General features: G+C 72.8%; 54 protein-coding genes (2 of these 54 running past the window's edge). 31 read left to right on the top strand and 23 right to left on the bottom strand.

Annotated elements, in window-relative coordinates:
* Together ACH4EB_RS25845 and ACH4EB_RS25840 are read right to left on the bottom strand one after the other, a co-directional pair.
* On the bottom strand, positions 1-634 hold the 5' portion of the coding sequence (locus ACH4EB_RS25845; RefSeq protein WP_398350068.1) for a zinc-binding dehydrogenase. Its footprint begins 329 nt before the window's first position; 634 of the gene's 963 nt are visible here — the first part of the coding sequence; its start codon is at positions 632-634; its stop codon lies off the left edge, out of view.
* A gap of 147 nt (positions 635-781) precedes the next feature.
* Positions 782-2,074: an NADP-dependent malic enzyme gene (locus ACH4EB_RS25840; RefSeq protein WP_398350067.1), complete on the bottom strand. Its 1,293-nt coding sequence runs from the start codon at positions 2,072-2,074 to the stop codon at positions 782-784.
* Positions 2,075-2,576: 502 nt separating this feature from the next.
* Between ACH4EB_RS25840 and ACH4EB_RS25835 the strand changes: the two genes are divergently transcribed.
* The 3 genes from ACH4EB_RS25835 to ACH4EB_RS25825 all read left to right on the top strand — a co-directional run bounded on the left by ACH4EB_RS25835 (position 2,577) and on the right by ACH4EB_RS25825 (position 5,355).
* Positions 2,577-3,551, top strand: coding sequence for an ABC transporter substrate-binding protein (locus tag ACH4EB_RS25835; RefSeq protein ID WP_398350065.1), 975 nt, complete (start codon positions 2,577-2,579; stop codon positions 3,549-3,551).
* 86 nt (positions 3,552-3,637) lie between these two features.
* Complete coding sequence (locus ACH4EB_RS25830) at positions 3,638-4,585, top strand: amino acid ABC transporter permease (protein ID WP_398350064.1); 948 nt, start codon at positions 3,638-3,640, stop codon at positions 4,583-4,585.
* A gap of 17 nt (positions 4,586-4,602) precedes the next feature.
* Positions 4,603-5,355, top strand: a complete 753-nt coding sequence (locus ACH4EB_RS25825) for an amino acid ABC transporter ATP-binding protein (RefSeq protein WP_398350141.1) — start codon at positions 4,603-4,605, stop codon at positions 5,353-5,355.
* Between the two features lie 113 nt (positions 5,356-5,468).
* Here the strand turns inward: ACH4EB_RS25825 and ACH4EB_RS25820 are convergent, their stop codons facing one another.
* Positions 5,469-6,230, bottom strand: coding sequence for a class I SAM-dependent methyltransferase (locus ACH4EB_RS25820; protein ID WP_398350063.1), 762 nt, complete (start codon positions 6,228-6,230; stop codon positions 5,469-5,471).
* Positions 6,231-6,309: 79 nt separating this feature from the next.
* On the opposite strand from ACH4EB_RS25820, the gene ACH4EB_RS25815 reads away from it, so the two are divergent.
* On the top strand, positions 6,310-6,939 hold the full coding sequence (locus ACH4EB_RS25815) for a CGNR zinc finger domain-containing protein (RefSeq protein WP_398350062.1): 630 nt from the start codon (positions 6,310-6,312) through the stop codon (positions 6,937-6,939).
* Here the strand turns inward: ACH4EB_RS25815 and sodX are convergent.
* The gene (gene sodX, locus ACH4EB_RS25810) at positions 6,843-7,307 is read right to left on the bottom strand and encodes a nickel-type superoxide dismutase maturation protease (RefSeq protein ID WP_398350140.1); all 465 of its coding nucleotides are present in this window, start codon (positions 7,305-7,307) and stop codon (positions 6,843-6,845) included. The genes ACH4EB_RS25815 and sodX overlap by 97 nt on opposite strands.
* 186 nt (positions 7,308-7,493) lie before the next feature.
* On the opposite strand from sodX, the gene sodN reads away from it, so the two are divergent.
* The 6 genes from sodN to ACH4EB_RS25780 all read left to right on the top strand — a co-directional run bounded on the left by sodN (position 7,494) and on the right by ACH4EB_RS25780 (position 12,370).
* Positions 7,494-7,889, top strand: a complete 396-nt coding sequence (gene sodN / locus ACH4EB_RS25805; RefSeq protein WP_398350061.1) for a superoxide dismutase, Ni — start codon at positions 7,494-7,496, stop codon at positions 7,887-7,889.
* Between the two features lie 185 nt (positions 7,890-8,074).
* Positions 8,075-8,368 (top strand): chemotaxis protein CheB, encoded by a 294-nt coding sequence (locus ACH4EB_RS25800; RefSeq protein WP_398350060.1) that lies wholly within the window; start codon positions 8,075-8,077, stop codon positions 8,366-8,368.
* A gap of 311 nt (positions 8,369-8,679) precedes the next feature.
* The gene (locus tag ACH4EB_RS25795; RefSeq protein WP_398350059.1) at positions 8,680-9,543 is read left to right on the top strand and encodes a GAF domain-containing protein; all 864 of its coding nucleotides are present in this window, start codon (positions 8,680-8,682) and stop codon (positions 9,541-9,543) included.
* A 22-nt stretch (positions 9,544-9,565) separates the two neighbouring features.
* A complete protein-coding gene (locus tag ACH4EB_RS25790) occupies positions 9,566-10,297 on the top strand; it encodes an ANTAR domain-containing protein (protein WP_398350058.1) in 732 nt (243 codons plus the stop codon).
* 139 nt (positions 10,298-10,436) lie between these two features.
* Positions 10,437-11,786: a hypothetical protein gene (locus ACH4EB_RS25785; protein WP_398350057.1), complete on the top strand. Its 1,350-nt coding sequence runs from the start codon at positions 10,437-10,439 to the stop codon at positions 11,784-11,786.
* Positions 11,783-12,370, top strand: a complete 588-nt coding sequence (locus ACH4EB_RS25780; protein ID WP_398350055.1) for a hypothetical protein — start codon at positions 11,783-11,785, stop codon at positions 12,368-12,370. The genes ACH4EB_RS25785 and ACH4EB_RS25780 overlap by 4 nt, the downstream gene beginning before the upstream one ends.
* On the opposite strand, the gene ACH4EB_RS25775 is transcribed toward ACH4EB_RS25780, so the two are convergent.
* Complete coding sequence (locus ACH4EB_RS25775) at positions 12,289-14,712, bottom strand: ATP-binding protein (RefSeq protein ID WP_398350054.1); 2,424 nt, start codon at positions 14,710-14,712, stop codon at positions 12,289-12,291. The genes ACH4EB_RS25780 and ACH4EB_RS25775 overlap by 82 nt on opposite strands.
* A gap of 225 nt (positions 14,713-14,937) precedes the next feature.
* Here ACH4EB_RS25775 and ACH4EB_RS25770 point away from each other — a divergent pair, with 225 nt between their 5' ends.
* On the top strand, positions 14,938-18,102 hold the full coding sequence (locus tag ACH4EB_RS25770) for an AfsR/SARP family transcriptional regulator (RefSeq protein ID WP_398350053.1): 3,165 nt from the start codon (positions 14,938-14,940) through the stop codon (positions 18,100-18,102).
* Positions 18,103-18,457: 355 nt separating this feature from the next.
* On the opposite strand, the gene ACH4EB_RS25765 is transcribed toward ACH4EB_RS25770, so the two are convergent.
* Positions 18,458-19,417, bottom strand: coding sequence for a LysR family transcriptional regulator (locus ACH4EB_RS25765; RefSeq protein ID WP_398350052.1), 960 nt, complete (start codon positions 19,415-19,417; stop codon positions 18,458-18,460).
* Between the two features lie 221 nt (positions 19,418-19,638).
* On the opposite strand from ACH4EB_RS25765, the gene snpA reads away from it, so the two are divergent.
* Positions 19,639-20,286: a snapalysin gene (gene snpA / locus ACH4EB_RS25760; protein ID WP_398350050.1), complete on the top strand. Its 648-nt coding sequence runs from the start codon at positions 19,639-19,641 to the stop codon at positions 20,284-20,286.
* A gap of 178 nt (positions 20,287-20,464) precedes the next feature.
* Here snpA and ACH4EB_RS25755 read toward each other — a convergent pair whose 3' ends face one another.
* From ACH4EB_RS25755 to crcB (ACH4EB_RS25735), 5 genes are all read right to left on the bottom strand, one after another.
* Positions 20,465-21,010, bottom strand: coding sequence for a GNAT family N-acetyltransferase (locus ACH4EB_RS25755; protein WP_398350048.1), 546 nt, complete (start codon positions 21,008-21,010; stop codon positions 20,465-20,467).
* A gap of 25 nt (positions 21,011-21,035) precedes the next feature.
* Complete coding sequence (locus tag ACH4EB_RS25750) at positions 21,036-21,779, bottom strand: ANTAR domain-containing protein (RefSeq protein WP_398350046.1); 744 nt, start codon at positions 21,777-21,779, stop codon at positions 21,036-21,038.
* Positions 21,780-21,982: 203 nt separating this feature from the next.
* On the bottom strand, positions 21,983-22,369 hold the full coding sequence (locus ACH4EB_RS25745) for an STAS domain-containing protein (protein WP_398350045.1): 387 nt from the start codon (positions 22,367-22,369) through the stop codon (positions 21,983-21,985).
* A 184-nt stretch (positions 22,370-22,553) separates the two neighbouring features.
* Entirely contained in the window at positions 22,554-22,928 is a 375-nt protein-coding gene (gene crcB, locus ACH4EB_RS25740; protein ID WP_398350044.1) for a fluoride efflux transporter CrcB, read from the bottom strand.
* The gene (crcB, locus tag ACH4EB_RS25735; protein WP_398350043.1) at positions 22,925-23,428 is read right to left on the bottom strand and encodes a fluoride efflux transporter CrcB; all 504 of its coding nucleotides are present in this window, start codon (positions 23,426-23,428) and stop codon (positions 22,925-22,927) included. Before crcB (ACH4EB_RS25735) ends, crcB (ACH4EB_RS25740) begins: the two co-directional genes overlap by 4 nt.
* A 215-nt stretch (positions 23,429-23,643) precedes the next feature.
* Between crcB (ACH4EB_RS25735) and ACH4EB_RS25730 the strand changes: the two genes are divergently transcribed.
* From ACH4EB_RS25730 to ACH4EB_RS25720, 3 genes are all read left to right on the top strand, one after another.
* Positions 23,644-24,405: a FadR/GntR family transcriptional regulator gene (locus ACH4EB_RS25730; protein ID WP_398350042.1), complete on the top strand. Its 762-nt coding sequence runs from the start codon at positions 23,644-23,646 to the stop codon at positions 24,403-24,405.
* The gene (locus ACH4EB_RS25725) at positions 24,398-25,687 is read left to right on the top strand and encodes a CynX/NimT family MFS transporter (protein WP_398350041.1); all 1,290 of its coding nucleotides are present in this window, start codon (positions 24,398-24,400) and stop codon (positions 25,685-25,687) included. The genes ACH4EB_RS25730 and ACH4EB_RS25725 overlap by 8 nt, the downstream gene beginning before the upstream one ends.
* A gap of 148 nt (positions 25,688-25,835) precedes the next feature.
* Positions 25,836-26,957 (top strand): magnesium and cobalt transport protein CorA, encoded by a 1,122-nt coding sequence (locus tag ACH4EB_RS25720; protein WP_398350139.1) that lies wholly within the window; start codon positions 25,836-25,838, stop codon positions 26,955-26,957.
* Positions 26,958-27,081: 124 nt separating this feature from the next.
* On the opposite strand, the gene ACH4EB_RS25715 is transcribed toward ACH4EB_RS25720, so the two are convergent.
* From ACH4EB_RS25715 to ACH4EB_RS25705, 3 genes are all read right to left on the bottom strand, one after another.
* The gene (locus tag ACH4EB_RS25715) at positions 27,082-28,545 is read right to left on the bottom strand and encodes a CoA transferase (RefSeq protein WP_398350040.1); all 1,464 of its coding nucleotides are present in this window, start codon (positions 28,543-28,545) and stop codon (positions 27,082-27,084) included.
* 197 nt (positions 28,546-28,742) lie between these two features.
* The gene (locus ACH4EB_RS25710; RefSeq protein ID WP_398350039.1) at positions 28,743-29,738 is read right to left on the bottom strand and encodes an acryloyl-CoA reductase; all 996 of its coding nucleotides are present in this window, start codon (positions 29,736-29,738) and stop codon (positions 28,743-28,745) included.
* A gap of 327 nt (positions 29,739-30,065) precedes the next feature.
* Positions 30,066-30,926 (bottom strand): LysR family transcriptional regulator, encoded by an 861-nt coding sequence (locus tag ACH4EB_RS25705; protein WP_398350038.1) that lies wholly within the window; start codon positions 30,924-30,926, stop codon positions 30,066-30,068.
* A 170-nt stretch (positions 30,927-31,096) separates the two neighbouring features.
* Here ACH4EB_RS25705 and ACH4EB_RS25700 point away from each other — a divergent pair, with 170 nt between their 5' ends.
* The gene (locus ACH4EB_RS25700) at positions 31,097-31,471 is read left to right on the top strand and encodes an acylphosphatase (protein ID WP_398350037.1); all 375 of its coding nucleotides are present in this window, start codon (positions 31,097-31,099) and stop codon (positions 31,469-31,471) included.
* Here the strand turns inward: ACH4EB_RS25700 and ACH4EB_RS25695 are convergent.
* Positions 31,459-32,901 (bottom strand): FAD-dependent monooxygenase, encoded by a 1,443-nt coding sequence (locus ACH4EB_RS25695; protein WP_398350036.1) that lies wholly within the window; start codon positions 32,899-32,901, stop codon positions 31,459-31,461. The two genes, ACH4EB_RS25700 and ACH4EB_RS25695, sit on opposite strands and share 13 nt — an antisense overlap.
* A gap of 76 nt (positions 32,902-32,977) precedes the next feature.
* Between ACH4EB_RS25695 and ACH4EB_RS25690 the strand changes: the two genes are divergently transcribed.
* The 5 genes from ACH4EB_RS25690 (at position 32,978) to ACH4EB_RS25670 (ending at position 39,052) form a co-directional block, all read left to right on the top strand.
* Positions 32,978-33,643: a TetR/AcrR family transcriptional regulator gene (locus ACH4EB_RS25690; protein WP_398350035.1), complete on the top strand. Its 666-nt coding sequence runs from the start codon at positions 32,978-32,980 to the stop codon at positions 33,641-33,643.
* A gap of 75 nt (positions 33,644-33,718) precedes the next feature.
* On the top strand, positions 33,719-34,807 hold the full coding sequence (locus ACH4EB_RS25685) for a helix-turn-helix transcriptional regulator (RefSeq protein WP_398350034.1): 1,089 nt from the start codon (positions 33,719-33,721) through the stop codon (positions 34,805-34,807).
* 151 nt (positions 34,808-34,958) lie between these two features.
* Positions 34,959-37,235, top strand: a complete 2,277-nt coding sequence (locus tag ACH4EB_RS25680; RefSeq protein ID WP_398350033.1) for a heavy metal translocating P-type ATPase — start codon at positions 34,959-34,961, stop codon at positions 37,233-37,235.
* 370 nt (positions 37,236-37,605) lie between these two features.
* On the top strand, positions 37,606-38,544 hold the full coding sequence (locus ACH4EB_RS25675) for a beta-ketoacyl-ACP synthase III (RefSeq protein WP_398350031.1): 939 nt from the start codon (positions 37,606-37,608) through the stop codon (positions 38,542-38,544).
* Positions 38,545-38,626: 82 nt separating this feature from the next.
* The gene (locus ACH4EB_RS25670; protein ID WP_398350029.1) at positions 38,627-39,052 is read left to right on the top strand and encodes a VOC family protein; all 426 of its coding nucleotides are present in this window, start codon (positions 38,627-38,629) and stop codon (positions 39,050-39,052) included.
* A 43-nt stretch (positions 39,053-39,095) separates the two neighbouring features.
* Here ACH4EB_RS25670 and ACH4EB_RS25665 read toward each other — a convergent pair whose 3' ends face one another.
* From ACH4EB_RS25665 to ACH4EB_RS25655, 3 genes are all read right to left on the bottom strand, one after another.
* On the bottom strand, positions 39,096-39,320 hold the full coding sequence (locus tag ACH4EB_RS25665) for a hypothetical protein (protein WP_398350028.1): 225 nt from the start codon (positions 39,318-39,320) through the stop codon (positions 39,096-39,098).
* A gap of 68 nt (positions 39,321-39,388) precedes the next feature.
* Positions 39,389-40,300, bottom strand: a complete 912-nt coding sequence (locus ACH4EB_RS25660) for a glutaminase (protein ID WP_398350027.1) — start codon at positions 40,298-40,300, stop codon at positions 39,389-39,391.
* A 10-nt stretch (positions 40,301-40,310) separates the two neighbouring features.
* Positions 40,311-41,036, bottom strand: coding sequence for a helix-turn-helix domain-containing protein (locus ACH4EB_RS25655; protein ID WP_398350138.1), 726 nt, complete (start codon positions 41,034-41,036; stop codon positions 40,311-40,313).
* A 172-nt stretch (positions 41,037-41,208) separates the two neighbouring features.
* Between ACH4EB_RS25655 and ACH4EB_RS25650 the strand changes: the two genes are divergently transcribed.
* The 3 genes from ACH4EB_RS25650 to ACH4EB_RS25640 all read left to right on the top strand — a co-directional run bounded on the left by ACH4EB_RS25650 (position 41,209) and on the right by ACH4EB_RS25640 (position 43,149).
* Complete coding sequence (locus tag ACH4EB_RS25650; RefSeq protein WP_398350026.1) at positions 41,209-41,442, top strand: hypothetical protein; 234 nt, start codon at positions 41,209-41,211, stop codon at positions 41,440-41,442.
* 174 nt (positions 41,443-41,616) lie between these two features.
* A complete protein-coding gene (locus ACH4EB_RS25645) occupies positions 41,617-42,210 on the top strand; it encodes an N-acetylmuramoyl-L-alanine amidase (protein ID WP_398350025.1) in 594 nt (197 codons plus the stop codon).
* A 27-nt stretch (positions 42,211-42,237) separates the two neighbouring features.
* Entirely contained in the window at positions 42,238-43,149 is a 912-nt protein-coding gene (locus ACH4EB_RS25640) for a 1-aminocyclopropane-1-carboxylate deaminase/D-cysteine desulfhydrase (protein WP_398350024.1), read from the top strand.
* Positions 43,150-43,207: 58 nt separating this feature from the next.
* Here ACH4EB_RS25640 and ACH4EB_RS25635 read toward each other — a convergent pair whose 3' ends face one another.
* Positions 43,208-44,812, bottom strand: a complete 1,605-nt coding sequence (locus ACH4EB_RS25635; RefSeq protein WP_398350023.1) for a Na+/H+ antiporter — start codon at positions 44,810-44,812, stop codon at positions 43,208-43,210.
* 106 nt (positions 44,813-44,918) lie between these two features.
* Between ACH4EB_RS25635 and ACH4EB_RS25630 the strand changes: the two genes are divergently transcribed.
* From ACH4EB_RS25630 to ACH4EB_RS25615, 4 genes are all read left to right on the top strand, one after another.
* Positions 44,919-45,179 carry a UBP-type zinc finger domain-containing protein gene (locus tag ACH4EB_RS25630; protein WP_398350021.1) on the top strand — a complete coding sequence of 87 codons (261 nt, stop codon included), beginning with the start codon at positions 44,919-44,921 and terminating at the stop codon, positions 45,177-45,179.
* A 164-nt stretch (positions 45,180-45,343) separates the two neighbouring features.
* Positions 45,344-45,832, top strand: coding sequence for a GNAT family N-acetyltransferase (locus tag ACH4EB_RS25625; protein WP_398350020.1), 489 nt, complete (start codon positions 45,344-45,346; stop codon positions 45,830-45,832).
* Positions 45,833-46,102: 270 nt separating this feature from the next.
* Positions 46,103-46,516: an anti-sigma regulatory factor gene (locus tag ACH4EB_RS25620; protein WP_398350018.1), complete on the top strand. Its 414-nt coding sequence runs from the start codon at positions 46,103-46,105 to the stop codon at positions 46,514-46,516.
* Between the two features lie 43 nt (positions 46,517-46,559).
* Positions 46,560-47,501, top strand: coding sequence for an RNA polymerase sigma factor SigF (locus tag ACH4EB_RS25615; protein WP_398350136.1), 942 nt, complete (start codon positions 46,560-46,562; stop codon positions 47,499-47,501).
* Positions 47,502-47,819: 318 nt separating this feature from the next.
* Here the strand turns inward: ACH4EB_RS25615 and ACH4EB_RS25610 are convergent, their stop codons facing one another.
* A complete protein-coding gene (locus tag ACH4EB_RS25610; RefSeq protein ID WP_398350135.1) occupies positions 47,820-48,404 on the bottom strand; it encodes a hypothetical protein in 585 nt (194 codons plus the stop codon).
* 175 nt (positions 48,405-48,579) lie between these two features.
* Here ACH4EB_RS25610 and ACH4EB_RS25605 point away from each other — a divergent pair, with 175 nt between their 5' ends.
* Together ACH4EB_RS25605 and ACH4EB_RS25600 are read left to right on the top strand one after the other, a co-directional pair.
* Positions 48,580-49,548, top strand: coding sequence for a diacylglycerol/lipid kinase family protein (locus ACH4EB_RS25605; protein ID WP_398350017.1), 969 nt, complete (start codon positions 48,580-48,582; stop codon positions 49,546-49,548).
* A gap of 321 nt (positions 49,549-49,869) precedes the next feature.
* Positions 49,870-50,127 (top strand): WhiB family transcriptional regulator, encoded by a 258-nt coding sequence (locus tag ACH4EB_RS25600; protein WP_003983230.1) that lies wholly within the window; start codon positions 49,870-49,872, stop codon positions 50,125-50,127.
* Positions 50,128-50,557: 430 nt separating this feature from the next.
* Here ACH4EB_RS25600 and ACH4EB_RS25595 read toward each other — a convergent pair whose 3' ends face one another.
* Both ACH4EB_RS25595 and ACH4EB_RS25590 read right to left on the bottom strand, forming a co-directional pair.
* Complete coding sequence (locus ACH4EB_RS25595) at positions 50,558-52,027, bottom strand: sensor histidine kinase (protein WP_030017264.1); 1,470 nt, start codon at positions 52,025-52,027, stop codon at positions 50,558-50,560.
* A 392-nt stretch (positions 52,028-52,419) separates the two neighbouring features.
* Entirely contained in the window at positions 52,420-53,058 is a 639-nt protein-coding gene (locus ACH4EB_RS25590) for a TetR/AcrR family transcriptional regulator (RefSeq protein WP_398350015.1), read from the bottom strand.
* An 80-nt stretch (positions 53,059-53,138) separates the two neighbouring features.
* Here ACH4EB_RS25590 and ACH4EB_RS25585 point away from each other — a divergent pair, with 80 nt between their 5' ends.
* On the top strand, positions 53,139-53,894 hold the full coding sequence (locus ACH4EB_RS25585; RefSeq protein WP_398350014.1) for an SDR family oxidoreductase: 756 nt from the start codon (positions 53,139-53,141) through the stop codon (positions 53,892-53,894).
* A 227-nt stretch (positions 53,895-54,121) separates the two neighbouring features.
* On the opposite strand, the gene ACH4EB_RS25580 is transcribed toward ACH4EB_RS25585, so the two are convergent.
* Positions 54,122-55,228 carry the 3' portion of an SIS domain-containing protein gene (locus tag ACH4EB_RS25580; RefSeq protein ID WP_398350013.1) on the bottom strand. 3 nt of this gene lie beyond the right edge of the window, so only the last 1,107 of its 1,110 coding nucleotides appear in the window; the start codon falls outside the window, past its right edge; the stop codon is at positions 54,122-54,124.

Below are 55,228 nucleotides of genomic sequence, written 5' to 3'. Positions count from 1 at the left end.
GCTGCGGCAGCCGCTCGCCGGTGGGCAGGGCGGCCTCGGCGCCGAGTTCGACGGCGCGCTTGCGCTTGTCCGCGCTGCGGCTGGTGGCGAACACCCGCAGACCGGCCGCCGCGCCCAGCACGATCGCCGCGGTGGCCACGCCGCCGCCCGCGCCCTGGACGAGCACGCCGTCCCCCGGCCGTACCCCGGCGTTGGTGAACAGCATCCGGTACGCGGTCAGCCAGGCCGTCGGCAGGCACGCGGCCTCGGCGAAGGACAGCTCCTTCGGCTTGGGCAGCACGTTCCAGGCGGGGACGGTGACCTGTTCGGCGAAGGTGCCCTGGTAGCGCTCGGTGAGGATGGAGCGCGGCTCGTCCGGGCCGACGCCGTGGCCGCTCTGGCCGATCACCGAGTGCAGGACGACCTCGTTGCCGTCCGCGTCGGTGCCGGCCGCGTCACAGCCGAGGATCATGGGCAGCGCCTCCTCGCCCAGGCCCACGCCGCGCAGCGACCACAGGTCGTGGTGGTTGAGGGAGGCGGCCTTGACGTTGACGGTCGTCCAGCCCGGGCGCGCCTCGGGGGCCGGGCGCTCGCCCAGTTCGAGGCCGTTCAGCGGCTGGTCGCGGTCGATGCGGGCGGCGTAGGCAGCAAACATGATCCCAACGTAGGGCGCCCGGGGGCCGGGCGGTACCGCGCCGCGGTGTGAAACGCGCCGCGCCGGACGGGGGGCGGGGGGCGCGAAGCCGGTGTCCGGCAGCGCGAGGGCCCCGCACGGCGGCGGGGCCCTCGCGGTGGTGCGGGGTCAGCGGCGCGCGACGCCCTCCGCACGGGCGGCGGCCGCGACCGCCGAGGTCACCGCCGGGGCGACCCGCTCGTCGAACGGCGACGGGATGACGCACTCGGCGCTCAGGTCGTCGGCGACCACCGAGGCCAGCGCCTCGGCCGCGGCCAGCTTCATGCCCTCGGTGATACGGGTGGCGCGCACCTGGAGCGCGCCGGCGAAGATGCCGGGGAACGCCAGGACGTTGTTGATCTGGTTCGGGTAGTCGCTGCGGCCGGTGGCGACGACCGCCGCGTACTTGTGCGCGACGTCCGGGTGGATCTCCGGGTTCGGGTTGGCCATCGCGAAGATCAACGCGTCCTTGGCCATCTTGGCGACGGCTTCCTCCGGGACCGTGCCGCCGGAGACGCCGATGAAGACGTCCGCGCCGTCCAGCGCCGCCTCCAGCGGGCCGGTCAGCCCGGCCTTGTTGGTGAAGGAGGCCAGCTCGCGCTTGACGTCGGTCATGTGCTCGTCGCGGCCGGCGGTGACGATGCCCTTGCGGTCGCAGACCGCGACGTCACCGATGCCCGCCTCGACGAGGATCTTGGCGATGGCGAACCCGGCCGCGCCGGCGCCGGAGATCACGGCGCGCAACTGGCCGAGCGAACGGTTCGTCAACTGGGCGGCGTTGCGCAGCGCGGCCAGCGTGACCACGGCGGTGCCGTGCTGGTCGTCGTGGAAGACCGGGATGTCCAGCCGCTCCTGGAGCTTGCGCTCGATCTCGAAGCAGCGGGGCGCGGAGATGTCCTCCAGGTTGACGCCGCCGAAGGACGGCGCCATCCGCACGACGGTGTCGACGATCTCGTCGGCGTCGGTCGTCGCGAGCGCGATCGGCACCGCGTCCACGCCGCCGAACTGCTTGAAGAGGATGGCCTTGCCCTCCATCACGGGCAGGGACGCCTCGGCGCCGATGTCGCCGAGGCCGAGCACCGCGGTGCCGTCCGTGACGACGGCCACGACCTGGGACTTCCAGGTGTAGTCGTGCACCAGCTCGGGTTCTTCGGCGATGGCGCTGCACACCTTGGCGACGCCGGGCGTGTAGGCGAGGGAGAGGTCCTCGCGGTTTCGCACCGGAACGGTCGCCTGGATCGCCATCTTGCCGCCGCGGTGCAGGAGGAAGGCGGGGTCCTGGCACTGCTGGTCCCCGCCCCGCGGTCCGGAGCCGGGCGCGCCCTTGGTCTCCGCGTCCGGCCCCGTGGGCGTCTGTGTGGTGCCGCCGTCGTGGGTCTGGGCGGTCTTGGCTGTCACTGGTTCAACCCCTTTGTTCGTCAATCAGTTGAGGGTGTCCACTCCCTGGTCAAGGGGTGGGCGGGCACCGCGTCCGTGCCCTGCGCGACGGATGGCCGCCCCGCGGGGGGAGGTACGGACGCCGGGCGCGCCGCACGCGCGCCCTGAGCCCCGGATGAGGGGTGTAACGAACCTTTCTACCGGACGGGCGTGCGCCCCGACGAGTCGTATTGGTTACCCTCCGGTCCATAACTCCGACAATAGGCGCGAACAGCGCGAACCATCGGAAGTGCCTTGCTACTTGTCCGTACTGCGAGACGCGGGCGCACGCCACCGGCCGCCCCGTCCGCCGTCGGGCGCGCACGCCCCTTGGGGCATCTGGCCTGCGCGGCCCCGCCCTCGTCCGTTATCCGATTTTGACCTGTACGACAGTCCGGATAGCGGTGTCCGGATGGCAAGATTCCGTCACCGAACCAGGTCGCGACACCCGAAGGTGCGTGCCCGGCCCCTGCACGTCGGCTTCTCCCTCACCCGCAGGAGGATCAGCATGACCGCACGCCCCACCCGTCGCCCGGCCCCCGGCAGGTCTCGTTCAGCCGTGGCCGCCGCGACCGCGGTCGCGGCCTCGCTGCTGCTGCTCACCGCCTGCGGCGACCAGACCGACGCGGCCGTCGCCAAGCGCGAGGCGGCCGAGAACCGCAACCCGAACGCCCCGCTGTTCAAGCTGCTGCCCCAGGCGATCCAGGACAAGGCGATGATCCAGGTCGGCTCGGACATCACCTACAAGCCGGTGGAGTTCCGGACCGACGGCAAGGTCACCGGGATCGACCCGGACCTCGCGGCCGCCCTGGGCGAGGAGCTGGGCGTCAAGCTCAACTTCAACAACGCCACCTTCGACACCCTCATGGGCGGCATGAAGTCCAAGCGCTACGACATCGCCATGTCGGCGATGACCGACACCAAGGACCGCCAGCAGGGCGTGGACAGCGCCACCGGCAAGAAGGTCAGCGAAGGCGTCGACTTCATCGACTACCTCGACGTCGGCGTCTCGATCTACACGCAGAAGGGCAAGACCCAGGGCATCGACGGCTGGGAAGCGCTGTGCGGCAAGAAGATCGCGGTGCAGCGCGGCACCGTCTCGCACGACCTGGCCAAGGACCAGTCGAAGAAGTGCGGGGAGTCCGGTACGGACGCGATCTCCATCGAGGCGTTCGACAACGACACCGAGGCGCAGACGCGGCTGCGCACCGGCGGCGTGGACGCGGTCTCCAGCGATTACCCGGTCGCGGCGTACGCGGTCAAGACCTCCGGCGGCGGCAACGACTTCCAGCTCGTCGGCGGCGCGCCCGTCAAGGCCGCTCCGTACGGCATCGCGGTGCCCAAGGACAGCCCGAAGCTGCGCGACGCCCTCAAGGCGGCCATGGAGGCCATCGTCAAGAAGGGCAGCTACGCCCAGGTGCTCAAGAAGTGGAACGTCACGGACGCCGCGGTCGAGGAAGTCAAGCTCAACGGCGGTGGCTGAGCGCCTGCCCGCGCTCAGCCCGCCCGCGGCCCCGCCCGGCCCGCGCACGGCCCGTCCCTCCCGCCGAACGCTGAAAGGCAACACCCGTGTCAGTTGACGTCGACAAGCCGGCCCAGCCGCCGGCGGACGCCCCGCCGCCCGCTCCCGAGCCGATCAAGGCCATCCCCGTCCGTCATTACGGGCGCTGGGTCGCGGCGCTGGTCGTCCTCGCGCTGCTCGTCCTGCTCGTGCGGGCCTTCGCCTCCGGCAAGGTCAACTGGGGCGCGATACCCGACTACATGTTCAACGCGGACATCCTGCGGGGGCTGCGCAACACCCTGCTGATCACGGTGCTGTCGATGGTGATCGGCATCGTGCTGGGCGTGATCCTGGCCGTGATGCGGCAGTCGAAGAACCCGGTGACCTCGACGGTCGCGTGGTTCTACGTCTGGTTCTTCCGCGGCACGCCGGTCTATGTGCAGTTGTTCCTCTGGTTCAACCTGGGCCTGGTCTTTCAGTACATCGACATCATGCCGGTCTACAAGGACGAGTGGTCGGACTTCATGACCCCGTTCCTGTGCGCGCTGCTGGGCCTCGGCCTCAACGAGGCCGCGTACATGGCGGAGATCTGCCGCGGCGGCCTGCTCGCCGTCGACGAGGGCCAGACCGAGGCGGCACACGCGCTGGGCATGAGCCACGGCAGGACGCTGCGCCGGATCGTCGTGCCGCAGGCGATGCGGGTGATCGTGCCGCCGACCGGCAACGAGGTCATCAACATGCTCAAGACCTCCTCGCTGGTCATCGCCGTGCAGTACTACGACCTGCTGCAATCGGCGCAGAACGTGGGCCGCGACGCCGGCCCCGTGGTGGAGATGCTCATCCTCGCCGCGGTCTGGTACCTGATCGCCACCTCGGTGCTCAGCGTCGGCCAGTACTACCTGGAGCGCTACTACGCCCGCGGCGCCAGCCGCCAGCTCCCGCCCACGCCGGTCCAGCGGCTGCGGGCCCGGCTGTCCGGCGGCGCCAACCGTTCGTCGGCCGGAGGTGCCGCATGACCAGCAAGTCCACCCCGATGGTCCGGGCCGAGGGCGTCCACAAGTCCTTCGGCGCGGCGCACATCCTCAAGGGCATCGACCTGGAGGTCGCGCCCCGTGAGGTGTTCTGCCTGATCGGCCCGTCCGGCTCCGGCAAGTCGACGTTCCTGCGCTGCATCAACCACCTGGAGAAGATCAACGCCGGGCGGCTGTCGGTCGACGGCGAGCTGGTCGGCTACCGGGAGGCCAACGGCAAGCTGTACGAGCTGCGCGACCGCGAGGTGGCCGCGCGCCGCCGCGACATCGGCATGGTCTTCCAGCGCTTCAACCTCTTCCCGCACATGACGGCGCTGGAGAACATCATGGAGGCGCCGGTCCAGGTCAAGGGCGAGTCCAAGGCGACCGCCCGGGAGCGCGCGGGCAAGCTGCTGGACCGGGTCGGCCTGGCCGACAAGGCCGGCAACTACCCCTCGCAGCTCTCCGGCGGCCAGCAGCAGCGCGTGGCGATCGCCCGCGCGCTCGCCATGGAGCCGAAGCTGATGCTTTTCGACGAGCCGACGTCAGCACTCGACCCCGAGCTGGTCGGTGACGTGCTGGACGTGATGAAGGACCTGGCGGCGGACGGCATGACGATGATCGTCGTCACGCACGAGATGGGCTTCGCCCGCGAGGTCGGCGACTCGCTGGTCTTCATGGACGACGGGGTGGTGGTCGAGTCCGGGCACCCGCGCGACGTGCTGGGCTCACCGCGGCACGAGCGCACCAAGTCGTTCCTGTCCAAGGTGCTCTGACAGCGCGGGGCAGCCGCCGGGACGCGTGACGGGCGGTACGTACGGGCGGGCAGCCGCCGTCGTCGTACGTACCGCCCGTCACGGGCGCGGCCCGCCGGACGGGCCGCGGGGGATCACTTCAGCCCGAGGACCAGCGCGTCCGTGGGCGAGCGCCACACCGCGCGGGCCTCGCCGAACCCGGACTCGCGCAGCACCTCGCAGTGCCAGGTCACCGAAGGAGTGTCCCCCTCGGCGTGCTCACCGTAGATCGCGAAGCGCTCGGCGGTCGGGCCGGCCAGCACCGGGTCGGCGGCGGCGCGGTCCCACCAGGCGCGCCAGTCCAGCGCGCCCGCCTCCTTGGCCTCGTCCTGCCGCGCGTGCCGGAAGGCGCGCTCAGCCGCGTCGATGCGCGGGGTGTCCCCGTCGGGCATGTGGTCGGCGTTCATGAAGACGCCGCCGTCCCGCACCAGCCCGCCGAGCTGCCCGTACAGTCCGCGCAGCGGTCCGCTGTGCATCCAGTGCAGGGCGGTGGCGGTGAGCACCGCGTCGTACGCGTCGTGGGGCAGGGCGTCGGTCCAGCGGGGGTCCTTGAGGTCCGCGCGGACGAACGTGATCCGCTCGTCACCGTCGAAGTAGCCCTCGGCGATGGCCAGCAGGGCCGGGTCGAGGTCGACGCCCACGCTGACGGCCTTCGGGAAGCGCTTGAGCAGCCGGTCGGAGATACTGCCCGTGCCACAGGCCAGGTCCAGGACCCGGGGCTCGGTGCCCACGAACGCCTCGACCATGTCGAGCATCACGCGGAACCGCTCCTCGCGGTCCGGCATGTACCACTCCTGCTGGCGGTCCCAACTGTTCTGCCAGCCCTGCCAGTCAGTACCGACGACGGTCTCGGTCATACCGTTACCTCCAGGCCGTAATACCCTCGTAGCAACAACACCTATTACGAACACTAGACCGCGCCCGTAAGGACTACAAGTGGAACTGGCCTATTACTCGGACTATGCCGTTCGCCTGGTCAACACCGAGCAGCCCGAGCGCGGCAGCGACACCCTGACCTCGATCGAGGCCGTGCGCGAGCTGTTCGGACCCGCCCAGCAGATGGCCCGCAGGGCGAACGAGAGCGACGTGACGCGGCTGCGCGCGGTCCGCGCCCGGCTGCGCGCCGTCTTCGAGGCGGCGGACGAGGGCGACGAGGTGCGGGCCGTGGACCTGCTCAACGCGCTGATGATGGAGTTCCCGGTCAGCCCGCAGATCTCCGGACACGAGTTCCGCGACGAGGACGGCCGCCCCAAGTGGCACCTGCACATCGCCGACCACGCGGCCAACGCCACCGCCGGCTACACCGCCACCGCCTCCATGGGACTGGCCTTCCAGCTCACCGAGCTGGGCGTGGACCGGCTCGGCATCTGCCAGGCACACCCGTGCCGCAACGCCTACCTCGACACCTCGACCAACCGCTCCCGGCGCTACTGCTCGGACCGCTGCGCGACCCGCGCCAACGTCGCCGCCTACCGGGCCCGCAAGCGCCTGGACAGCGAGCGGTCGGCCCGTACCGGACGGACCGCCGAGACCACCCAGGACAGCGCGCCCGACAGCGAGCGCTGAACACCGCGCGGCGGGCGCACCCGCACCCGGGCGCGCGCCACCACCAGCTCGTCGGGCACCACCCCGAACTCGCGGCTGTCGTTCTCGACGAACGGGTTGTCCCCCTGGACCCACCAGCCGCCGTCGCGCCGCTCGACGGCCCGCTTGACGATCAGCAGGTCCTGCCGGAACGGATGCCGCAGGACGACGACGTCACCCGGCCGCACCACCGCTCCGTACTGCACCACGAGCTGGTCGCCGGGCCGCAGCGTCGGCACCATCGAGGGGTTGTACACCTCGGCCAGGCCGAAGGCCCGCAGCAGCCCCTTGCGCTCCCGCCCGTGCTCCACGTCCTGCTCCGGCCCGCGTTCTTCCACCCGCTCCGGCATCCCCGCCACACCTCCCGGTCCCGGCCCGGTGACCGCCACGCCCCGGTCGCCCGTCACCGGTCCCATCCTCCATCAGTCCCGGCCCGGAACCGGCCTTTTGCCCTAAGACCCCGAGCCACCCGAGAAAAGCCTTCCCGCGGCGAGTAATCTCGCACCTGAGAAGACGATCACGAGGAAGGACAGAACATGCTTTCCCGCCTGTTCGCCCCCAAGGTGAAGGTCAGCGCCCACTGCGACCTGCCGTGCGGCGTGTACGACCCGGCCCAGGCCCGTATCGAGGCCGAGTCGGTCAAGGCCGTCCAGGAGAAGTACCAGGCCAACGAGGACGCGGACTACCGCACCCGCGCCATCCTCATCAAGGAGCAGCGCGCGGAGCTGGCCAAGCACCACGTCTCGGTGCTGTGGAGCGACTACTTCAAGCCGCCGCACTTCGAGAAGTACCCGGAGCTGCACCAGCTCGTCAACGACACCCTCAAGGCACTGAGCGCCGCCAAGGGTTCCAACGACCCGGCGACCGGCCAGAAGGCCCTCGACTACATCGCCCAGATCGACAAGATCTTCTGGGAGACCAAGCAGGGCTGATCCGGTGTCCGGGGCGGCCCGGTGTCCCGACCCGGACACCGGGCCGTCCCGGCCCTCGCTCCACCACCGCACCCGGTCCCCGGTGCGCCGTACCCCGGCGCACCGGGGGCCGGGTGCGGCCGCGTCGCCACGGTGGCACGTTCCGCGCGACCGCCGCCGAACCCCGCTTTCGACAGGCTCGGACGGTGACGACGGACCGCAGCGCGGCGGACCACTACGAGGCCCTGGCCCTCGCGTCGTCCGCGGGCGGCATCCACGCCCGCACCGTGGCCCTCGGCGCCCTCGGGCCGGACCTCCCGGTGCCGGCCCTGGTGGTCCGGCATCTCGACCCGCGACACCGCACCGTCATCGCCGAGGTGCTCGGCCGGCGTACCGCGTTGCGGGTCAAGCTGGCCGAGAACGGCGAGCGGGCCCGGCCCGGCACGGTCCACATCGCACCCCCGACCGGCATCTCCTGGTGGAGCCCGGAGGCACCCTGACGCTCTCCGGGAGCCGCGGCGCGGTGGACATGTGGGGTCTGCGCCCGAACGAGGTGACCGTACGAGCCGTTCTTCTCGCTGGACTTCGGACTGCCGACCGAGACGCTGCGCCCGGCCGTGGCGAAGTGCCTGGAGTCGGGCAAGCGCACCGCCCTACCCGGGTCTCGGCCGCCAACCGGATCGGCCGGAGCATCCCCTGCAACGTGCTCTGTTCCCCCTTCGACCGGCACAACGGCGGTGTGGTCCTGCCGCTGGAGGCCGACCGGGGCGATACCGGCGACTGAGCGCCACCACCGGCGTACGCTGAGAACATGGTCTGGGGCTCGCGCAGAGACGTCCATGCGGGGCTGGCGCACCGCCGTGCGGCCAGGGCACGGCAGCACGCCGAGCACGCCGACGCGTGCGCCGACAAGCAGGAGATCCTGGCGGCCATGGCGGGCACGGACGCGCAGCTTCATCTGCGTCTGGCCGACTCCTACCGCCGGTCGGCGCGTTACCACCTGTCCTCCGCCCGCCTCCAACAGGCGTACGCCGACCGGATGTCCGCATGGGGCGGGGACGAGACCAGCCGGCCGCGCTTCATGACCGGCGTCGCGGAGGCGTGCGGCACCTCCAGCGCGGCGCTCACCCTGATGGGAGCCGACCACGGCCAGCTCTCCGTCGCCTCGTCGGACGAGCCCTCCCGGTCCGCGCAGGACCTGGAGTTCGTGCTGGGCGAGGGGCCCGCGCACGACGCGGCGGCGAGCGGCTGCCTGATCTCGGCGGCCGGCCGGGTCATCGCGAGCCGCTGGCCCGCCTACGGACCCGCACTGATCTCCCTGGGCGTCCACGAGGTGCTCACCGCGCCGTTGCGGACCGAGGGCACGTGCATCGGCGCGCTCGCGGTCTTCGACCCCGGCGACGGTCCCGCCGCCACCGGTGCGCTCAAGGTGATCGCCGACGCCCTGACCCGTACGGTGCTCCTCGGCCCCGACGCCGACCCCGAGCTGTACGACGACGCCGATCACCGGGACTGTGTCCAGCAGGCCGCCGGAATCCTGTCCGTCCAGGCGGGCTGCCGGGTGCAGGACGCGCTCGCCATGATCAAAGCACGCGCTTTCGCCGACGGGCAGCCACCGGACGCCATCGCCGAGCGGATCGTACGCGGCACGCTGAAACTCGCCCAGGGGCGCTGAACCCACCGAGGGGACCTCACCCATGACCACCGCTCCGCATCATCTCGCGTCCGTCTTCGTGGAACTGGCGGGTGGCGGCGCGCCAGGACCGCCCGGCGTCCCCACCCTGCTCGCCCGGCTCACCGAACGCAGCAGGGAGCTGCTCGCACTCCGGGCGACCGCGGTCACCTTCTCCCCAGGGGCCCGCGACGCGCCTCACGTGGCCGCTTCCGACGCCGATGTGTGCCGCCTCGAACAGGACGCGGTCGCCTGGCGCGAGGGCCCCGGCCCCGCCTGCCGCCGTACCGGCACGGCGCTCGGCGGTACGGCCCTGACCGGAGCGGTGGCCCGGCAGCGCTGGCCGCGCTACGCGCCCCGCGCCCTCGCCCTGGGCTGCACCCACACCGCCGCACTGCCGATACGGGGTCACTCCCGGCCGGTCGGCGCCCTGGTCCTGCTCGCCACCCGCCGCACCACACTGACCGGTGATCTGATGGCACTGGGCCAGTCGCTGGCGGACTTCGCCGCCGTGACCCTGCTGCGCGAGCACGAGGTCGCAGCGGGCCGCGCCCTGGCCGCCCAGCTCGAACACGCCTTGGAGACACGGGTCGTCATCGAGCAGGCCAAGGGGGCGCTCACCGCGCGGCACGCCCTCTCCCCCGACGCCGCCTTCGCCGTGCTGCGCGGCTACGCCCGCTCCCACCGGCGGCTGCTGACCGACGTGGCCCGCGAGGTGGTCGAGGGCCGGCTCGACGTGCCGCGCCCGCGCACGTGAGGACAGCCGGCGGCCGGGCCTGACCTGGGCTGCAAGGGTTCGTCAAGGCCGGCGCAAGGAGTCCGTCGCGGCGGCCGGGCAGCTCTCCCGCGTACGGGACCCGACCGAGGGGACCGACGCGACCATGGGGGAGTTCGATATGTCCGTTGCGGACCTCACGGCCACGGCCGGCCGGACACCACACACCGCGGACCGCGGCAGCGCGCACCGGCACGGCCCGGCGCGCACCGGCCCGGCGCGGCAGCACACCGTACGGCGCGACCCGGGACAGTGGCTGACGGTCACCGACGCCAAGCGGGTACTGGTGATCGTGCACACCGAGGTGTACGGCAGGCGGCTGCTGGACCTGCTGCCGCTGCTGGAGTCCGAACTGCGGGTCGAGGTGGTCTTCACCGTCCCGCCGCACGCCTTCAACGCGGGCGCGGAACGCCTGCTGCGCGTCCTGGGCGCCACCGTCGTCCCCTGGGAGACGGCCGTCCGGACCGGCTTCGACCTGGCGCTGGCCGCCGGGTCGCAGGGCATGGAGCAGGTACGGGCGCCGCTGATCCGGATCTCGCACGGTGCCGGGCACCTGTCCCTGGCCCGGGTGGCCGACGGGGTGCGGCCCGGTGAAGAGCGCGGGCCCGGCGGCATCACGGGGCGGCGGTACCTGATGTGGGACGGCCGGGTGGTGCCCAGGGCGGTGGCGCTGGCCCACCGCGACGACCTGGCGGAGCTGGCGCGCTGGTGCCCGGAGGCGCTGCCGGCCGCCGAGGTGGTGGGCGACCCCTGCCACGACCGGATCCGCGCGAGCCTGCCGCTGCGCCGCCGTTACCGTACGGCGCTGGGTCTGCGGCGCGGCCGGAAGCTGGTGCTGGTGACCTCCACCTGGGGGCGGCGCTCGGCCTTCAACCGGCTGGACGCCCTGCTGCCCCGGCTGCTGTCCGAACTGCCCCGCGACACCTACCGTACGGCGCTGCTGGTGCACCCCAACGTCTGGTCGCGGTACGGGCACTGGCAGCTCCGCGCCTGGCTGGCCGGGTGCCGGCGGGCGGGCCTGCACGTCCTGCCGCCGGACGCGGACTGGCGGCCGCCGCTGATCGCCGCCGACTGGATCATCGGGGACTACGGGTCGGTGACGCTGTACGGGGCGATGACCGGCGCGCCCATCCTGCTCAACCGCTTCCCGCACCGGGACGCCAACCCGGCCTCGCCCGGCGTCGAGCTGGCGCTGACCGCCCCGGCGCTGTCCCCGGCCCACCCGCTGGAAGCCCAACTCCGGTACGCGGCCGAGGAGTACCGGCCCGAGGACTACGCGCGGATCGCCGCGCGCATCACCTCCGAGCCCGGCCGCTGCCACCGCAACTTCCGCCGTCTGATGTACCGGATGCTCGGCCTCGGCCAGCCCGCCTGCCCGCCGGAGACACCGCCGCTGCCGCTGCCCGCCCCGCTCGGCCCGGCGGCCGCGGGCGGGCGCTTCGGGAGCGGGGAAACGGAGGTGTCCGCATGACGGCGGAACACCGGCCGGGGGTCGCGCCGACCGCCGTTGCGGTGCTTCCGACCTCGGTGGCGCGCCCGGTGGCGGTGGCGCTGGTGGAGACGCCGGGGCGGACCTACGTGGTGGTGATCGCGGACACCGACGGGACCGGTGCGCGGTCCGGCTGCCCGGACGACGGGTCCGGGGAGTTGCTGGCCGTGGACCTGGACCGCTGCCCGGACACACGGCGGATCGCCTGCGCGGACGCGCTGCACGGCAGCGGCGGCGAACCGGCGGTGCTGACGCTGCGGCGCCACCCCGGCGCTCTCGTCGTCGTCCGGCGGCGTACCGCCCGTACGGCGGAGGCGGTGGTCCGCGACGGCACCAGGCTGGCGGTGACCGCGGCCGGTCCCGCTCCGCCCGGCCGACGGGACCTGCGGCTGCTCACCTCGCTGCTGCACGGCTGGCTGGTGGAGGGGCTGCCCGTGGAGGCGCTGCGGTCGGTGCGGTTCCTCGGCGCGGAGCACGGGCCCGGTCAGGCCTCGCCGGCCGGTGCCGCCAGGTTCCGGATACGTTCCGCCAGGCGCCGCGCGTCGCTCGGGCTGAGCGACGCGTAGCGGGCCAGGGCGGCGTCGTAGCGGCCGCGGGCCGTCGCGGCGTCGCCCCGGTCCTGGGCGGTCTGGCCCAGCATCTCCAGCACCCGGGCCTGCCAGTGCGGCGACCCGGTGGCGCGGAACTCCGCCAGTGCCTGCCCCAGCAGGCGTTCGGCGGTGGGGTGGTCCCCTATCGCCTCGTGCGCGTGGGCCCGGCCGAGGTGGGCCAGGGCGCGCGCCGCGTCGTACGGGTCGGGGACCGCCAGCAGGTCGGCGCGAGCCCTGGCGAGCAGGCTGCGGGCCTGCTGGGGGCGGCCGGTGGCCAGGGCGACGTCGCCCAGGCACAGCCGGGAGAGCGCCGCGCCACGGGCGTGGCCGATGGCCTCCCGTAACCGCAGGGCGTCGGCGAACAGCGACTCCGCCAACGGCAGGCGGCCGGCCAGCCGGTGGGTCTGGCCCAGTCCGTGCAGCGCCTGCGCCTCGGCCCGCCGGTCCCCCGCGCGGCGCGCGTCCTGAAGGGCCTCGGTGAACCAGTCGGCCGCCTCGTCCAACTGCCCGGCGTTGTACAGGCCGCTGCCGCCGGTGGTGAGCATCCGGCTCACACCCTCCGGGTGCCCGGCCCGCCGGGCGGCGTCGAGGCCGGTCCGGTGGGCCTCGATCCACAGGTCGTACGGGCGCAGCCGCAGGAAGAGGGGCTGGAGGGAGTCGACGAGCTGCCAGGTGAGGGCGTGCCAGGAACGGCCGGCGGCGGTGCGTACGGCGGCCATCAGCTCGCCGCGCCCGGTGTCGAGCCAGCGCAGCGCGGCGTCGGCGTCGGGGAAGGTGAGGGGGGAGGCGGGGAAGATGTAGTCGCGGCGCAGTACGCGGTGGGCCGGCGACAGGAGCGCGCGGGCCGCCGTGGCGGTGGCCAGATACCACTCCACGGCCCGCCGCACGGCCTGTTCCCGTACGGCCGCGGTCTCCTCCCGCTCCGCGCACTGGGCCGCGTGCAGCCGTACGAGGTCGTGGAAGCGGAACCGGGTGGCGCCGGTGGTGTCGTCGGGCCCCAGGTCCTCCAGCAGGTGGGCCTCGGCCAGTTCGTCCAGGAGCTGCTCGGCCCGGGACGGCGGGACCGCGCCGACCGCCGCCGCGAGCGGGCCGGTCAGGACGGTCAGCGGGGGCAGCGCGAGCAGGCGGTAGGCGCGGGCGGTGGCGGGCGGCAGGCAGCGGTAGGACTCGTCCAGCGCCGAGCGCACCGCGCGCTCACCGCCCAGGTGCAGCGCCTCCAGCCGCCCGGCCTCCTGGGTCATCGCACCGGCGAGGGCGGCGACGGTCTGCCGGGGCCGGGCGGCCATCCGGGCCGCGGCCACACACACCGCCAGCGGCAGCCCGGCGCACAGGGCGACCAGTGCTCGGGCGGCGACCGGCTCCTGGGCGACGCGGCCGCCGCCGACCCGGCGGCCGAACAGCTCCACCGCGGCGCCCACGTCGAGGGTGCCGAGCTGGTGGAAGGCCGCGCCGTCCACGCCCAGCCCGGTCAGCCTGCTGCGGCCGGCCGCCACCACCAGGCTGCCGGCCGCACCGGGCAGCAGCGTACGGACCTGGGCGGCGCTGACCGCGTTGTCGAGCATGACCGCGATGCGCAGTCCGGCCGTGAGCGTGCGCCACAGCGCCGCCTGCTCGGCGGTCTCCGCCGGTGCCCGCGCGACGCCGAGGGCGCGGATGAACTGCCCCAGGATCTCGCCGGGCGGCACCGGCCCGCCGGGCGCGTGCCCGCCGAGGTCCGCGTACAACTGGCCGTCCGGGTAGTCCTCGCCCAGCCCCCGCAGCCAGTGGGAGACGAGGGTGGTCTTGCCCACCCCGGCGGGTCCGGTGACGGCGATGAGCAGCGGCCCGCCCCGGCCGTGACCGGCGCGCAGGGCGTCGAGCGCCGCGAGGTCGGCGGTGCGGTCGGTGAAGTGGGGCGGGGTACCGAGGAGTTGCCGGGGCACGGGGCGGGTCCCGGCGGCCGGCTGGAGGTGGACGTCGCCGTGGATCGTGCCCGCCTGGACCACGAGGCCGGTGATGCCGGAGGAACCGATGACGTTGGTGTGGTGCCTGGCATCCGGTGCCGCTCCCGCTCGGCCGGGCAGGCGGTGCCGTAACCCGGCCAGGTATTCCGCGAGTGCCGGGCTGTCCCGGGCGCGGTCGGTGAGCAGCTCCGCCAGTTCCCGCAGCCGGTCCGGGTCGTGTGGTGGCTTTTCGGCGGACGGGAGCAGGTCCGTGACACTGTTTTCCGGATCGGGGAGCGCCGAGCGGAGTGCGGCGGCCAGCGCGCGCCATTCCGCCGGCCGGCGCGCCGCCCCGGCCAGTACCGCCGCCAGTTCCCCGACTGTGATCGGCACCATTTCCCGCCGCCTCCCCCGCACCTTCCCGAACCCTCGTCCCCGGGAACCGGTGAACGACCGGTGGGAAAGGTCTACCCGCGTCATGGGTAAACAGACCGGGGGCGCACCCGACCGGCATATTCCGGCCACCCCACAGGATCAAGAAACGGTCTCTGGTGAGGCCAGGTGACGTCGTGTCATTCTTTTCCGCAAGTGAGCGGGGCGTACCGGAGAGAAGGTTCGCTCGTGCACGTCGACATCCGGGTACTGGGCCCCGTGGACATCCGGCTGAACGACCGGCCCGACCCCCTGGGCTCGCTCAAGGAACGGGCCCTGCTCGCCGCGCTGTCGGTGGACGCGGGCCGGCCGGTGCCGCTCGACACGCTCATCGCCCGCCTGTGGGACGACCACCCGCCCGCGAAGGCCCGCGCCGGACTGCACTCCTACGCCGCACGGCTGCGCCGGCGGCTGCGCGCGGGCAGCCGCAGCGCCGCGCTCACCCAGCAGGCCCACGCCTACACCCTCGACGTCGAGCCCGGCCGGGTCGACTGCCACCGCTTCCGTGATCTGGCCGCCCGGGCCCGCGCGCTGGCCGACGCGGGCGACGACCACGGCGCACTCGCCGCCTTCGAGGAGGCGGAGGCGCTGTGGCGGGGCGAACCGCTCTGCGGTCTGTACGGGCTCTGGGCCGGGGGCGTCCGGGCCCGGCTGGCCGAACACCGGCTGGCCGCCACCCTGCGCCGGATCGCCATCGAACTGCACCGGGGACGGTTCGCCGAACTCACCGCCGAACTGGCCGCACTGTGGGAGCAGCACCCCACCGACGAGGACCTGGTCGGCCACCTGATGATCGCGAACTACGGCTGCGGGCGGCAGGCGGACGCCCTGCGCGCATACGAGACGACCCGCCGCCGGCTCGCCGAGGAACTGGGCACCGACCCGGGCGAGGCGCTGACCCGGATCCACCGGCACATCCTCGACGGCGTCCCGGCCGCCCGGCTGCTCGTCCGCGAACCGCCGTGCCCCACCACGCCCGCACCGGCCTGCGGCCCGGGCCCGGTGCCCGACAATCTGCCCAGCCACGGCGAACTGGTCGGCCGCGAGGACGAACTGCGCCTCCTGACCGCCCCCGTGCGGGACGGCGCGGTCATCGCCCTCCAGGCCATCTCCGGCATGGGCGGCATCGGCAAGTCACTGCTGGCCGTGCACCTGGCCCACCGGCTCCGACAGCGCTACCCCGACGGCCGGATCCACCTGGACCTGTGCGCCCACGCCCCCGGCCGCCCGCCGCTGACCCCGCAGGCGGCCCTGACCGCGCTGCTGCGCGTGCTCGGCGTCCCGGCCGACGGCATCCCGCGCGGCCTGGACGAGCTGACGTCCCTGTGGCGCTCCCTGCTGAGCGGCCGCCGCGCCGTGATCGTCCTGGACGACGCGGCCGGGCCCGAACAGGTCAGGCCGCTGCTGCCGGTCGGCTCCCCCTCGCTGACGGTCGTCACGAGCCGCCGCCGGATGGCGGGCGTCCCCGGGCTGCACCCGGTCTTCCTGGACGTACTGCCGCCCGAGGACGCCGCCACGCTCTTCGTCCGGCTCGTCGGGCCCGAGCGCGCCGGCGACCCCGACGAGGTGGCCACCGTCGTCCGGCTGTGCGGGCGCCTGCCGCTGGCGGTCGAACTCGCGGCGGGACGGCTGGTCTCCCGGCCTTCCTGGACCACCGGCCACCTCATCCAGCGGCTGTCCCGCCGGCACGGCCGCCTCGGGGAGATCCGTGACGTCTACCGGGACATCGCCCGCGTCTTCGAGATGTCGTACCACACGCTGGACGACGAGCAGCGCACCGTCTTCCGGCTGCTGGCCCTGCACCCCGGCCCGCAGTTCGGCCCGCACGCCGCCGCCGCGGTGACCGGGCTGCCGCTGCCCGCCGCGGAACGGGCCGTCGAGACGCTGCTGGACGCACACCTCGTCCAGGAGCCCGAGGCGGACCGCTACCAGTACCACGACCTGATCGCCGAGTACGCGCTCACCCTGGCCGCCGAGGACCCGCCCGAGGTACGCGAAGCCGCCCTGCACCGGCTGTCCGCGTTCTACCTCGGCGCGGCGGACCGGGCGGACCGGCTGGTCAACCCGCGCCGGTCGCGGCTGGACGTGCCGTACCCGTACGACCCCGAACTGCTGCCCCGGTGGAACGGCCCCCAGGAGGCCAGGGACTGGTTCGCGGCCGAGCACCAGGCGCTGTTCGCCGCCGAGCGGCACGCCCGTACGCACGGGGCGCCGGACCGCGCCGCCTGGTTCGGCCACGTCCTCGCCGTGTTCCTGGACACCGAGGGCCACTGGGCCGAGGCCGAACACATCCACCGGCACGCGGCGCTGCACTGGCAGCAGTGCCGGGACCGGCGCGCGGAAGCCAGGGCGCAGACCGACCTCAGCACCACACACGCGCACGCCGCCCGGTACGCGCAGGCCGAGGCGGCCGGCCGCCGGGCACTGGAACTGGCCCGCGCGGTGCACGACACGGAGGCCGAGGCGGAGGCGCTGCAACAGTTGGGCGTGCTCCACTGGCACCGGGGCGAATACCGCCCGATGCTTTCGGTGCAGCGCGCGGCGCTCGCACTGCGGGTGAAGTCCGGGGACCGCTGGCACCAGGCCCGCAGCACCAACAATCTCGGCATCGCCCATTTGCACCTGGGCGACCACGGGGCCGCGATGCATCATTTCCGTGCGGCACTGGCCATGTTCCGCGAGATCGGCGACAAGCGCGGTGAGACGCAGTCGTTGAACAATCTCGCGGAATCGCAATGGCACACGGGCGAACAGGAAGCGGCACGGGCGTCCTTCGCCCAGGCACTCGCGATCTCCGCGGAATCGGGCAGCCGTTCCGAACAGGCCATCGCACGCATCAATCTCGCCTCCACCTTCCGTATGCCGGAGGAACTCACCGAGGCACTCGGACTCTATACGGAAGCGCTGCGCTCCTTCCAGCAACTGGGCGACCGCCGGAACGAGACCATCACGTTCATCAACACCGGAAATGCCCTGCGCGACTCCGGTGAATTCCCGGCGGCGGCGCGGCGTTACGCGAGCGCGCTGGAACTGGCCCGTGCCATCGGCGCGGGCCTGGAAGAGGCGCAGGCCCTGCGGGGCCTGGGGGTCACGGATCTCGGGACCGGACGGACGGAACAGGCCGCCGTGCACCTGGAAATGGCACTGGGTGTCGCCCGCCGGATCGGCTCCCCCGAGGAGGAGGCCCGCTGCTGTGACGCGCTCGCCGAACTTCATGTGGCGACCGGGGACCGGGAAAAGGCGGGCGCGCTGTGGCGCGTCGCGCTGGCCACGTTCGAGCGCCTCGATGTGTTCGAATTCCGCCGCTTGGAGGCGCGTGTGTTCGAGGTGGGGTGCATCGATCTACGCGAATAGACACCGTGAAATCTTGCTTGGTGGACCGAGTTTGACAAGATCGGCCCGAGACTGTTTGCTGTCGCACCTCTTACCCTAACGGGTCAACAGACAGCAGAAAGTCACATACACGTGCTCAGCTTTGAACCTGCGGCGACCGATCATGTCGCCAATCAGGCGCCACTGCACTCCGAAGTCCGCACCGCCCCGCAGCACGAGCCTGATGAATCCCGCGACGGGTCCATATGGTCACCCATCGAGTTCGACGATGACCCGAATCGACCGTATTCAGGGAGGGTATGCATGCCCAGCCTGGCAGCCAGGCAGGGCGACCGACTGACCGTCTGACCACAGGCCGGCCGCCCCGCCCCGCCCCTCACGTCCCAATGGCCAACGGCCCGTCATGCCGCACCAGCCACTCGCGGTACGCCGTGCTCTCCCAGGCCACTTCCATGTACGAGGCGGTCAGGTCGGCGAAGAGGGCGTCGGCGGGCGCGGCCGGGGCGGCGCCGGGGCGGTGGGCCATGAAGAGGCGGACGGCCAGCGGGTCGCCGCGCAGCGGACGGATGGCCATGCCGTGCCGGGGCCGGGAGGTCGGCTGGCAGGGGGCCACCACCTCGCCCGCCGCGACCAGGTCGGCCGCCGTGAGGTAGTCCCCGTGCACCACCCGGGGGTCCAGGCCCGCCGCCGCAAAGACCCGGCGCAGCCCCGCCCACTCGCCGTCCACCGACGGGTTGACCATCCACTGGTCACCGGCCAGCTCGGCCAGCTCGACGACCGGGTGGCGGGTCGCCGGGTGGCCGACCGGAAGCGCTACGAACTGCGGTTCCCTGGCCATCAGTTCGCGCTCCACCAGCCCGTCGGGCCGGCGCAGCGGCGCCCCCTCCACCTCGTGGACGAAGGCGACGTCGAGCTGGCCCATCGCCACCATCTGGAGCAGCGCGTTGGCGGACACGTCGATACGGATGGTGGTGTCCGTGCCGGGCAGCCTGGCCCGCAGCCGCCGCAGCCAGCCCGCCACCGCCCGGCTGCTGGTGCTGCCGATGCTCAGCCGCGAGCCGCCGGACCGCAGGGAGGCGGAGGCTACCTCGTCGACCAGGGCCCGCATGTCGGCCACTATCGGCCGGGCGCGGGTCAGCACCGAGTGCCCCAGCGGTGTCGGCCGGCTGCCGGTCCGCTCACGGAAGAACAACTGGCCGCCCAGGGCGTTCTCGATGCGGCGGAGCTGGGTCGTCAGGGAAGGCTGGGTCATGCCGAGCTGCCGGGCGGCCTTGCGCACGCTGCCGGCGTCGGCGATCGCGCACAGCGCACGAAGATGCCTCACTTCGAGCTCCACGACCGGAGCATAACGACGTTTGCGCACGTCACACCAGACTCTTCGGGCACGCTTGGGTCTCTTTCCGCCCGGGGGTATCACCTGGTGCTATCACCACATGGCATCTCCGCGCCCCGGATGATCTCGAACAGACTCTCCGGCACCAAGAGTTCATCCGCAGGGCCCCGGCCGCCGCCCCACACGGCGGCCGTACGGCCCCACGGGCGATAAGGAGTCCCCCCATGAGATCTCCCAAGACGGCGCTGCCGGCAGCGCTCGGCCTGGGCCTCGTCGTCACGCTGGCCGCCGCGGCCCCCGCGACGGCGACCTCCGTCTCCTCCGCTCCCCGGACCCACCAGGTCACCGCCGCCGCGTACGCCGGCTCGGCCGCCGAGAAGGCGGACACCCGGGCGTTCTTCGAGGCCGTCATGAGGTCGGTCAAGGCCAAGCAGGCGGCCCACCCCGGCCTGAAGGCCGTCACCGTCACGTACGACGCGAGCGCGGCGCCGACGTTCAAGAGCCAGATATCCCAGAGCGCCCAGATCTGGAACAGCGCGGTGAAGAACGTCAAGCTGCAGGAAGGCAGCGGCGGCGACTTCCAGTACCGCGAGGGCAACGACGCGCGCGGCTCCTATGCCAGCACCGACGGCCACGGCAAGGGTTTCGTCTTCCTCGATTACCAGCAGAACAAGGAGTTCGACTCGACCCGCGTGACCACGCACGAGACCGGGCACGTGCTGGGTCTGCCGGACCACTACGAGGGTCCGTGCAGCGAGCTGATGTCCGGCGGCGGCCCCGGCCCGTCCTGCACGAACACCCAGCCGGACCAGAACGAGCGGGCCAAGGTGGACCAGCTCTGGGCCAACGGTCTCAAGGGCGTACGCCCCTGACGGGCTCCTCCCCACCGGGTCCGGTAAGGCGTGCGGCCGTCACGGACCCGGGAAACCACGGCGCGCGGGCGCCGCGGTCCGACAGCGTCTACGCGCGCGGCGGGCTCCCCGGAGCCCTGCCGCGCGCGTACGCGTTCCGCGCCGCGCACCCGCTCCTGTTCGTACGATGCGCCGTGCCTCAGTGCGCCAGTTCCCGGCTCCACGCCTCCAGTTCCGGCTCGCCGCCGGCGGAGCGGCGCAGCCGGCCGGTGGGCTGCCACCCCCACGCCCGTACCGCGGAGCGCGCGGCACCGTTCGCCGTCTCGACGAGGGTGACCACCGTCGTGGCGTTGCTGCGGACCAGCAGGGTCTCCTGGAGCCGGGTGGCGACGTGGCCGCGCCGGTGCGCGGGCAGCACCATCAGCTCGGCGACGACGAACACCCTGCCGGAGGCGGTCAGTTCCTCCAGGCCGGGCGGTACCTGTCCGTTGAAGCCCTGCCACCACCGGCCGTCGCGCTCGGCGGGGAAGCCGTAGGCACAGCCGACCAGCGTCGGGTCGCTGGCGATGACCATCTCGAAGCCGGGGTGCTGGACGTGCTCGGCGAACCGCTGCAGAAAGGCCCCCCGTCCGCGGAATTCCTCGCCCGAGGGGCCGCGGTACGCCTCGACGTACAGGTCGGCGACGGCCTCGCGTTGTGCCTCGGCCTGCCACCTGGTCAGGCGCCGCAAGAAGACTTCTGCCATCCGGTCCTCCACAGGGTCCAGGAAATCACCTTCGGTTGAGGAAGTACTCCATGACGAGGCCGCTGTCGAGCGTGCCGTCGACGACCTGGCGGGCGAGGTCGGACAGCCGCCGGCGGTGGGCGCGCGCGTAGGCCCGGAAGACCGTGAACGCCTCGTCCACGCTCATCGCCCAGCGTGCGGCGAGCATGCCCTTGGCCTGTTCGATCACCACGCGGGAACTGAGCGCACGCTGCAACTGGGTCCGCTCGGCGTGGCTGCGCTCCAGGCTCTTGTGCTGTACGGCGATGACGGCCAGCAGGTCGGCCAGCGACCGGGCGAACGCGCCGCCCTGCTCGCCGAGCGGTGCGGCGGTGCCGGAGAGGAGGGCCAGGACGCCGACGCCCCGGGAGCGCAGCCGCATCGGCAGGGCGTGCGCGGTGATGTGGCCCCGGTCCCGCGCGAGGGCGGTGAACCGCGGCCACCGCGCGGCGGTGCGCGGGTCGGTCAGGGCGATGTCCGTCTCGGCCGTACCGGCGCGGTGGCAGTCGGCGTACGGGTCGCAGGGTTCCTCGGGGCCGTCCGGGCCCAGCAGGCGGGCGGTGTCGCCGAACTCGGCGACCACCCGCAGCCGGTGCTGCGCGTCGGCGAGGAGCACGGCGGCCGCGTGGGCGCCGAGCAGGCCTGCGCAGTGCCCGGACCATCGGCCCAGCAGCTCGGCGCAGTCGGCCTCGCCGGTGAACGCCTCGGGTAAGTCCGCCCACACCTGCGACAGGGGTTCTTCACGGGCCATGGAAACCATCCCTCCCCGCCTTCGACCGGTCGTGGCCCGTGTCCACCGTCCCCAGGATCGAAGCCGCACGGCCACTATGCCCCCGGCAAGCCTCCGGCGGGAGACCACCGACACCATGTGCCGCGGGCGCGGGGCCGGTCCACCGGCCCTTGGAGCCGGTGTCATGACTCCGGCCGGGCGCCCGCCGCCCGGCGTTCAGGCCCTTACGGCGAGCAGTCCGCCATCTGGTCGCGACGGGCGTCCCGTACGTTCGCGTAGCGGGGGAAGCGTTCGGTCAGCCGGGTCGCCCTGAGCAGGGTGGCGATGCCGCGGTGGGCGTGTACGACGCGCAGCCAGCCGCCCTGTTCGACGGCCTGGTTCTGTGCGGTGCACAGCTCCCGCAGCGCGGAGCAGTCCATGAAGGTCACCGCGCCCAGGTCGACGATCAGCCGGGGTGGCCCGGTGGTGCGGCTGCGGCCCTGCCGGAGCAGGCTCCGCAGGCGTGGCGCCGTCATGAGGTCCAACTCCCCCTCGGGACGCACGACATTGATCTTGCTGACACCGATCCGGTGGTGGACATTCATGGCGATCCCGCCCCTGAAATCAAACATGCGCGCACTGACTCTTCTTCGTGCGAACCGGGGTCCGGGGCACCGCGCCATCAGCGTATTCCGGTGGAGCGTCGGACGGCGGTGAAGAAAGGTTCCGTTCGAAACTCGACCCGATTCGTTCACCCGCCCGGGGGCCGCGTCGTACGGGCGAGCCCACCCGGCTCGCCGGTCACACCCGTACCGCTCAGGGCCACAGCGCCCGGGCGAGAGCGACACCGGCGAACACCGCGGCGAGGCCGGCGGCCACACTCGCCGCCACGTTCGCGGCGGCGCGCCACCGCGCCCCGTCGGCGGCCAGCCGGAGCGTCTCGTACGAGAAGGTCGAGTACGTCGTCAGCGCCCCGCACAGGCCCGTCCCGAGCAGGAGGTACAGGTGCGAGGAGGCGGCGCCCGCCGCCACCGCGCCGGTGACCAGGCCCAGCACCAGCGAGCCCGCGACGTTGACCGTGAACGTCCCCCAGGGGAAGGCGCCGCCGTACCGGACCCGCACGAAGCGGTCCGTCAGGAACCGCAGGGGCGCGCCGACCATCGCGCCGGCCACCACCAGGAGCCAGCTCACGGCCTGCTTCCCTTCCGTACGTACCGGGTGCCCGCGAAGGCGGCCCAGACCGCCGCCAGTGCGGCGAGCAGGGTGGCGGCCAGGTAGGCCAGGCCGAGAGCGAGCCGACCGGTGTCCGTCAGGTGCTGGATGTCCACGGTGTACGTGGAGAAGGTCGTGAAGCCGCCGAGGATGCCGGTGCCGAGGAACGGGCGCAGCAGCGGGTGCGGCGAGCCCCGCTCGGTGAGCAGTGCCATCAGGACGCCCATCAGCGCGCAGCCGACGACGTTGACCAGGAAGGTGGTCGCGGGGAAGGTCCCGGGGGCGGTGGGCCACAGCAGTCCGGCGCCGTAGCGGGCGGCCGCGCCGATGCCGCCGCCGAGCGCGACCGCGCCGGCGGCCGGCCAGTGGCCCTGCCAGGGCGGCCGGGGGCGCGCGCGGGCCGGGTGCCCGGCGGCTGGTCCGGTGGGGTGCAGCGCGGACGGGTCGGCCGTCAGCGGGCGGGGGGCTCCGGTGCTCATACCTCTCCTACTCGCGCGGTGCGGGCGCTCCCGCGTCCGCTCTGCAAGCAGGGACCGTTGGCGGCCTGCGACGGCCGCGGTTCGGGTCCGGCGGGCCCCACCGCCGTGCCGTGATCACGAGATCACCGGTGCTCCCAGGTTAACCCGGGCTGTTTGACACCGCCAAACATGGGATGTTCCTATCACCGGTGGAATCGAGAGGGAGGACGGCGTCCATGCCGCTGCGCAGCACCGCCCGCACCAGCCTGGTGGACCTGGTCATCGAGCAGATGGAACAGCTCATCACCGACGGCGAGTGGGAGGTCGGCGGGAAGATCCCCGCCGAGCCCGTGCTCGTCGAGACGCTCGACGTGGGCCGCAACACCGTCCGCGAGGCGGTCCGCGCCCTCGTGCACACCGGGATGCTGGAGCCTCGGCAGGGCGACGGGACGTACGTACGGGCCAACAGCGACTTCGGCGCGGCCGTGCAGCGCAGGCTGCGCAGGGCCGCCGACCTGGAGGCGTACGAAGTCCGGGCGTCCCTGGAGCGGGACGCGGCCCGTTACGCCGCGCTGCGCCGCACCGACGACGACCTGGCGGCACTGCGGGACGCGCTCGCCGAGCGCGACCGGGCCTGGGGGAACAGCGACGTCACCGCGTTCATCGACGCGGACATGCGCTTCCACCGGACGGTCGCCGCGGCAGCCCACAACAGCGTCCTCGCGGACCTGTACGAGCACTTCAGCGACGCCCTGCGCGGCACCCTTCAGGCCGTCATCCGCAGGCCGCTGCCCGATTCCGTACGCCACCAGTTCGACGCGCACACCGCCATCGCCGACGCCATCGAGGCCCGGGACCCGGACGCCGCCGAACAGGCCGCGCTGGCCCACCTGACCGAGGCCATGGACGCGCTGCGCGCGGCACGGCCGGACGACGAGGCGCCGGTGGCGGACGCCCGAGCACGTGAAGCAGGCCCAGGAGATGAACACCATGCATGACGACGGACCGGCCGCCCCTCTGACCGCCCCCGGCACCGGTGGCGCCGCGCGGCCGGACGCGCCCGCCGGAGACGCCGCCCCGCCCGCCCCGGCGCCGGGCGCCACCGGACGCCGCGCCCTCTACCTGGGCGCCGGCGTCGTCCTCCTCGCGCTCAACCTGCGCCCCTCCCTCGTCGCCGTGTCCCCGCTGGCCGGCACCATCCGCGCGGAGAGCGGCATGTCGGCCGCGGCCACCAGCCTGCTGACCGCGCTGCCGCTGCTCTGCTTCGGACTGCTCGCCCCGATCGCGCCGCGGCTCGGCCGCCGCTTCGGCATGGAGCGCTCGCTGCTCGGCACCATGGCGCTGATCTGCGCGGGCACGGCGCTGCGGCTGCTGGACTCGGTGGTCGCGCTGTTCGCCGGGACGGTCGTGATCGGCGCGGGCATCGCCGTCGCCAACGTCCTGCTGCCCGGTCTGATCAAGCGCGACTTCGCGGCCAGGTCCGGGCTGATGACCGGCCTGTACTCGATGTCGCTGTTCGGCGGCGCGGCCCTGGCGGCCGGTGTCACCGTGCCGGTGCAGCGCGCTGCCGGGCTGAGCTGGCAGGCCACCCTGGCGTGCTGGGGCTCGCTGGCGGTCGTCGCGATGGTGGTGTGGCTGCCGCAGGTGCGCAGCCGTACGCGTACCACCGCGGCCACGGCCCGGGAGGCCGCCCACCCCGTGCGCGGCCTGTGGCGCTCCCCGCTGGCCTGGCAGGTCACCGCGTACATGGGCCTGCAGTCGCTCAGCTACTACGCGGCGGCCGCCTGGCTGCCGACCATGCTCACCGATGCCGGAATGAGCGCGGGCGACGCGGGCTGGATGCTGTCGTTCTCCTCGCTGCTGGGCATCGCGGGCTCGTTCCTCGCCCCGGTGATCGTCGGGCGGCGGCTGTCGGCGGGCGCGCTGGCCACGCTCGGCGCGGTGCTCTGCGCGGCCGGTTTCGCCGGCATGCTGGCCGCCCCGGCCGGTGGCGCGTACGTGTGGATGACGCTGCTGGGCCTCGGCCAGGGCACGGCCATCAGCCTGGCCCTGCTGTTCATCGTCCAGCGCGCTCCGGACATCCGGCACACCGCGCAGCTCTCCAGCATGGCCCAGTGCTTCGGCTACGTCCTGGCGGCCACCGGACCCGCGGTGCTGGGCGCCGTGCACGACGCGTCGGGCGGCTGGGCGGTGCCGGTGACCGTGCTGCTGGTCCTGCTCGTCCCGCAGGTGGCGATGGGCCTGGGCGCCGCTCGGCCGCGGCATGTCGCGGGGAGCTGACAACCGGTACGTAGGCGGCGTGGCGCAGGGCGCTGATCCCGGTACGTACGCGCCCGGAGCGGGGCGATCCGTACGGGCGGGAGGTGTGCGGAGCCGCCGTGACGCCTCCCGCCCCGCCGGACGGCCGGGCCATACTGGTGCGGTGTCGGTGATCAGCAACCTCCGTAAAGCGGTCCGCCTGCCGCAGCAGCGGCGCCGTGGTGTCGACCTCAGCCACCCGGCGCGGTCCCCGCTGGGCACCGCCGTGGTGAACTGCGCCGTCTACGAAAAGGGCGTCCGCCAGCCGGGCGACCAGCCGGCCGAGGAGGCCGTCCGCCGGGTCCGCGACTCGGGCGACGGCTTCGTGTGGATCGGTCTGCACGAGCCGTCGGAGAAGGAGTTCGCCGGCATCGCCGAGCTGTTCGGTCTGCACCCGCTCGCCGTCGAGGACGCGGTGCACGCACACCAGCGGCCGAAGCTGGAGCGCTACGACAGCTCGCTGTTCACGGTGTTCAAGACGGTCTGCTACGTGGAGCACGACCGGCTCACCGAGACCAGCGAGGTGGTGGACACCGGCGAGATCATGGTCTTCACCGGCGCCGACTTCGTCATCACCGTCCGGCACGGCGGTCACGGCTCGCTCGGCCCGCTGCGCGAGCAGTTGGAGGCGGATCCGGAGCAGTTGGCCATCGGCCCGTCGGCGGTGCTGCACGCCATCGCGGACCTGGTCGTGGACGACTACCTGGACGTCGCCGCCGCCGTGCAGGACGACATCGACGACGTCGAGAGCGAGGTCTTCGCCGCGAGCCCGCGCCGCGCCGCCGACGAGGAGCCGCGCCGCGGCACGCCCACCGGCGCGGGCCGGATCTACCAGCTCAAGCGGGAACTCCTGGAGCTGAAACGGGCGGTGGCGCCGCTCACCCGTCCGCTCCAGGCGCTGGCCACCCAGCCGATGGCGCCGGTGGACCCGCACATCACCACCTACTTCCGCGACGTGTCGGACCACCTGGAGCGGGTGACCGAGCAGATCAACGCCTTCGACGAACTGCTCAATTCCATACTCCAGGCCCACCTCGCGCAGGTCACCGTGGCCCAGAACGAGGACATGCGGCGAATCAGCGCCTGGGTCGCGATCCTCGCCGTACCGACGATGGTGTGCGGCATCTACGGCATGAACTTCGACCACATGCCGGAGAAGCACTGGACCTTCGGCTATCCGCTGGTCATGGCCGTGACACTCACGCTCTGTTTCCTCATCCGCCGCGGCTTCAAGCGGAACGGGTGGCTGTAGGGCGGACCGCCCCCCCCGCGTCGGCCTCGCGGCACGGGCCGGTCGCTTCGCGGGCCTTCCCCGCGGCCGCGCACGGCCGGTGAGAACGGCGCCCGCCGGTGCGTCGTCCGCGCCGTCTCCCGGGTCAGCGCGGAAGCCACTCCGGCCGCGAACTGCCCAGGCGCGGGGTCGTCCCCGCCCAGCGGGGTGGGGTGTCGGACATGCGCACGACAGGGCCCAGGCTCTTCAGATCGCCGTAAACGGTGGCGTCGTCCAGCACCGCGTAGCGTGCGAACTCATCCGGGTCGAGCCGGCCGGCCGCGTCCTCGAAGCCGCTGATCAGCCCCTGTCGCTGGACGAGCATCGCGGACTGGCAGAGGGAGACGTGGACGTGGTAGGTCCCGCCTTCGCGGGCGCGGCGGGCGAGGGCGAGCATGGCGCCGAAGCTCCCCAGGAAGCCGGTGAGGAAGTCGCAGAGGTAGACCGGTGTCAGGTGCGGGCGGCCGGCCCTCGTCGCCTGCCCCTGGATGTCACAGACGCCGGTGACGGCCTGTGCCACCTGGTCCCAGCCGGCACGGGCACCGAACGGGCCACCCGAGCCGAAACAGTCGACCGTCACGTACACCAGTCCCGGACGGATGGCCGCGAGGTCGCCCGGGCCGAAGCCGTGCGCCTCCAGGCGGCGCGGACGGTATCCCTCGATGAACACGTCCGCCCCGGCCGCCAGTTCGCGCAGGCGCGCCGCCTGGTCCGGCTCGGTGAAGTCCAGATAGGTGCTGCGCTTGCCGTGGCTGGTGTCGCGGACGAACGGCGGCACCTGGGGAAGGCGCGGCGCGGTGACCATGAGTACGTCCGCTCCGTGCTCGGCCATGCCCAGGGCCGCGGTGGGCCCCGCGAGGATCCGGGTGAGGTCGAGCACGCGGAGGCCGGCCAGCGGCTCGGGGGCGCCGGGTCGGGGCCCGGGGGCACTGGGTAGGGGCTCGGGGGCGCTGTCGCCGAGCTTGGTGATCTCGACGACCGGGCGCGCGGCGAGATAGGCGCCCTGCGGGTGGGCCAGCCACTCCCGCGCGGTGCGCACGACCCCGCCGCACGCGTCGGCGGCGGCGATCGCGTCTTCGAGGTCGTCAGCCTTCCACCTGCGGACCGCGGCTCCGACCGAGGCGGGGACAGCCTCGCAGCCCAGCACGTCCAGCACCCGGCGTTCGAGGTGCGGAAGGTTGAAGTGGGGCACGAACCAGCGGTCGTCGGCGGTCCGCCAGGGCCGGGTGAGCGACACCATGTGCTCGACGTCGGGCGAGACCGGGGCGGGACGGTACGCACCCGTCGCGTCGCGGACGAGGGTCATGTCCTCGCCGCCGAGGGCCGTGGCGGCCGCGGCCCGTACATCGATCCCGATCTGCTGCCGCTGTCCCGTCCGCAGTTCCCACAGATCGTTCGCCGCCACCGCGCGGGCGGCCAGGGCGTCGGCGAGGGTCCGGCCGATGCGCAACGGCGAGGCGAACAACGGATCGGAGCCGCTGATCGTCACCTCGCCGGGCGCCGGCCGATCACCACCGCGCAGCGCCATGAGTTCGTCGAAGGCTCGCGGGGTCGGGGACGTGTTGGTCATGAGGTCTTCCTTGGTCCGGTCCGGTGCTGTCCAGTGCTGTCTGCCGCTGCCCCTGCCTGTTCGGTCCTGTCGTGGCTGGTCCTGGATGGTCCTGGATGGTCCTGACCGCCGCGGGGCGCGGGGCGCGGGTCGCGTGGTCAGGTGCGGCAGGTGGATGGGCGCGGCTGGGGTGCGGAGGTCCGCGCGGGTCGGCCGGGTCAGTGTGCGCGGACGTCGACGACGGTGCGGCCCGTACCGTGGCCGGCGAGTACGTCGGCGGCGGCCTCCTGCGCGGCGGCGAGAGGGAGGCAGCGCGTCACGGTGTCGAGCAGGTCGGGGTCGAGGTGGCGTGCGAGGAGCTGCCAGGCGGCTTCGCGACGCTCGCGAGGCGTACGTACGGAGTCGATGCCGAGGAGGGAGACGCCGCGGAGGATGAACGGCAGGACATTCCCGGGGAACGCGGCGCTCGCGGCGAGGCCGCAGGTGGTGGCGGTACCGGAATGCCGCAGCCCGGCGAGGGCACCGGCCAGGACGGGGCCGCCGACCGCGTCGATCACTCCTGCCCAGCGCTGCTTGGCGAGCGGCTTGCCCCGGGTGTCGAGTTCCGCCCGGTCGAGGATGTGGGCGGCGCCGAGCAGGGTGAGCTGGTCGTGCAGGGTGTCCGGGCGGCCGGTCACGGCGATCACTTCGTAACCGGAATGGGCCAGCAGGGCGATGGCGACCGAACCGACGCCGCCGCCGGCCCCGGTGACCAGGACGGGGCCGTGCGCGGGGGTCAGTCCGTGCTGTTCGAGGGCGAGGAGGCTGAGGGCGGCGGTGAATCCGGCGGTACCGATCGCCGCGGCCCGGGCCGGGGTGAAGGGGGCGGGCACCGGGACGATGTCCGCTCCGTCGACGGCCGCGAGACCGGCGAGGCCGCCGTGCCGGTCCTCCCCGAGCCCGGCACCGTTGAGGGTGACGAGGTCGCCCCGGCGCCAGCGGGGGTGCCGGGAGGTGAGGACTTCCCCGGTCACGTCGATACCGACCACGAGTGGGTGACGGCGGATCACACCGGGTCGGCTGTGCAGGGCGAGGGCGTCCTTGTAGTTGATGCTGGAGTAGTGCACCAGCACGGTGGTGTCGCGGTCGTCCAGGATCCCGCTGTCGAGTTCTTCGAGGGCGGTGCGCTGCCCGTCGGGGGTCTCGCGAGCGATCCATCCGGTGAATGGGGTCATGGTGTTGGCCCTTCTGTTGCGCCTGCGGCTGACGGAATCGGGCGGCCGGCTGCGCGCACAGGGGGCTCACTCCTTCAGGAGGTTCTCCCCGCGGCGGCCTCTCCTTCTCGACGCTAGGCAACCCGCCGACCGCCCGGAAATGCCCCTTACGCTGCATCTATGCCCCACAGGCATAGCCGGAGGCCAGGCGTGACCAGAGGCCAGGCTCAGCCGGAAGCCAGTCGCGGCTCTCAGCCAGGGCCAGTCACGGCTGGAGGCCAGGCATGCCCGGAGACCGGCAAGGGGCCCCAGCGGGAGCCACCCGGCCACCGCACCACGCCCGCAGCGTCACGCGGGCGTGCTCTGCAGGGCGGCGTCCAGGAAGCGGCGGATCAGCGTCCGCTGAGTCCCGGGCAGGTGCACGAGACCGACCGGACTGGGAGGCGCGTTGGTGAGGGGGACGAATCGCAGAGCGGGGTGCTGGGCGCGGCGTTGTGCGACCTCGGGGACGATGCCGATGCCCCGGTTGGCGGCCACCGTCTCCAGCCATTCGTCGTAGTTGGCCGTTTCGACGATCTCGGCCGGGCGCCGGCCGGCGGGCCACGACCCGGGACCGGTGGTTCCGTTGACCGTGTTGACGACCAGCGGCCAGTCCTGGACGTCGTTCCAGTCCAGATGCCCGAAGCGGGTCAGCTCGCTGCGCTCCGAGCAGACGGCGATGCGCGGCTCGTCGTACAGACGCACGGTCCGCATCCCCGCCGGCACCTCGGCGTCCCCCCGGACCAGGGCGATGTCGACCGTGCGCTGCCGCAGTGCCTGGACGGGGTCGTCGGTGCGGGTCAGGGCGACCGAGGCTCCGGTGCTCTCCTCGAAGCGGTCGACGGTCCGCTGCGCCCAGGGGTCGGGCAGCAGCCAGCCGAAGCCGAGCCGGAGGGTGGCCCGGTGCCCGACCGAGGCCAGGGCGTCGTCCAGGGCGGCGAGGACCCGCTCGGCGTGCTCCAGGAACTGCGCGCCGGTGTCGGTCGGTTCGACGTGCCGGGAGGACCGGTCGAGGAGCAGGACGTTCAGCCTGTTCTCCAGTTGCGCGATCGTACGGCTGAGCGCCGGCTGCGTGATCAGCAGTTCCTCGGCGGCCCGGGAGAAGGAGCGATGGCGGGCCACTGACGTGAAGGCCCGCAGGTGCCGCAGTTCTATGTCCGTGCTCGTCATGGTGGTCACCGAGGTCCATGCGCGTCGTGCATGGCAGCAGACTAACGGGCATTTCACAGGCGGAAACGGGCTGCTTAGCGTCAAAGGGAAACCGAACCGACGGCCGACCGCACCCCCGCCTCGGCGGCCGGCCCCGTCCTCCCGTTCACTCCTTTCCGAGGGGCTCCCCCGTGCTCATCCGGCGACATCTCCACGTCCGCGGCCTCGTGCAGGGCGTGTACTACCGCGACACCTGCCGTCAACTGGCCGAGGAAGCAGGCGTGACCGGATGGGTCCGCAATCTTCACAACGGCGACGTGGAAGCCGTCTTCGAGGGTTCACCGGGCAACGTCACCCGCCTGGTGCGCTGGGCCGCCGCGGGCCCGGGCGCCGCTGAAGTGACCCGGTGCACCGTGACTGCCGAACGACCGGAAGGCCGCCGGGACTTCCGTGTCCTGCCCGACGCCCGGCCCGCGTGGCGCGAGACCGCGGGGCCGCCGGGCGAGGGCGAGGGCCGGCCCCGCCACCGGCCCCGGTGGCTCGGCGGCCCGGCTCAGGCCAGGTAGCCGTCCGGGCGGATCAGGAAGGTGTCGCCCGGCGCCGCCGCGTACCCCGCGAAGGCGTGGCCCTCGGCGTCGACGACGTACCGTCCGCGCCCGCGCTGTCCGTACTGTCCGCCGCCGGGCTCCTGACCACCGGACTCCCGACTGCCGGACGCTGGGCCGCCGGGCTCCTCGCCGGGGCGCAGGACGGCATAGGCGTGCTCCTCGTCCGGAGCGGGTGCGCCGAAGGTCAGCCGGGTGAAGTGCGGGCCGCGGAAGAGGTCGAAGAGGCGGACGTGCTTGCCGTCCGCGTCGAGCAGCGGGGCGTCCGGGGCGCGGTCGCCGGTGACGAGGGGGCCGGTGGCGTCCGGGGCGCGGTAGGTGATGTCGAGGCCGAAGCCCTCCTCCCCGCGCTTGTGGGCGTCCGCCGCACCCGTGACGTACTTGTTCAGCAGCTCGGTGCTGACGCCGAGGACGCGGGCCGCGACCGCCCGCCGCTCCGTCTCGTAGGTGTCGAGCGCGGTCTGCGCGGCCAGCTTCCAGCCGAGGTTGTAGGCGTCCTGCACGCCCGTGTTCAGGCCCTGGCCGCCGGTCGGCGGGTGGACGTGCGCGGCGTCGCCGGCCAGGAAGACGCGGCCCACCCGGTACCGCTCGGCCAGGCGTACGTTCGGCCGCCACACCGTCGACCAGCCGTGCCCGGTCAGGCGCACACCGGCCGAGAACCGGTCGAGGGCGGCCTGCATCGTCTCCAAGGACGCGTCGTCGCCCTCTCCCAGGGGCGAGATGAACTGGAACTGTCCGGTGCCGGGCAGCGGGGTCAGCGCGGCGCCCTGGAAGGGGGCGTCCGCCCCGGCGAACCAGTGGCCGACCGTGGGGTCGAGGTCCGGCGCCGTCACATCGCCGACCAGCACGCGGAAGGTCTCGTCGGTGGTGCCGGGGAAGGCCACACCGATCGCCTTGCGGACGGTACTCGCGCCGCCGTCGGCGCCGACGAGGTAGTCGAACCGGGTCTCCTCGCCGGTGGCGAGCCGCGCGGTCACGCCGTCCGCGTCCTGTTCGAGGCCGACCAGCGCGGTGCCGAGTTCGACGCGTACGCCGAACTCCAGCAGCCGCGCCCGCAGGATCTCCTCGGTCTGCGACTGGCCCAGCACCCATCCGTTCGGGTACGGCACGCCGGGGCCGGGCTCGCGCGGCTCGCTCATCCAGTGCTCGCCCACGAACCGGCCGTCGAGGTGGGCGTGCAGCGGCGCCGGCGGTGCCCCGGCGGCCCGTACGGCGTCCAGCACGCCGAGGTCGTCGAAGACCTCCAGCGTGCGGGGCTGGAGGCCGTCGCCGCGTGAGCCGTCGAAGTGCGCGGTCGCCTTGTCGATCATCCGGACCGCTACGCCGCGCCGGGCCAGTTCGATGCCCAGCGTCAGTCCGGTCGGGCCGCCGCCCACCACAAGTACACGCATAATGAATCTCCATTCACTGAATCTGGATTCATCGTGCGGGCTGCTAGCGTGCGCTGTCAAGGGAGCAGGAGGAGACGTGAAGCGCGCGGAGCGGGCCGGCGAGACAAGGGCGGCGCTGATCCAGGCGGCCAAGCGGCGGTTCGCCGCCCACGGCTACCTGAACACCAAGATCACCGACATCACGGCGGAGGCCGGCCGCGCCGCGGGCTCCTTCTACCGCCACTTCACGAGCAAGGAAGACCTGCTCAAGGCGCTGCTGGACGAGCTGGCCGCGGCGAGCGACGCGTACGCCGGCACCGACGAGCACAAGTCGGACTTCACCGACCCGGACGCGATCCGCTACCACGTGGCCGTCTACTGGCGTATGTACCGGGAGCACGCGCCGACCATGGTCGCGCTGCGCCAGGCGGCGCTCGTCAGCGAGGACTTCGCCCGCACCCTCGACCGGTTCCGCCGCGCCCAGTTCGACGACCTGGCCGGCCATCTGCGACACGTACAGAACCCGCCGGCCTCTCCCGAGGTCACCCTGATGCTGCTCAGCACGATGCTGGACGCCCCCGCGCAGCCGTGGCCCGGGATGTCGGAGGAGGAGGCCGTCGAGGCGGTCACCCGCTTCATCTACCGCGCCCTGAACGGCAGGGACTACGCGCCCCGGGCGCAGGAGGCACAGGAGGCACAGGAGGCACGGGAGACGCCGCGGACACAGGAGGCGCAGGAGGCACAGGAGGCGCACGGGACGTAGGGGAACAAGGGACGCAGGGGCGCGATCTCCCGCGCAGGACAGGTCCTGTCCTACTTGCCCGCCATCATTCATGGCATGAGCGAGACCTCGGCACGCCTGCTGAACCTGCTGTCCCTCCTCCAGACACCCCGCGAGTGGCCCGGCAGTGAACTGGCCGGCCGCCTGCGGGTCACCACCCGCACCATCCGCCGCGACATCGAGCGGCTGCGCGACCTCGGCTACCCGGTGCACGCCACGATGGGCGCGGAGGGCGGATACCGGCTCGCCGCGGGCACCGCGATGCCCCCGCTGCTGCTGGACGACGAGGAGGCGGTGGCCATCGCCGTCGGATTGCGTTCGGCGGCCGGGCACGCCGTAGACGGCATCGAGGAGGCGTCCGTACGCGCCCTGGCCAAGCTGGAACAGGTCCTGCCGTCCCGGCTGCGGCGGCGGGTGGGCACCCTGGGCACCGCCACCGTACCGATGCCCGCCGGGGACGGCCCGACCGTCGACCCCGCGCATCTGACCGCGCTGGCGGCGGCCGTCACCAACCGGGAGCGGGTGCGCTTCACCTACCTGGCGGGCGACGGCGTCCGCTCCAAGCGCCTGGTGGAGCCGCACCGGCTGGTCGCGGCCGGCCGCCGCTGGTACCTCGTGGCGTACGACGACGAGCGCGAGGACTGGCGGATCTTCCGCGTGGACCGGCTGAGCGAGCCGTACCCCACCGGGGTACGCACGCCGCCGCGCGAGCTGCCCGCCGAGGACGCCGCCGCGTTCATCACGGAGCGGATGCAGGGCATGGGGCCCGGCTGCGCCGCGGTGGTCACGGTGCACGCGCCCGCCGCCGAGGTGGGCGGCCGACTGGGCCGCGCGGCGGCGACGGTGGAGCCGCTCGGCGAGGGTGCGTGCCGGGTGCGCACCCGCCCCGACTCGCTGGAGTGGACGGCGTTCCAACTGGCGATGCTCGGCAGCGAATTCACGGTGCACGAGCCCGCGGAACTGGCGGAGTACCTACGGCGACTGGGCGGTCGGGTGCTGCGGGCGGCCGCGGGAGAGGGCGACGCGGCGACGGAGGGGGCCGGCATGGCGGAGGAGGGTGGCCCGGCGGCGGCCGACGGCGGCACGAGGGCAGAGGCGCGTGGGGACGGAGTGACGGGCGGTGAGGGATGCACGGACGGGGAGTGAGAGCCAGGGGTGACGGGCGGCACCACGGGTACCGGTCCGGACGGGCCACCGAATACCCGGCAGGGGTAGCATCTATACCCCTAGGGGGTATACAGTCCAGACAGTGGACGCGACAGCACCCGCCGCCCCCGCGCCTCCCGAAGGAGCAGCCATGACCACCACCGTCGACGAGCACCGCATCGAGCTGGAGATCGGCGGCATGACCTGCGCCTCCTGTGCCGCCCGCGTCGAGAAGAAGCTCAACCGCATGGACGGCGTCACCGCCACCGTCAACTACGCCACGGAGCGGGCGAAGGTCACGTACGAGGACGGCGCCGGCGTCGATGTCGCCGACCTGATCGCCACCGTCGAGAAGACCGGCTACACGGCCGCCGTCCCGGAGCCCCCGGCCCCCGCCCCACCGCCACCGGAGCCCGGCGCGGCCCCGGCGCCGGAGCCGGGCACCGACCCCCTCGCCCCGCTGCGGCAGCGCCTGACCGTCTCGGCGCTCCTGGCCGTACCGGTGATCCTGATGGCGATGATCCCGGCCCTGCAGTTCACCAACTGGCAGTGGCTGTCGCTGACCCTGGCGGCGCCGGTCGTGGCGTACGGTGCCTGGCCGTTCCACAAGGCCGCCTGGACCAACCTGCGGCACGGTACGGCCACCATGGACACCCTGGTCTCCATGGGCACGCTCGCCGCGCTCGGCTGGTCGCTGTGGGCCCTGTTCTTCGGCCACGCCGGGATGCCCGGCATGACCCACCCGTTCGAGCTGACCATCGAGCGCGGCGACGGCGGCGGCAACATCTACCTGGAGGCCGCGGCCGGCGTCACCGCCTTCATCCTGGCCGGACGCTACTTCGAGGCCCGCTCCAAGCGGCGGGCCGGGGCCGCGCTGAAGGCGCTGCTGGAGCTGGGCGCCAAGGACGTCGCGGTACTGCGGGACGGGCGCGAGGTGCGCGTCCCGGTCGGTGAGCTGGCCGTCGGCGACCGCTTCGTGGTCCGCCCGGGAGAGAAGATCGCCACCGACGGCACGGTCGTGGACGGGTCCTCCGCCGTGGACGCCTCGATGCTCACCGGCGAGTCCGTGCCCGTGGAGGTCTCCCCCGGCGACCCGGTCACCGGCGCCACCGTCAACGCGGGCGGCCGGATCGTCGTCGAGGTGACCCGGGTCGGCGCGGACACCCAGCTCGCCCGTATGGCGCGGCTGGTCGAGGACGCGCAGAACGGCAAGGCCGCCGCCCAGCGGCTGGCCGACCGGATCTCCGCCGTCTTCGTCCCGGTCGTCATCGCGCTGGCCCTCGGCACCCTCGGCTTCTGGCTCGCCACCGGCGCGGGCGCGGTCGCCGCGTTCACCGCCGCCGTCGCCGTACTGATCATCGCCTGCCCGTGCGCCCTGGGCCTGGCCACGCCGACCGCGCTCATGGTCGGCACCGGCCGCGGCGCCCAGCTCGGCATTCTGATCAAGGGGCCCGAGGTCCTGGAGACCACCCGCCGCGTCGACACCGTCGTCCTGGACAAGACCGGCACGGTCACCACCGGCGCGATGACCCTCACCGCCGTCCACCTCGCCGACGGTGTGTCCGAGACCGAGGCGCTGCGCCTGGCCGGGGCCCTGGAGCACTCCTCCGAACACCCCATCGCCCGCGCCGTGGCCACCGCGGCGGCCGAGCGTACCGGCGGGCCGCCCGCCCCGGAGGACTTCGCGAACGTGCCGGGGCGCGGCGTCCAGGGCGTCGTCGAGGGCCATGCCGTCCTCGTCGGCCGCACCTCGCTCCTCGCGGAGTGGGCCATCGAGCTGCCCGCCGCCCTGGCGGACGCCAAGGCCGCCGCCGAGGAGGCCGGGCACACGGCGGTCGCCGTCGCCTGGGACGGTCGGGCGCGTGCCGTGCTCGTCGTCGCCGACGCGGTCAAGCCCACCAGCGCCGAGGCGGTCCGCCGGCTGCGCGCCCTGGGTCTGACCCCGGTCCTGCTGACCGGCGACAACGCGGCCGTCGCCCGCTCGGTCGCCACCGAGGTCGGCATCGACGCGGCCCACGTCATCGCCGACGTGCTGCCCGAGGACAAGGTCTCGGTCGTCAAGGCGCTCCAGGCGGAGGGCAGGTCGGTGGCCATGGTCGGCGACGGCGTCAACGACGCGGCCGCCCTCGCCCAGGCCGACCTGGGCCTGGCGATGGGCACCGGCACGGACGCCGCCATCGAGGCCGGCGACCTGACGCTGGTACGGGGCGACCTGCGCGCCGCGGCGGACGCCATCCGCCTCGCCCGCCGCACCCTCGGCACCATCAAGGCCAACCTCTTCTGGGCCTTCGGCTACAACGTCGCCGCGCTGCCGCTGGCCGCCGCCGGACTGCTCAACCCGATGATCGCCGGGGCCGCGATGGCCTTCTCCTCGGTCTTCGTGGTGGCCAACAGCCTCCGGCTGCGCCGCTTCAAGCCGCTCGCCTGAGCGGCGTCACAGCACCGACCGGCCCGGACCCGGCAGCACTTCGCTGCGGGGACCGGGCCGGCGGGGTGTGCGGGGCACGGTCGCGGTGCGGGACCGGCGGTGTGCGCGGGCGCCCGGGCCGGGCGCGGGGAGCACGGGGGGGCTCGGCCCCGCCCGGGACCGGCGGCGTGCGCGGGGTGACGTCCCGGCCCGGCGCCGGCGGCGTGCGCGGGATCACGCACCGGCCCGGCGCCGCCGGACGCGTGCGTACCGCGCCGTCCGTGGTTTCCCTCCAGTTCTCGCCCCCGAAGATTGGCGGTTCACGCTACGTCCCCAGGAGCCACACCCCCAACACTGGACAGACACCGTCCGCACACGCTCAGGGGTTCCCATGACGGGCTCACGCGTCCTGTCTCTCGGCCACTACCAGCCCTCCGAGGTGCTCACCAACGACGACCTCGCGAAGATCGTCGACACCGACGACGCCTGGATCAGCAGCCGCGTCGGCATCCGCACCCGGCACGTCGCGGCCCCCGACGAGAGCGTGGACGCGATGGCCGCCGCCGCGGCGGCCAAGGCGCTCGCCGCGAGCGGCCTGGCCGCGCAGGACATCGACCTCGTCCTGGTGGCCACCTGCACGGCCGTCGACCGCAGCCCCAACACGGCGGCGCGGGTCGCCGCCCGGCTCGGCCTGCCGGCCCCCGCCGCCATGGACGTCAACGTCGTCTGCGCGGGCTTCACCCACGCCCTGGCCACCGCCGACCACGCCATCCGGGCCGGGGCGGCCCGCAACGCGCTGGTCGTCGGCGCCGAGAAGTTCACCGACGTGGTGGACTGGACGGACCGCTCGACCTGCGTACTCGTCGGGGACGGCGCGGGCGCCGCGGTCGTCACGGCGGCGCCGGAACCGGAGATCGGCCCGGTGCTGTGGGGCTCGGTCCCGGAGATGGGCGACGCCGTCCGCATCGAGGGCAGCCCGGCCCGCTTCGCCCAGGAGGGCCAGGCCGTGTACCGCTGGGCGACCACCCGGCTCCCGGCCATCGCCCGCCAGGTGTGCGAGCGCTCCGGCATCCAGCCGGAGGACCTGGCCGGGGTGGTGCTCCACCAGGCCAACCTGCGGCTGATCGAACCGCTCGCGGAGCGCATCGGCGCGGTCAACGCCGTGATCGCGCGCGATGTCGTCGAGTCCGGCAACACCTCGGCCGCCTCCGTGCCGCTGGCCCTGTCCAAGCTGGTGGAGCGGCGGGAGATCGCGCCCGGCGCCCCGGTGCTGCTCTTCGGCTTCGGCGGCAACCTGTCGTACGCGGGGCAGGTCATCCGCTGCCCGTGAGGCGGGGCGCCGGGACCTGACGCGGCCCGGCGTGTCCGATTCCTTCAAGACCCGGACGCGCCCCGTTTCCTACGCTCCCGGTATGAGCGACACAACGCACTCCGCCTCCAAGAGCACGACCCCGCGCCTCGCCGCGATCGGCATGGCCGTCGCCGACATGGCGCGCTCGCTGGCCTTCTACCGGCGCCTGGGCCTGACGGTCCCGGCGGCGGCCGACACCGCGCCGCACGCCGAGGCGACGCTGCCCGGCGGACTCCGCTTGATGTGGGACACGTACGAGACCCTGCGCTCCCTCGACCCCGGGTGGACGCCGTCGGCCGGCGCCGCCCCCACCGGTCTGGCCTTCGAGTGTGCGGGTCCGGCCGAGGTCGACAAGGTCTACGCGGAGCTGACCGGCGCCGGATACACCGGACAGAAGGAGCCGTGGGACGCGCCCTGGGGACAGCGGTACGCGGTGGTCCTGGACCCGGACGGGCACGGGGTGGACCTGTTCGCGGCCCTGGCGTAAGGCGTACGGCCGCACGGCCCGGAGGCGCCGTGGTGAGCCGCCGCTACGGCACCTCCCGCAGGTACAGCGCCCCGCACGAGTGGCAGAAGGGCTCGGCCGCGGCCGTGCCCCAGGCGTCCGCGGACTGCACGGCAGCCTCCGGTTGCAGTTCGCGGCCGCACATCGACTGCGTAGCGTCCAGCCGCACCATGTGCCACAGCTTCACCGGGGTGTCCGCCGACGGCGGCGCTTCGGCCTCCGCGTACTCGGCGCGCATCTCGTGCTCCACGGCAACGCACCTCCTCGCCCCCACCATGCGCCGCAGGGGCACCGCCCGCCATTCGACGGCACCGGCCCTCAGAACACCGACCAGCCGGTCAGCGACGTGAAGTGGTCGAGCGCCGCCGCCCCCGCGACCGAGTTGCCGCGGTGGTCCAGGCCGGGGCTCCACACGCACAGCGTGCAGCGCCCCGGCACCACCGCGACGATGCCGCCGCCGACGCCGCTCTTGGCGGGCAGCCCCACCCGGTACGCGAACTCCCCGGCCGCGTCGTACGTGCCGCAGGTCAGCATCACCGCGTTGATCCGCTTGGCCTCGCGGGCCTCCAGCAGGCGGCTGCCGTCCGCGCGCAGCCCGTGCCGGGCCAGGAACCCGCCGGCTGCCGCCAGGTCGCGGCAGCTCATCTCGATCGAGCACTGCCAGAAGTAGTGCTCGATGACGCTGGGGACGGGGTTCTCCAGGTTGCCGAAGCTGGCCATGAAGTGGGCGAGCGCCGCGTTGCGGTCGCCGTGGTCGGCCTCGGAGTCCGCCACGGCCTGGTCGAAGGCGAGGTCCGGGTTGCCGCTCTCCTCGCGCAGGAAGTGCAGCATCGTGGTGCTGGCGTCGCCGGTCAGCGTCTGGAGGCGGTCGGTGACGACGAGCGCGCCCGCGTTGATGAAGGGGTTGCGCGGGACGCCGTTCTCCCACTCCAGTTGCACCAGCGAATTGAACGGCGTACCGGAGGGCTCGCGGCCGACCCGCTTCCAGATGTCCTCGTTGTCGCTGGCCATGACCAGCGCCAGCGAGAAGGTCTTCGATATGGACTGGACGGAGAACGGGACCTCCCAGTCCCCCACCCCGTACACCTCGCCGTTGATGTCGGCCACCGCAATGCCGAAACGGTCCGTCGGCACCTTTTCCAGAGCCGGTATGTAATCCGCAACCTGCCCATGTCCGACATACGGCCTCGCAAAGGCCGCTACCTCCTCAAGAACGGCCTGGTAGTCCATGACGGACAAGCTACCTCGGGGCCACGATCACCCCCAGCGGGGCCCCTGCCAGCGCCTTCACCTCGCGCGCCAGGTGCGCCTGGTCCGCGTACCCGGCGTGGGCGGCCACGTCCGCGTACGGCATCCCGGCACGGACCAGCTCCAGCGCGCGGACGAGGCGCAGCACCCTGGCCAGCGTCTTGGGCCCGTACCCGAAAGCGTCCAGGCACCGGCGGCGCAACTGCCGCTCGCCGACGCCCACGGTCCGGGCGACCTCGGCCACGGACCGGCCGCGGCCGAGTGCGGCGGCGATCACGTTCCGCGCGGGGTCGGGCGGGTCGGCCGCCTCCCGCAGACGGCGTACGGCGATCTGCTCCAGCACCCGTCCGGGTGAACCGGTCCCGGCCACCGTCCCGGTCAGCCGGTCCACCAGCTCCCGGGGCCACAGCTCCTCCAGGGGCACCCGCCGATCGCGCAGCACGTGCGCCGGCACACCGAAGACGGCGGGCCCCTGCCCGGGGGCGAAGCGCAGTCCGACGCACGTCTCGCCCGGCCGGGCGGCGGGCAGGTGCGCGGTGGTGTCCGGCCCGGCCACGGTCAGCCGGCCGCCCCACCAGAGCAGGTCCGTGCAGCCGTCGGGCAGCACCCGCCGCGGCGCCTGCGCCGGGCCGCCGGGCGCCCGCTTCGCCCAGACGACCGCACCGGCCAGCCGCGAGGCCCGTTCCCGATAGCCGCCCGGGCCGGGCGCCGCGGCCAAGTCGTCGCCCGCGCCGGGGCCCGCGCCCCCGTCCCCGTCCCCGTCCCCGTCCCCGGCACTGTCCACCTCCCCAGACTGACACGGGAACGCGGGTAACGTCCGGACCGTTGATCCGGTACGGCACCGCGACGGCAGCGGGGTCGTCCGCCCCCCAACCTCACCGGAGGCAGCAATGGCAGGCTTTCTCGACCGCGCCAAGGAGCAGGCACAGAGCGCGCTGAACCAGGGCAAGCAGAAGGTCGACGAGGTCCAGCAGCAGCGGGCCGGCAACGACCTGCTGAAGAAGCTGGGCGCGAGCTACTACGCGGAGCGCCGCGGCAGCGGCTCCGCCCAGGCCACCCAGGAGGCGCTGAGCGCGCTGGAGGCCCACATCGCCACCCACGGCGACAGCTTCCTGCGCGGCTGAAAGACATACAGCACAGCGGCTTCCCCGGCTGAAAGCGGTGGAAAGCGGCTGAAACCGCTCGCTCACCCGCTCGTACACACGACGAACGGCTGGTCTGTGACCTGACGTTCCAGTACAAGCGTTTTATGAGGCGGTGCGCGGTCGGCGGCCGCCGCGCACCGAACGGAGTCGGCCATGGCCCCACCCATGTCCGCGAACACCTTCCTCAAAGCCCTCAGAGACGAGGGCCTGGAGATCGTCGAGGTCGGCGAGTGGCGCACGCACAACCGCGAAGGCCACGGTGACTGGGGCCCGGTGCACGGCGTGGTGATCCACCACACCGTCACATCCGGGACCGAGAGCACGGTCCGCCTGTGCTACGACGGCACCTCGGCGCTGCCGGGCCCACTGTGCCACGGCGTGATCACCAAGGACGGCCGGGTGCACCTGGTCGGGTGCGGGCGCGCCAACCACGCGGGCAGCGGCGACCGGGACGTCCTGAACGCGGTGATCGCCGAGAAGCAGCAACTGCCCCCCACCAACCAGTACAACGCCGACGGCAACATCCACTTCTACGGCTTCGAGTGCGAGAACCTGGGCGACGGCAAGGACCCCTGGCCCGAGGCCCAGCTCGCGGCCATCGAGAAGGCCGCGGCGGCGCTGTGCCGGGTCCATGGCTGGAATGAGTACTCGGTCATCGGCCACCTGGAATGGCGCGCGGACAAGATAGACCCCAAGGGCTTCACGATGAAGGACATGCGCGCCCGCATCGGCGCCCGGCTGAAGTAACCCCCGCCGGCACGCGACAATGGCCGGGTGACCTCCCCCGCCCCCGGCCTCGCCGCACTGCGGCCGCGCCTGCCGTCCCCCCTCCAGCACGTCGAGGACGGACGGTTCGCGCGCCGCGGTGTGCGGCTGCTGCTCAAACGGGACGATCTGATCCACCCCGAGCTGCCGGGCAACAAGTGGCGCAAGCTGGAGCCGAACCTGCGGGCGGCGGCCGGGGCCGGAGAGCGCACGCTGCTCACGTTCGGGGGCGCGTACTCCAACCATCTGCGCGCCACCGCCGCGGCCGGCCGCCTCCTGGGGTTCGCGACGGTCGGCGTCATACGCGGCGCCGAACTGGCGGGCCAGCCGCTGAACCCGTCCCTGGCGCGCTGCGCCGCCGACGGGATGCGACTGCACTTCGTCGACCGCGCCACCTACCGCCGCAAGGCCGAACCGGAGACCGCCGCGGCCCTCCGGGAACGTTTCGGCCCGCACTACGCCGTACCGGAAGGGGGCAGCAACGCCCTCGCCGCCCAGGGCTGCGCGGCACTGGGCCGGGAACTGCGCGGCGCGTCGGACGTCGTCGCGGTCGCCTGCGGCACCGGCGGCACGCTGGCCGGTCTGGCCGCCGGCCTGGCACCGGACCAGCGGGCCCTCGGCATCCCCGTCCTCAAGGGCGGCACCCCGCACTTCCTCGCCGCGGAGACCGAACGCCTCCAGTACGCGGCCTTCGGCGGCCGGCGCGGCACATGGGACCTGGACGACCGCTTCCACTGCGGCGGATACGCCCGCATCACCCCCGAGCTGTCAGCCTTCGCCGCCGACTTCGAGGACCGGCACGGCATACCCCTGGAACGCCTCTACGTGGCCAAGCTCCTCCTGGGCCTGACCACCCTGGTCCAGGAGGGCGCCTTCCCGCCCGGCACCACCGTCACCGCGGTCGTGACGGGAGCCCCGTGAGGCGGCGCCCCGCCTCCCGTCCCCGGCCCTCCTGGAGCGGCAGACCGATGCCGCCGCCTCACTCGGCCCCCTCCCGGTAGGCGGCGGCCTCCTCCAGGTCCAGCCGCTTCAGCAGCACCCGCAGCATCTCGTCGTCGATCCGCCGCTCGTCCCGCAGCCGCACGAACACCTTGCGCTCCGCGTCGATCATCTCCCGCGCCAGCCGCCGGTACGTGTCGTCCGCCGTCTCCCCCGTCACCTCGTCGACCGTGCCCAGCCGCTCCCAGACCGCGTTGCGCCGCCGTTCCATGACCGTGCGCAGCCGGTCGGCCAGCGGCCCCGGCAGCGCGTTGCGCCCGTCCTCCAGCAGTTCGGTCAGCCGCTGGTCCGCGGCCCGCGACGCCTCGTTCTGCGCCTGCGCCTCGGCGAGCGTCTCGCCCCGTACGTCCCGGGGCGGCAGCCGCAGCGCGCGGATCAGGGGCGGCAGCGTCAGCCCCTGGACGGCGAGGGTCCCGATGACGGTCGTGAAGGTCAGGAAGAGCACCAGGTTGCGTGCCGGGAACGGGTCGCCGGTGTCCTGGACGGTCACCGGGATCGAGAAGGCGATCGCCAGCGACACCACACCGCGCATCCCGGCCCACCCCACAATCACCGGTGCCTTCCAGTCCGTACCGGGTTCGCGGGTGCGGATGCGTTCCGACAGCGTCCGCGGCAGGAACGTCGCGGGAAAGACCCAGACGAAGCGCGTGAGCACCACCGCCAGGAAGACGACGGCGGCGTACCAGGCGGCCTGCGCGCCGCTGAACTCGCCGAGGCCGCGCAGGACGACCGGCAGTTGCAGGCCGATCAGCGCGAACACCGTCGACTCCAGCACGAAGGAGACCATCTTCCACACGGCCTCCTCCTGGAGCCGCGTCTCGAAGTCGACCTGCCAGGAGCGGTGCCCGAGGTAGAGCGCCACCACGACGACCGCCAGCACACCGGACGCCCCGAACTCCTCGGCGACCTGGTAGGCCACGAACGGGATGAGCAGCGACAGGGTGTTCTCCAGCAGCGGCGCGTCCCGCAGCCGGCACCGCAGCCAGTGCAGCGGGATCATCAGCACCACCCCGACGCCGATGCCGCCGAGCGCCGCGACCGCGAACTCGCGGATGCCGTCGGTCCAGGTCGCGCCCACCCCCGCGGCGGCGGCCACCGCCACCTTGTAGGCGGTGATCGCGGTGGCGTCGTTGACCAGCGACTCGCCCTGGAGGATCGTCGTGATCCGGTTCGGCAGGCGCAGCCTGCGGGCGATGGCGGTGGCGGCCACGGCGTCCGGCGGCGCGACCACCGCGCCCAGGACGAGCGCGGCCGCCGGCGGCAGGTCCGGGACGACCAGGTACGCGACGTACCCGACGGCGACCGTCGCGAAGAGCACGTAGCCGACCGACAGCAGCGCGACCGGCCGCACGTTGGCCCGCAGGTCGAGGTACGAGCTTTCCAGCGCCGCGGTGTGCAGCAGCGGGGGCAGTAGCAGCGGCAGCACGATGTGCGGGTCGAGCGTGTAGTCCGGTACGCCCGGGATGTACGACACCACCAGGCCGGTGACGACGAGCAGCAGCGGCCCCGGCACGGGCGTGCGCCGGGCGGCCCCGGCGACCGCCGCGCTCCCCGCGACCAGCAGCAGTAGTGGCATCACGTCCATCGGCCTCGCCCGTCCCGTCCCGTTCCACCGCGGCCGGCCCGTGCCGCCCCGGTCGCCGCGGCGGCCACCCGTGCCCCGGCCGCTTGGGCGATCTAACCTGGCAATCATGAGCGAGTGCCCGCATGTTCCCGGACTGCCGCGCCCCGAGCCCGCCGCGCTGAGCGCCACCTGCCCCGAGTGCGAGGCCGCCGGCAGCCACCCCGTACAGCTACGGCTGTGCCTGGTGTGCGGGCACGTCGGCTGCTGCGACTCCTCGCCGTTCCGGCACGCGACGGGTCACTTCGCGGCGACCGGCCACCCGGTCATGCGCTCGTACGAGCCGGGCGAGAGCTGGCGGTGGTGCTTCGTGGACGAGACCATCGTCTGAGCGGTCCCCGCGCGCCCGTCCGCCGCCGTTCCGCCGTGGTGACGCCCTCCTCCGCGCCTTCCGTCCCCTTTGGGCAGCTTCTTTGGGCACCTTCCGCAGGCCCGGGCCCGCGGGATCACCGGGTCCCGGGGCCGGATGTCAGTGCCGCCCGCTAGCCTTCAGGCATGATCCGCACCGCGACGGTCGACGACATACCCGTCATCCACACGATGATCCGCGAGCTGGCCGAGTACGAACGCGCCCGGGAGTCCGCGAAGGCCACCGAGGCGCAGTTGCGCGAGGCCCTTTTCGGGGAGCATCCGGCGGCCTTCGCGCTCATGGCCGAGGACGCGTCGGGTCCCGTCGGGTTCGCCCTGTGGTTCCGGAACTTCTCGACGTGGGCGGGCACGCACGGTGTCTACCTGGAGGATCTCTACGTCCGTCCGCAGGCGCGCGGCGGCGGCCACGGCAAGGCGCTCCTGACGGCCCTCGCGGAGATCTGCGTGGAGCGCGGCTACGAGCGTTTCGAGTGGTCAGTCCTGGATTGGAACGAACCGTCCATCGGTTTTTACCGGTCGATCGGCGCCGCACCCATGGACGGATGGACCGTCTTCCGGCTCACTGGAGATGCACTGCACAACCTCGCGGGCGTCTCGAACGTCAACGCAGCGTAATCAGCTTCGATTTGGCAGTGCAGACCCCTAGCCACTGTCCGTACCCGTAGGCTTACAATGAGTGACAGTCGTGGGACTGCGGGACGCTGCGAGTCCAACCGTCGTACCGGAAGCCGGCCCTGCCTCTTCCGGGCGACATCGCCCCGCAGATCGCGATAGCGTCGCAGGCGAACCATGTGCCGCGCCGGATCGTTGTCCTCTTGTCACGAGAGGGGGCCGCGACCGGCGCGAATATCAGCTCAACCAGCTTGTGTCACCTTGGAGGTGAGGGTGTCCCAGATCGCAGGCGAGCCCGGGACCCAGGACTTCGTGGAAGTCCGGCTGCCCGCTGCGGGTGCCTACCTGTCGGTGCTACGTACGGCCACGGCCGGCCTCGCAGCCCGCTTGGACTTCACCCTCGACGAGATCGAGGATCTGCGCATCGCCGTGGACGAGGCGTGCGCGATTCTTCTGCAACAGGCCGTGCCGGGCTCCGTACTGAGCTGCGTCTTCCGCCTGATCGACGACGCGCTGCAGGTGACCGTCTCGGCTCCGACGACCGACGGCCGCGCCCCCGAGCGCGAGACCTTCGCCTGGACGGTGCTCTCCGCGCTGGCCGGCAAGGTCGACTCCACTGTCGCGGAGGACCGTACGGTCACCATCAGCCTGTACAAGGAGCGCGGCGCCGGTCCCGGACCGTCATGACCGAACAGGGGGCCCCGTGAAGGATCTTGAAAGCGGCACGCGGATGGCGCCCGGTACGGCCATCCCCGAGCAGCATCATGCCCGGCCGCAACCGGTGGGCGCGGATGACCACGGCGGCCGTTTGGACGCGGCGGAGCAGGCAGAGCGGGCGGACCACATGGACCAGAGCGAGCACAGGCGGAACGAGCGCGATCCGCACACCCCGCACCACCCCCATGACCCTCACGACCCCCATGACCGCAGCGGCGCGCGGGCGATGTTCTACGAGCTGCGCAAGCTGCCCGACGGTTCGGCGGAGCGCGCCGAGCTGCGCAACACGCTCGTGCGGATGCACCTGCCGCTCGTCGAGCACCTGGCCCGGCGCTTCCGCAACCGCGGCGAGCCGCTGGACGACCTGACCCAGGTCGCCACCATCGGTCTGATCAAATCCGTGGACCGCTTCGACCCGGACCGTGGCGTGGAGTTCTCCACGTACGCCACGCCCACGGTCGTCGGCGAGATCAAGCGGCACTTCCGCGACAAGGGCTGGGCGGTCCGGGTGCCCCGCCGCCTCCAGGAGCTGCGGCTGTCGCTGACCACCGCGACCGCCGAGCTCTCCCAGCGCCACGGCCGCTCCCCCACGGTCCACGAGCTGGCCGAGCACCTCGCGATCTCCGAGGAGGAGGTCCTGGAGGGCCTGGAGTCGGCGAACGCGTACAGCACGCTCTCCCTGGACGTGCCGGACACCGACGACGAGTCGCCGGCCGTCGCCGACACCCTGGGCGCCGAGGACGAGGCGCTGGAGGGCGTCGAGTACCGCGAGTCGCTCAAGCCACTGCTGGAGGACCTGCCGCCGCGGGAGAAGAAGATCCTGCTGCTGCGCTTCTTCGGCAACATGACCCAGTCCCAGATTGCCCAGGAGGTCGGCATCTCCCAGATGCACGTCTCCCGCCTGCTGGCCCGCACCCTGGCCCAGCTCCGCGACAAGCTCCTGGTGGAGGAGTAGCCACCAGCACCTCCGTCGCCCCGAACGCCACCGCCCCGGCCTCGCTGTCCGAGCCCGGGGCGTCGTGCGTGCGGGGCGGGGCGAGGAGGCCGCGTACGCCTCGTGTGCCTCTGTGCCTTCCCCTGCGCCTTCCGCCGGGCCGTCGGGCGCCGGGTCGGCCGCGTCACCGCGGGCGCCACAGGGCGCCGCTCGGGGCCGGTGGGGGCTCCTTCGTGACGCGCCCCCTGGGCCGGCTGCCGGGTCGGCCCCAGGTTCCGGCCTCGGATCTCAGCCCCAGGCCTCAGCCCCGGGCCTCCCCCGGACCTCAGAACCCCGGCCTCATTCCCTCGGTGTGATCCCCAGCGCCTCGGTGGCCGTCGGATTCACCAGCAGGCCGAGCACCGCGATCGCGACCAGCGCCAGGCCGATGCCGGCCGCGATCAGCGCGCCGCCACCGTTGATCAGCGTCCAGGCCACCGGGAACGCCACGATCTGGGTGATCAGCGAGGGACCACGGCTCCAGCGGCGCCGCAGCCACAGACCACGCGCGGCGACCAGCGGCAGCACCGCCAGCGCGATCACGGTCAGGCCGCCCGTCTCCGCCTGACGGGGGCTGTCGGGCGAGCCGGCCAGTCCGTCGATGAGCATGTAGACGCCGAGGGCGGCCAGCGCCACGCCTTCGACGGCGGTGAGCACCGCGGCGGCGCTGAGCCGGGCCGGCCGCGGACCGCTCGGCCCGGGGGCGGCGGCAGAGGCGCCCTTGCCGCCCTGTCCCGACGCGGCCGCCTTACTGCCCTTGCCCGCCGGGGCGCCCTTGGCGGACCCGCCCTGCGAACCGGCCTTTCCGGCCTGCGCCGACTTCCCGGGCTTTCCAGCCTTTCCGGGCTTTGCGCCCGAACCGGCCTTCGCGCTCCGGGCCTGCACGTTCGCCTCGTCCGGTGTGCTGCCCCGCGTCGCCTCGGCCGGCCGGGTGGGCTTGGCCGCCTCGGCCGCGGGCCGCTTCTGCTTACTGCTCACCCCAGCAGGGTAGCCCCGGAGCCCTCTCGTCCCGGCGGGCAGGGAGTGAGTCGGGTACCCGCAAGTAGGTACCCTGCTGCACATGCGCGCACTTCTCGTGGTCAATCCCGCAGCTACCACCACCAGTGCGCGTACGCGTGAAGTCCTCACCCATGCCCTGGCCAGCGACCTGAAGCTGGAGGTCGCCGAGACCCGCTACCGCGGGCACGCCCGGGACCTCGCCCGGCAGGCGGCCGAGGGCGGCCAGATCGAGCTGGTCGTCGCGCTCGGCGGCGACGGCACGGTCAACGAGGTCGTCAACGGCCTGCTGACGCACGGCCCCGACCCCGAGTCCCTGCCGCGTCTGGCCGTCGTCCCCGGCGGCTCCACCAATGTCTTCGCCCGCGCCCTCGGCCTGCCCAACGACGTGGTCGAGGCGACCGGTGCCCTCCTGGACGCGCTGCGTGACGGCAGCGAACGCACGGTCGGCCTGGGCCTGGCCGCCGGCACACCGGGTACGGAGGACGAGGGCGCACCGGCCCGCTGGTTCACCTTCTGCGCGGGCTTCGGTTTCGACGCGGGCGTGGTCGGCCGGGTCGAACAGCAGCGGGAGCGCGGCAAGCGTTCGACGCACTCGCTCTACATGCGGCAGGTGCTGCGCCAGTACGTCGGCGAGTCGAACCGCCGGCACGGCACGATCACGCTGGAGCGCCCGGGCGAGGACCCGGTGGAACAGTTGGTCATGTCGATAATCTGCAACACCGCCCCCTGGACCTACCTGGGCAATCGCCCGGTCTACCCGGCTCCGGCGGCATCCTTCGACACCGCGCTGGACGTGTTCGCCCTGTCCAAACTGTCCGCGTCTGCGGTGACCCGCTACGCGACCCAGCTCCTGGCGTCAACACCGGAGCGCGGACCCCGGGGCAAGCATGTGGTCTCGCTCCATGACTTGACGGACTTCACCTTGCATTCGCAGGCGCCACTGCCCTTCCAGATGGACGGTGACCACCTGGGACTCCGTACGAGCGTGACGTTCACAGGCGTTCGCCGTGCACTGCGTGTGATTGTGTGAGCAGTAGGGCCTAAAGTCCTTTCAGTCGAACGTTTAGGCTGACTTCCACCCCCTAGAAGTACGGCTGTGACCTAGGCGACACCAAGGAATCAAAAAAAAGTTTCCGGAAGGGGTTGTATCCGTCGCCGAGGTTTGCGAGTCTCTTCATGGCGATCGGGACGGCCGTTTCTACCGGCCCCCTTGAGAGCCCGAATCCTCCTCCTCATTCTTCAGGACCGCACCAGTTCCCAACTGGGGTTCGGCCCTTCCCTTGTGGAGGGATTCGTGAAAGCGTTCACATTCACAAGCAACGATCCCGTCACACGAGGAGATGGAGCAGCCATGGACTGGCGTCACCGCGCCGTTTGCCGCGAGGAAGACCCCGAGCTCTTCTTCCCCATCGGCAACACCGGTCCTGCGCTGCTGCAGATCGAGGAAGCCAAGGCCGTCTGCCGCCGCTGCCCCGTCATGGAGCAGTGCCTGCAGTGGGCGCTTGAGTCCGGCCAGGACTCCGGCGTCTGGGGTGGTCTCAGCGAAGACGAGCGCCGCGCCATGAAGCGCCGTGCAGCTCGCAACCGGGCGCGCAACGCCAGCGCCTGACCGCCAGACGCCCCGTGGCCCCCGAGCCGCAGCGCGCAGTACCCCCGATGCTCCCCCAGCGCCCCGAGCGCCTGGGAGCTCCCCACGCAATGTGAGCTTTGAGCCCCGGACCACACAGGTCCGGGGCTTACTGCTGCCCGGGGCCGGTCACCCGGAGGGAACCCGGGGGCCACGCCGTCGCCCCACGCTCCGAGCGTGTCCAGCACGTCGCCTCCACCCCCCTCGCGGTAAAGGTACGGACCTTCACCGCCCGTACGACGCCCGTGACCTACCCCGTCCCACCGTTGTCCATTCGCCGCCTCCGCCGTCACCCTTCCGTAACGTCGTTCTGCTGTACGGCCATTCGGTGAACCGGACGCACCGCGCGGACTTTCCGCCGGATTTCCCGAATTCCGCGCGCCCGCCGCTCACTTGATGAGCGACTTGTTCATCAGTGCTTCTCGGCGCGTACGGGAATGTCGAGAATCACCTGGGTACCTCGTTCGGCTCCGGGCACCATGTCGAACTTTCCGCCCAATTCACCCTCCACGAGCGTGCGTACGATCTGCAGCCCGAGATTGCCGGCCCGGTGCGGGTCGAACCCGTCCGGCAGGCCACGGCCGTTGTCCTGGACCGTGACCAGCAGGCGAGGCTCCGTACGACTGCCGCCGCGCACCGCGCCCACCTCGACGGAACCCTGATCGCCTGGCACGAAGGCGTGTTCGAGGGCGTTCTGCAGGACCTCCGTGAGGACCATGGAGAGCGGGGTGGCGACCTCGGCGTCGAGTATGCCGAAGCGGCCCGTACGGCGCGTGGTCACCGCGCCCGGCGCGATCTCGGCGACCATCGCCAGCACCCGGTCGGCGATCTCGTCGAACTCGACGCGCTCGTCGAGGTTCTGGGACAGCGTCTCGTGGACGATCGCGATCGAACCGACCCTGCGTACGGCCTCGTTGAGCGCTTCGCGGCCCTGCTCGGAGTCCATCCGGCGGGACTGGAGGCGCAGCAGGGCGGCCACGGTCTGCAGGTTGTTCTTCACCCGGTGGTGGATCTCCCGGATGGTGGCGTCCTTGGTGATCAGTTCCCGTTCGCGGCGCCGGAGTTCGGTGACGTCACGCAGCAGGACCAGCGAACCGATGTGCGTGCCCTTGGGCTTGAGCGGGATGGCGCGGAGCTGGATCACCCCGTCCTCGCCCTCGACCTCGAACTCCCGCGGCGCCCAGCCGCTGGCCAGCTTGACCAGGGCCTCGTCGACGGGGCCGCGCGCGGGCGCGAGTTCGGCGGTGGCCTGGCCGAGGTGGTGGCCCACGAGGTCGGCGGCGAGACCCAGGCGGTGGTAGGCCGACAGCGCGTTCGGGCTGGCGTACTGGACGACGCCGTCCGCGTCCAGCCGGATCAGCCCGTCGCCGGCGCGCGGCGAGGCGTCCATGTCGACCTGCTGACCGGGGAAGGGAAAGGATCCTGCGGCGATCATCTGGGCGAGGTCCGAGGCGCTCTGGAGGTACGTGAGTTCCAGCCGGCTCGGCGTCCGCACCGTCAGCAGGTTCGTGTTCCGTGCGATCACGCCCAGCACCCGGCCCTCGCGGCGCACCGGGATCGACTCGACGCGTACCGGCACCTCCTCGCGCCATTCGGGATCACCCTCACGGACGATCCGCCCCTCGTCCAGGGCGGAGTCGAGCATGGGGCGGCGGCCCCGCGGAACGAGGTGGCCGACCATGTCGTCCTGGTAGGAGGTCGGTCCCGTGTTGGGCCGCATCTGGGCGACGGACACGTACCGCGTGCCGTCGAGGGTCGGGACCCACAGCACCAGGTCGGCGAAGGACAGGTCGGAGAGCAACTGCCACTCCGAGACCAGCAGGTGCAGCCACTCCAGGTCGGAGTCGCTGAGGGCGGTGTGCTGGCGTACGAGATCGTTCATGGAGGGCACGCCTTGGAGCCTACCGGCGTACGGTGTAGGTGTTGCCCTCGCAAGGGCATGGACAGATTTGATTGGTCTAGTCCACAATGAGTTGGTACCGCACCCCGGGAAGGGGCGGCCTCCGGGCCCGCGGTACCGGCACAAGACGTCGAGAACCTCCAGAAACCTCCGCTCTCCCCGCACAGGAGAGTGGATAGAGGCCCGAGCGCTCTCTGCCCTGACTGCGCGACGGCCTCCGGTCGACCGGCCTCTGGGCGGGTGGGTGTTCCTACCGCACGTGGGGCGCCTCCTGCCGCCGGGCCGGCCGATGAAGCTCCGGGCTGCGGTGCCGGACAGGTTGAGGGTCCTGTCCCGGCGCCGCGGCCCGCGGGTGTTTCCGGGCCGGTGAGGCCCTACTCCCCCGCCCCTTCGGTGTCGCTCCGGCCGGCGGGCCAAGCGCTCATCGCCAGCTCGGCGACCCGCTCCAGAGTCGTACGGTCCGCGCCGTCCCTCGCCTGCTGCGACATGCCCTGAAGCACGGTCGCGCCGTACGTCGCGAGCGCATGCGCGTCGGTGCCGGCGGGCAGCTCGCCGGATTCGACATCGCTCCGGATCCGCTCCTCCAGCAGCGTCGCGGTTTGCGCGCGACGCTCCTGGAGGCTGTGCATGACGTCCTCGGACTGCGCCGTGCAGTTGGTGGCGGCCGTGATGACCATGCAGCCACGCGGATAACCCGGGAGGGTGTGGAAGGCCGCCGCCTCGCGCAGCATCCGCGCCACGGCCCGGCGCGCGGTCGGCTCCTCGGCGAGGGCGCGGCCGGAGAAGGCGCCGAAGTCCCGGACGTACGCCTCGATCGCCTCCTCGAAGAGCGTCCGCTTGTCACCGAACGCCGCGTACAGACTCGGCGCCTTGATGCCCATGGTCTCGGTGAGGTCGGCGATGGAGACGGCTTCGTAACCGTGTTCCCAGAAGGCCCGCATCGCCCGCTCCAGGGCCGTCTCCCGGTCGAAGGACCGGGGCCGCCCGCGTTGTGCACGCTGTTTCGTCGCCATCCCCCAATTCTATAGCGCTCGCTACGGAATGCCTGCTACGGTCTTTCTGTAGCAACCGATACAGAAAGGGGTGCGCGGTCATGGGCGTGCTCACGGGCAGGACAGCGCTGGTCACGGGCGGCAGCAGGGGCATCGGCCGGGCGGTCGCCGAGCGGCTGGGACGGGACGGCGCGCTGGTCGCGGTCCATTACGGACGCGACGAGGCGGCCGCGAAGGAGACGGTGACGGCGATCGAGAAGACAGGCGGCCGGGCCTTCGCGATCCAGGCCGAGCTGGGCGTGCCGGGGGACGCGGCGGCACTGTGGTCCGCTTTCGACGCCCAGGCGGACGGCCTGGACATCCTGGTGAACAACGCCGGCATCGTGGGCCGGCGCGCTTCCCTGTCGGGTGTGACCGAGGAAGACTTCGACCACGTCTTCGCGGTCAACACGAAAGCGCCCTTCTTCGTCACCCAGCAGGGTCTGGCGCGCCTGCGTGACGGCGGACGCGTCATCAACGTCTCGACGGTCCTCACCCGAGGCGCCGCCTCCGCCGAGCTGATCGCGTACTCGATGACCAAGGGCGCGATCGACGTCTTCACCTCGACCCTCGCCAAGGACCTGGGCCCCCGCGGCATCACGGTCAACGCGGTCGCCCCGGGCGTGGTCGACACCGACATGAACGCGGACTGGTTGCGCAACGATCCCGAAGCACAGCGCACCTCCGCGGCCATATCCCCTCTGGGCCGCGTCGGCGCTCCCCGGGACATCGGCGACATCGTCGCCTTCCTGGCCTCGGACGACAGCCGCTGGGTCACCGGCCAGTGGATCGACGCTACGGGGGGTGCGTTGCTTTGAGCGGGTGCTGCCTGGCTCTGATGGGGGTGCGTTGCTCTAGCGGGCTGCGTTGCTCTGACCGGGGGCTGCGTTGCTCTGACGGGGGTGCTTTGGGCTGACGGACGAGGTGGTCTGGCCTGGGGGGCTGGCGGGGAGCGTCGCTCTGACGGGGGGCGCGTCGCTCTGACCGGGAGGCTTGGGAGTGACGGGGATCTTGGGCTGGCGGGGGCTGGGCGGGGCGGGTGGGGTCAGTGGGTTTTGGTGATTTTGGCTAGGGAGCGGGGGGCATCGGGGTCCTGGCCTCGGGCGAGGGTCACCTCGTAGGCGAGCGTTTGGAGGGGGAGGATTTCGAGGATCGGCTGGAGTTCCTCGGCCACGCCGTCGGTCGGCAGCGCGAAGCCGGCCGCGGCCCGGTCGACCTCGGTGTGGCTGCCGATGACCACCAGGTCGGCGCCCCGGTCGCGCAGGCGTTCCAGTACGGGCTGCAGCGCCTCGCCGCCCCTGCCGTCGGTGACGATCGCGATCACCGGGGAGATGTTGTCGACCATGGCGAGCGGGCCGTGCAGGAGGTCCGCGCCGGAGTAGGAGAGCGCCGGGATGTAACTGGTCTCCATGAGCTTCAGGGCCGCTTCCTTGGCGGTCGGATAGCCGAACCCACGGGAGGTGAGCACCATGCGCCCCGCGAAGCGGTAGCGGGCGGCGAGGGCCTTGACCTCGTCGTGGCGGGCGAGGACGGACTCGGCGAGGTCCGGCAACGCCTTCGCGGCCAGGTCGCCCGCGGCGTGCGGGCCGGGGTGGCCCCAACTGTCGCGCAGGCCGTCGACGAAGAGATAGAGGGCGAGGAGTTCGGCCGTGTACGTCTTCGTGGCGGGCAGGGCGCGCTCCGGGCCGGCCAGGACGTCGATGTGGAACTCGCTGACGCCGGCGAGTGCCGAGTCGGCGTTGTTGGTCACCGCGAGGGTGATCGCGCCGCCCTCGCGGGCGGCCTTGGTGGACGCGACCAGGTCGGGTGACCCGCCGGACTGGCTGACCGTGACGACCAGGCAGTCCCTGAGGTCGGGCCGGGCGCCGTAGGCGGTGGTCGTGGACATGGAGGTGAGGCCGCAGGGCTTGCCGAGGCGTACTTCGAACAGGTACTTGGCGTAGAGCGCCGCGTTGTCCGACGTACCGCGTGCGGTGAACAGGACGAACCGCGGTCGGCGGGCGGCGATCTGCTCGGCGACGGCACGGATGCGTGACGCGCCCTCGGCGAGGATGCGGCGCAGGACGTCGGGCTGTTCGGCCATCTCGGCGGCCATGTGGCGGCCGGGCCGTACGTCGGAGTTGTCGTTCAGCGTGCGGTTCACCGTGCCGGA

The organism is Streptomyces sp. NPDC018045 (assembly GCF_044327445.1).
GTDB lineage: Bacteria > Actinomycetota > Actinomycetes > Streptomycetales > Streptomycetaceae > Streptomyces.
Note: the sequence above shows the minus strand (reverse complement) of the source record. Positions and strands in the feature narration are given on the sequence as shown.

Bases quoted from the DNA above. Each gene is read 5' to 3' on its own strand.
- snpA (WP_398350050.1), top strand. From the start codon at position 19,639: ATGAGATCTCCCAAGACGGCGCTGCCGGCAGCGCTCGGCCTGGGCCTC.
- ACH4EB_RS25795 (WP_398350059.1), top strand. From the start codon at position 8,680: ATGGTCTGGGGCTCGCGCAGAGACGTCCATGCGGGGCTGGCGCACCGC.
- ACH4EB_RS25585 (WP_398350014.1), top strand. From the start codon at position 53,139: ATGGGCGTGCTCACGGGCAGGACAGCGCTGGTCACGGGCGGCAGCAGG.
- ACH4EB_RS25780 (WP_398350055.1), top strand. From the start codon at position 11,783: ATGACGGCGGAACACCGGCCGGGGGTCGCGCCGACCGCCGTTGCGGTG.
- ACH4EB_RS25705 (WP_398350038.1), bottom strand. From the start codon at position 30,926: ATGACGAGCACGGACATAGAACTGCGGCACCTGCGGGCCTTCACGTCA.
- ACH4EB_RS25680 (WP_398350033.1), top strand. From the start codon at position 34,959: ATGACCACCACCGTCGACGAGCACCGCATCGAGCTGGAGATCGGCGGC.
- ACH4EB_RS25595 (WP_030017264.1), bottom strand. From the start codon at position 52,027: ATGAACGATCTCGTACGCCAGCACACCGCCCTCAGCGACTCCGACCTG.
- ACH4EB_RS25615 (WP_398350136.1), top strand. From the start codon at position 46,560: ATGGCGCCCGGTACGGCCATCCCCGAGCAGCATCATGCCCGGCCGCAA.
- ACH4EB_RS25645 (WP_398350025.1), top strand. From the start codon at position 41,617: ATGGCCCCACCCATGTCCGCGAACACCTTCCTCAAAGCCCTCAGAGAC.
- ACH4EB_RS25820 (WP_398350063.1), bottom strand. From the start codon at position 6,230: ATGACCGAGACCGTCGTCGGTACTGACTGGCAGGGCTGGCAGAACAGT.
- ACH4EB_RS25790 (WP_398350058.1), top strand. From the start codon at position 9,566: ATGACCACCGCTCCGCATCATCTCGCGTCCGTCTTCGTGGAACTGGCG.
- sodX (WP_398350140.1), bottom strand. From the start codon at position 7,307: ATGCCGGAGCGGGTGGAAGAACGCGGGCCGGAGCAGGACGTGGAGCAC.
- ACH4EB_RS25675 (WP_398350031.1), top strand. From the start codon at position 37,606: ATGACGGGCTCACGCGTCCTGTCTCTCGGCCACTACCAGCCCTCCGAG.
- ACH4EB_RS25710 (WP_398350039.1), bottom strand. From the start codon at position 29,738: ATGACCCCATTCACCGGATGGATCGCTCGCGAGACCCCCGACGGGCAG.
- ACH4EB_RS25750 (WP_398350046.1), bottom strand. From the start codon at position 21,779: ATGGCCCGTGAAGAACCCCTGTCGCAGGTGTGGGCGGACTTACCCGAG.
- ACH4EB_RS25600 (WP_003983230.1), top strand. From the start codon at position 49,870: ATGGACTGGCGTCACCGCGCCGTTTGCCGCGAGGAAGACCCCGAGCTC.
- ACH4EB_RS25590 (WP_398350015.1), bottom strand. From the start codon at position 53,058: ATGGCGACGAAACAGCGTGCACAACGCGGGCGGCCCCGGTCCTTCGAC.
- ACH4EB_RS25715 (WP_398350040.1), bottom strand. From the start codon at position 28,545: ATGACCAACACGTCCCCGACCCCGCGAGCCTTCGACGAACTCATGGCG.
- ACH4EB_RS25630 (WP_398350021.1), top strand. From the start codon at position 44,919: ATGAGCGAGTGCCCGCATGTTCCCGGACTGCCGCGCCCCGAGCCCGCC.
- ACH4EB_RS25685 (WP_398350034.1), top strand. From the start codon at position 33,719: ATGAGCGAGACCTCGGCACGCCTGCTGAACCTGCTGTCCCTCCTCCAG.
- ACH4EB_RS25605 (WP_398350017.1), top strand. From the start codon at position 48,580: ATGCGCGCACTTCTCGTGGTCAATCCCGCAGCTACCACCACCAGTGCG.
- ACH4EB_RS25775 (WP_398350054.1), bottom strand. From the start codon at position 14,712: ATGGTGCCGATCACAGTCGGGGAACTGGCGGCGGTACTGGCCGGGGCG.
- ACH4EB_RS25695 (WP_398350036.1), bottom strand. From the start codon at position 32,901: ATGCGTGTACTTGTGGTGGGCGGCGGCCCGACCGGACTGACGCTGGGC.
- crcB (WP_398350043.1), bottom strand. From the start codon at position 23,428: ATGAGCACCGGAGCCCCCCGCCCGCTGACGGCCGACCCGTCCGCGCTG.
- sodN (WP_398350061.1), top strand. From the start codon at position 7,494: ATGCTTTCCCGCCTGTTCGCCCCCAAGGTGAAGGTCAGCGCCCACTGC.
- ACH4EB_RS25755 (WP_398350048.1), bottom strand. From the start codon at position 21,010: ATGGCAGAAGTCTTCTTGCGGCGCCTGACCAGGTGGCAGGCCGAGGCA.
- ACH4EB_RS25725 (WP_398350041.1), top strand. From the start codon at position 24,398: ATGCATGACGACGGACCGGCCGCCCCTCTGACCGCCCCCGGCACCGGT.
- ACH4EB_RS25635 (WP_398350023.1), bottom strand. From the start codon at position 44,812: ATGGACGTGATGCCACTACTGCTGCTGGTCGCGGGGAGCGCGGCGGTC.
- ACH4EB_RS25835 (WP_398350065.1), top strand. From the start codon at position 2,577: ATGACCGCACGCCCCACCCGTCGCCCGGCCCCCGGCAGGTCTCGTTCA.
- ACH4EB_RS25825 (WP_398350141.1), top strand. From the start codon at position 4,603: ATGGTCCGGGCCGAGGGCGTCCACAAGTCCTTCGGCGCGGCGCACATC.
- ACH4EB_RS25745 (WP_398350045.1), bottom strand. From the start codon at position 22,369: ATGTTTGATTTCAGGGGCGGGATCGCCATGAATGTCCACCACCGGATC.
- ACH4EB_RS25660 (WP_398350027.1), bottom strand. From the start codon at position 40,300: ATGGACTACCAGGCCGTTCTTGAGGAGGTAGCGGCCTTTGCGAGGCCG.
- ACH4EB_RS25625 (WP_398350020.1), top strand. From the start codon at position 45,344: ATGATCCGCACCGCGACGGTCGACGACATACCCGTCATCCACACGATG.
- ACH4EB_RS25730 (WP_398350042.1), top strand. From the start codon at position 23,644: ATGCCGCTGCGCAGCACCGCCCGCACCAGCCTGGTGGACCTGGTCATC.
- ACH4EB_RS25785 (WP_398350057.1), top strand. From the start codon at position 10,437: ATGTCCGTTGCGGACCTCACGGCCACGGCCGGCCGGACACCACACACC.
- ACH4EB_RS25670 (WP_398350029.1), top strand. From the start codon at position 38,627: ATGAGCGACACAACGCACTCCGCCTCCAAGAGCACGACCCCGCGCCTC.
- ACH4EB_RS25650 (WP_398350026.1), top strand. From the start codon at position 41,209: ATGGCAGGCTTTCTCGACCGCGCCAAGGAGCAGGCACAGAGCGCGCTG.